The 54,727-nt window shown below is 55.9% G+C and carries 64 protein-coding genes, 1 pseudogene, 1 riboswitch and 1 other annotated feature (1 of these 67 cut by a window edge); of the genes and pseudogenes, 34 read left to right on the top strand and 31 right to left on the bottom strand.

From position 1 onward, the window contains the following. Window positions 1–121: pseudogene (locus tag JTI98_RS12740) on the top strand (LPS O-antigen chain length determinant protein WzzB); the annotation flags it as partial. 62 nt (window positions 122–183) lie between these two features. On the opposite strand, the gene hisIE reads toward JTI98_RS12740, so the two are convergent. The 9 genes from hisIE to hisL all read right to left on the bottom strand — a co-directional run bounded on the left by hisIE (window position 184) and on the right by hisL (window position 7,419). After that, entirely contained in the window at window positions 184–795 is a 612-nt protein-coding gene (gene hisIE, locus JTI98_RS12745; RefSeq protein WP_044327335.1) for a bifunctional phosphoribosyl-AMP cyclohydrolase/phosphoribosyl-ATP diphosphatase HisIE, read from the bottom strand. Then, a complete protein-coding gene (gene hisF, locus JTI98_RS12750; RefSeq protein WP_216081332.1) occupies window positions 789–1,565 on the bottom strand; it encodes an imidazole glycerol phosphate synthase subunit HisF in 777 nt (258 codons plus the stop codon). The genes hisIE and hisF overlap by 7 nt, the downstream gene beginning before the upstream one ends. After that, window positions 1,547–2,284 carry a 1-(5-phosphoribosyl)-5-[(5-phosphoribosylamino)methylideneamino]imidazole-4-carboxamide isomerase gene (gene hisA, locus JTI98_RS12755; protein WP_104446689.1) on the bottom strand — a complete coding sequence of 246 codons (738 nt, stop codon included), beginning with the start codon at window positions 2,282–2,284 and terminating at the stop codon, window positions 1,547–1,549. The genes hisF and hisA overlap by 19 nt, the downstream gene beginning before the upstream one ends. Next, complete coding sequence (gene hisH / locus JTI98_RS12760; protein WP_043000211.1) at window positions 2,284–2,874, bottom strand: imidazole glycerol phosphate synthase subunit HisH; 591 nt, start codon at window positions 2,872–2,874, stop codon at window positions 2,284–2,286. The genes hisA and hisH overlap by 1 nt, the downstream gene beginning before the upstream one ends. Then, window positions 2,874–3,941 carry a bifunctional histidinol-phosphatase/imidazoleglycerol-phosphate dehydratase HisB gene (gene hisB, locus JTI98_RS12765; RefSeq protein WP_216081333.1) on the bottom strand — a complete coding sequence of 356 codons (1,068 nt, stop codon included), beginning with the start codon at window positions 3,939–3,941 and terminating at the stop codon, window positions 2,874–2,876. Before hisB ends, hisH begins: the two co-directional genes overlap by 1 nt. Beyond that, a complete protein-coding gene (gene hisC, locus JTI98_RS12770; RefSeq protein WP_043000213.1) occupies window positions 3,938–5,017 on the bottom strand; it encodes a histidinol-phosphate transaminase in 1,080 nt (359 codons plus the stop codon). The genes hisB and hisC overlap by 4 nt, the downstream gene beginning before the upstream one ends. Then, window positions 5,014–6,318 (bottom strand): histidinol dehydrogenase, encoded by a 1,305-nt coding sequence (gene hisD, locus JTI98_RS12775; protein WP_216081334.1) that lies wholly within the window; start codon window positions 6,316–6,318, stop codon window positions 5,014–5,016. The genes hisC and hisD overlap by 4 nt, the downstream gene beginning before the upstream one ends. Window positions 6,319–6,323: 5 nt before the next feature. After that, entirely contained in the window at window positions 6,324–7,223 is a 900-nt protein-coding gene (gene hisG, locus JTI98_RS12780; RefSeq protein WP_043000214.1) for an ATP phosphoribosyltransferase, read from the bottom strand. Window positions 7,224–7,269: 46 nt separating this feature from the next. Next, window positions 7,270–7,393, bottom strand: a sequence feature (His leader region). Next, entirely contained in the window at window positions 7,369–7,419 is a 51-nt protein-coding gene (gene hisL / locus JTI98_RS12785) for a his operon leader peptide (protein WP_001364200.1), read from the bottom strand. (Overlaps the previous feature by 25 nt.) 162 nt (window positions 7,420–7,581) lie before the next feature. Here hisL and JTI98_RS12790 point away from each other — a divergent pair, with 162 nt between their 5' ends. The 6 genes from JTI98_RS12790 to tsuB all read left to right on the top strand — a co-directional run bounded on the left by JTI98_RS12790 (window position 7,582) and on the right by tsuB (window position 12,516). Beyond that, on the top strand, window positions 7,582–8,406 hold the full coding sequence (locus JTI98_RS12790) for an SDR family oxidoreductase (RefSeq protein ID WP_043000216.1): 825 nt from the start codon (window positions 7,582–7,584) through the stop codon (window positions 8,404–8,406). A 46-nt stretch (window positions 8,407–8,452) separates the two neighbouring features. Further along, complete coding sequence (locus JTI98_RS12795) at window positions 8,453–9,382, top strand: LysR substrate-binding domain-containing protein (RefSeq protein ID WP_150546983.1); 930 nt, start codon at window positions 8,453–8,455, stop codon at window positions 9,380–9,382. 216 nt (window positions 9,383–9,598) lie between these two features. Then, window positions 9,599–9,661, top strand: a complete 63-nt coding sequence (gene yoeI, locus JTI98_RS12800) for a membrane protein YoeI (protein ID WP_099433339.1) — start codon at window positions 9,599–9,601, stop codon at window positions 9,659–9,661. Further along, complete coding sequence (locus tag JTI98_RS12805) at window positions 9,651–11,012, top strand: APC family permease (RefSeq protein WP_044258725.1); 1,362 nt, start codon at window positions 9,651–9,653, stop codon at window positions 11,010–11,012. The genes yoeI and JTI98_RS12805 overlap by 11 nt, the downstream gene beginning before the upstream one ends. Before the next feature lie 202 nt (window positions 11,013–11,214). Then, complete coding sequence (gene tsuA / locus JTI98_RS12810; protein WP_216081335.1) at window positions 11,215–12,273, top strand: thiosulfate utilization transporter TsuA/YeeE; 1,059 nt, start codon at window positions 11,215–11,217, stop codon at window positions 12,271–12,273. A gap of 15 nt (window positions 12,274–12,288) precedes the next feature. Further along, the gene (tsuB, locus tag JTI98_RS12815; RefSeq protein WP_054176336.1) at window positions 12,289–12,516 is read left to right on the top strand and encodes a thiosulfate utilization sulfurtransferase TsuB/YeeD; all 228 of its coding nucleotides are present in this window, start codon (window positions 12,289–12,291) and stop codon (window positions 12,514–12,516) included. Between the two features lie 35 nt (window positions 12,517–12,551). On the opposite strand, the gene sbcB is transcribed toward tsuB, so the two are convergent. Then, window positions 12,552–13,976, bottom strand: coding sequence for an exodeoxyribonuclease I (gene sbcB, locus JTI98_RS12820; protein ID WP_216081336.1), 1,425 nt, complete (start codon window positions 13,974–13,976; stop codon window positions 12,552–12,554). A 240-nt stretch (window positions 13,977–14,216) separates the two neighbouring features. Between sbcB and dacD the strand changes: the two genes are divergently transcribed. The 4 genes from dacD to JTI98_RS12840 all read left to right on the top strand — a co-directional run bounded on the left by dacD (window position 14,217) and on the right by JTI98_RS12840 (window position 17,663). Beyond that, on the top strand, window positions 14,217–15,389 hold the full coding sequence (dacD, locus tag JTI98_RS12825; protein ID WP_099433139.1) for a serine-type D-Ala-D-Ala carboxypeptidase DacD: 1,173 nt from the start codon (window positions 14,217–14,219) through the stop codon (window positions 15,387–15,389). Between the two features lie 121 nt (window positions 15,390–15,510). Beyond that, window positions 15,511–15,984: a DNA gyrase inhibitor SbmC gene (gene sbmC, locus JTI98_RS12830; protein ID WP_044327339.1), complete on the top strand. Its 474-nt coding sequence runs from the start codon at window positions 15,511–15,513 to the stop codon at window positions 15,982–15,984. A 124-nt stretch (window positions 15,985–16,108) separates the two neighbouring features. Beyond that, entirely contained in the window at window positions 16,109–17,167 is a 1,059-nt protein-coding gene (locus JTI98_RS12835; RefSeq protein WP_044327340.1) for an FUSC family protein, read from the top strand. A 160-nt stretch (window positions 17,168–17,327) separates the two neighbouring features. Further along, window positions 17,328–17,663 (top strand): DUF496 family protein, encoded by a 336-nt coding sequence (locus JTI98_RS12840; RefSeq protein WP_042318175.1) that lies wholly within the window; start codon window positions 17,328–17,330, stop codon window positions 17,661–17,663. A 35-nt stretch (window positions 17,664–17,698) separates the two neighbouring features. On the opposite strand, the gene JTI98_RS12845 is transcribed toward JTI98_RS12840, so the two are convergent. The 21 genes from JTI98_RS12845 to pduA form a co-directional block, all read right to left on the bottom strand. Continuing rightward, window positions 17,699–18,565, bottom strand: a complete 867-nt coding sequence (locus tag JTI98_RS12845) for an L-threonine kinase (RefSeq protein WP_216081337.1) — start codon at window positions 18,563–18,565, stop codon at window positions 17,699–17,701. Between the two features lie 91 nt (window positions 18,566–18,656). Further along, window positions 18,657–19,871 (bottom strand): acetate/propionate family kinase, encoded by a 1,215-nt coding sequence (locus tag JTI98_RS12850; protein ID WP_216081338.1) that lies wholly within the window; start codon window positions 19,869–19,871, stop codon window positions 18,657–18,659. After that, window positions 19,856–20,308 (bottom strand): EutP/PduV family microcompartment system protein, encoded by a 453-nt coding sequence (pduV, locus tag JTI98_RS12855; RefSeq protein ID WP_044257562.1) that lies wholly within the window; start codon window positions 20,306–20,308, stop codon window positions 19,856–19,858. The genes JTI98_RS12850 and pduV overlap by 16 nt, the downstream gene beginning before the upstream one ends. Before the next feature lie 4 nt (window positions 20,309–20,312). Further along, the gene (gene pduU, locus JTI98_RS12860; RefSeq protein ID WP_042318179.1) at window positions 20,313–20,663 is read right to left on the bottom strand and encodes a propanediol utilization microcompartment protein PduU; all 351 of its coding nucleotides are present in this window, start codon (window positions 20,661–20,663) and stop codon (window positions 20,313–20,315) included. Next, on the bottom strand, window positions 20,663–21,217 hold the full coding sequence (pduT, locus tag JTI98_RS12865; RefSeq protein WP_043000226.1) for a propanediol utilization microcompartment protein PduT: 555 nt from the start codon (window positions 21,215–21,217) through the stop codon (window positions 20,663–20,665). The genes pduU and pduT overlap by 1 nt, the downstream gene beginning before the upstream one ends. Before the next feature lie 2 nt (window positions 21,218–21,219). Further along, the gene (locus JTI98_RS12870) at window positions 21,220–22,575 is read right to left on the bottom strand and encodes a 4Fe-4S dicluster domain-containing protein (RefSeq protein ID WP_216081339.1); all 1,356 of its coding nucleotides are present in this window, start codon (window positions 22,573–22,575) and stop codon (window positions 21,220–21,222) included. After that, a complete protein-coding gene (locus JTI98_RS12875; RefSeq protein WP_090049526.1) occupies window positions 22,572–23,684 on the bottom strand; it encodes a 1-propanol dehydrogenase PduQ in 1,113 nt (370 codons plus the stop codon). The genes JTI98_RS12870 and JTI98_RS12875 overlap by 4 nt, the downstream gene beginning before the upstream one ends. A 10-nt stretch (window positions 23,685–23,694) precedes the next feature. Continuing rightward, entirely contained in the window at window positions 23,695–25,080 is a 1,386-nt protein-coding gene (gene pduP, locus JTI98_RS12880; protein ID WP_216081340.1) for a CoA-acylating propionaldehyde dehydrogenase PduP, read from the bottom strand. Continuing rightward, window positions 25,077–26,084, bottom strand: a complete 1,008-nt coding sequence (gene pduO / locus JTI98_RS12885) for a two-domain cob(I)yrinic acid a,c-diamide adenosyltransferase PduO (RefSeq protein WP_058588250.1) — start codon at window positions 26,082–26,084, stop codon at window positions 25,077–25,079. The genes pduP and pduO overlap by 4 nt, the downstream gene beginning before the upstream one ends. Window positions 26,085–26,093: 9 nt before the next feature. Further along, entirely contained in the window at window positions 26,094–26,369 is a 276-nt protein-coding gene (gene pduN, locus JTI98_RS12890) for a propanediol utilization microcompartment protein PduN (RefSeq protein WP_012906340.1), read from the bottom strand. A 3-nt stretch (window positions 26,370–26,372) separates the two neighbouring features. After that, window positions 26,373–26,864 (bottom strand): microcompartment protein PduM, encoded by a 492-nt coding sequence (pduM, locus tag JTI98_RS12895; protein ID WP_216081341.1) that lies wholly within the window; start codon window positions 26,862–26,864, stop codon window positions 26,373–26,375. After that, window positions 26,861–27,493 (bottom strand): phosphate propanoyltransferase, encoded by a 633-nt coding sequence (locus JTI98_RS12900; RefSeq protein ID WP_216081342.1) that lies wholly within the window; start codon window positions 27,491–27,493, stop codon window positions 26,861–26,863. The genes pduM and JTI98_RS12900 overlap by 4 nt, the downstream gene beginning before the upstream one ends. 5 nt (window positions 27,494–27,498) lie before the next feature. After that, on the bottom strand, window positions 27,499–27,990 hold the full coding sequence (locus tag JTI98_RS12905; RefSeq protein WP_044257567.1) for a BMC domain-containing protein: 492 nt from the start codon (window positions 27,988–27,990) through the stop codon (window positions 27,499–27,501). A 23-nt stretch (window positions 27,991–28,013) separates the two neighbouring features. Next, entirely contained in the window at window positions 28,014–28,289 is a 276-nt protein-coding gene (pduJ, locus tag JTI98_RS12910) for a propanediol utilization microcompartment protein PduJ (protein ID WP_042318188.1), read from the bottom strand. Beyond that, on the bottom strand, window positions 28,282–28,659 hold the full coding sequence (locus JTI98_RS12915; RefSeq protein ID WP_216081343.1) for a glycerol dehydratase reactivase beta/small subunit family protein: 378 nt from the start codon (window positions 28,657–28,659) through the stop codon (window positions 28,282–28,284). Before JTI98_RS12915 ends, pduJ begins: the two co-directional genes overlap by 8 nt. Continuing rightward, window positions 28,649–30,481: a diol dehydratase reactivase subunit alpha gene (locus JTI98_RS12920; protein WP_043000235.1), complete on the bottom strand. Its 1,833-nt coding sequence runs from the start codon at window positions 30,479–30,481 to the stop codon at window positions 28,649–28,651. Before JTI98_RS12920 ends, JTI98_RS12915 begins: the two co-directional genes overlap by 11 nt. Window positions 30,482–30,490: 9 nt before the next feature. After that, window positions 30,491–31,012, bottom strand: coding sequence for a propanediol dehydratase small subunit PduE (gene pduE / locus JTI98_RS12925; RefSeq protein WP_043000236.1), 522 nt, complete (start codon window positions 31,010–31,012; stop codon window positions 30,491–30,493). Between the two features lie 13 nt (window positions 31,013–31,025). After that, window positions 31,026–31,694 carry a propanediol dehydratase medium subunit PduD gene (gene pduD / locus JTI98_RS12930; RefSeq protein WP_043000237.1) on the bottom strand — a complete coding sequence of 223 codons (669 nt, stop codon included), beginning with the start codon at window positions 31,692–31,694 and terminating at the stop codon, window positions 31,026–31,028. A 10-nt stretch (window positions 31,695–31,704) separates the two neighbouring features. Beyond that, window positions 31,705–33,369, bottom strand: coding sequence for a propanediol dehydratase large subunit PduC (pduC, locus tag JTI98_RS12935; protein ID WP_042318193.1), 1,665 nt, complete (start codon window positions 33,367–33,369; stop codon window positions 31,705–31,707). 18 nt (window positions 33,370–33,387) lie between these two features. After that, window positions 33,388–34,200, bottom strand: coding sequence for a propanediol utilization microcompartment protein PduB (gene pduB / locus JTI98_RS12940; RefSeq protein ID WP_043000238.1), 813 nt, complete (start codon window positions 34,198–34,200; stop codon window positions 33,388–33,390). Beyond that, window positions 34,197–34,481 carry a propanediol utilization microcompartment protein PduA gene (gene pduA / locus JTI98_RS12945; protein ID WP_012906330.1) on the bottom strand — a complete coding sequence of 95 codons (285 nt, stop codon included), beginning with the start codon at window positions 34,479–34,481 and terminating at the stop codon, window positions 34,197–34,199. Before pduA ends, pduB begins: the two co-directional genes overlap by 4 nt. 521 nt (window positions 34,482–35,002) lie before the next feature. Between pduA and pduF the strand changes: the two genes are divergently transcribed. The 23 genes from pduF to ldtA form a co-directional block, all read left to right on the top strand. Beyond that, window positions 35,003–35,812, top strand: a complete 810-nt coding sequence (pduF, locus tag JTI98_RS12950; protein ID WP_044326732.1) for a propanediol diffusion facilitator PduF — start codon at window positions 35,003–35,005, stop codon at window positions 35,810–35,812. 207 nt (window positions 35,813–36,019) lie between these two features. Further along, window positions 36,020–36,937, top strand: coding sequence for a regulatory protein PocR (pocR, locus tag JTI98_RS12955; protein WP_043000240.1), 918 nt, complete (start codon window positions 36,020–36,022; stop codon window positions 36,935–36,937). 302 nt (window positions 36,938–37,239) lie between these two features. After that, window positions 37,240–37,415: riboswitch (cobalamin riboswitch) on the top strand. Window positions 37,416–37,503: 88 nt separating this feature from the next. After that, window positions 37,504–38,883, top strand: a complete 1,380-nt coding sequence (locus JTI98_RS12960) for a cobyrinate a,c-diamide synthase (RefSeq protein WP_142765237.1) — start codon at window positions 37,504–37,506, stop codon at window positions 38,881–38,883. Continuing rightward, entirely contained in the window at window positions 38,880–39,839 is a 960-nt protein-coding gene (gene cbiB / locus JTI98_RS12965; protein WP_216081344.1) for an adenosylcobinamide-phosphate synthase CbiB, read from the top strand. Before JTI98_RS12960 ends, cbiB begins: the two co-directional genes overlap by 4 nt. Before the next feature lie 12 nt (window positions 39,840–39,851). Further along, window positions 39,852–40,484: a cobalt-precorrin-8 methylmutase gene (locus JTI98_RS12970; protein ID WP_058588246.1), complete on the top strand. Its 633-nt coding sequence runs from the start codon at window positions 39,852–39,854 to the stop codon at window positions 40,482–40,484. Beyond that, window positions 40,481–41,620 carry a cobalt-precorrin-5B (C(1))-methyltransferase CbiD gene (gene cbiD, locus JTI98_RS12975; RefSeq protein WP_043000244.1) on the top strand — a complete coding sequence of 380 codons (1,140 nt, stop codon included), beginning with the start codon at window positions 40,481–40,483 and terminating at the stop codon, window positions 41,618–41,620. Before JTI98_RS12970 ends, cbiD begins: the two co-directional genes overlap by 4 nt. Then, window positions 41,614–42,219: a cobalt-precorrin-7 (C(5))-methyltransferase gene (locus JTI98_RS12980; RefSeq protein WP_043000245.1), complete on the top strand. Its 606-nt coding sequence runs from the start codon at window positions 41,614–41,616 to the stop codon at window positions 42,217–42,219. Before cbiD ends, JTI98_RS12980 begins: the two co-directional genes overlap by 7 nt. Further along, on the top strand, window positions 42,209–42,778 hold the full coding sequence (locus JTI98_RS12985; protein ID WP_043000246.1) for a decarboxylating cobalt-precorrin-6B (C(15))-methyltransferase: 570 nt from the start codon (window positions 42,209–42,211) through the stop codon (window positions 42,776–42,778). The genes JTI98_RS12980 and JTI98_RS12985 overlap by 11 nt, the downstream gene beginning before the upstream one ends. Next, window positions 42,771–43,544, top strand: coding sequence for a cobalt-precorrin-4 methyltransferase (locus tag JTI98_RS12990; protein ID WP_043000247.1), 774 nt, complete (start codon window positions 42,771–42,773; stop codon window positions 43,542–43,544). Before JTI98_RS12985 ends, JTI98_RS12990 begins: the two co-directional genes overlap by 8 nt. Next, window positions 43,525–44,580, top strand: coding sequence for a cobalt-precorrin 5A hydrolase (gene cbiG / locus JTI98_RS12995; RefSeq protein WP_044326738.1), 1,056 nt, complete (start codon window positions 43,525–43,527; stop codon window positions 44,578–44,580). Before JTI98_RS12990 ends, cbiG begins: the two co-directional genes overlap by 20 nt. After that, window positions 44,580–45,305, top strand: coding sequence for a precorrin-3B C(17)-methyltransferase (locus tag JTI98_RS13000; protein WP_042318211.1), 726 nt, complete (start codon window positions 44,580–44,582; stop codon window positions 45,303–45,305). Before cbiG ends, JTI98_RS13000 begins: the two co-directional genes overlap by 1 nt. Next, on the top strand, window positions 45,302–46,087 hold the full coding sequence (locus tag JTI98_RS13005; RefSeq protein ID WP_044257574.1) for a cobalt-precorrin-6A reductase: 786 nt from the start codon (window positions 45,302–45,304) through the stop codon (window positions 46,085–46,087). Before JTI98_RS13000 ends, JTI98_RS13005 begins: the two co-directional genes overlap by 4 nt. Window positions 46,088–46,098: 11 nt before the next feature. Continuing rightward, complete coding sequence (locus JTI98_RS13010; protein WP_043000251.1) at window positions 46,099–46,893, top strand: sirohydrochlorin cobaltochelatase; 795 nt, start codon at window positions 46,099–46,101, stop codon at window positions 46,891–46,893. After that, entirely contained in the window at window positions 46,890–47,603 is a 714-nt protein-coding gene (locus JTI98_RS13015) for a cobalt-factor II C(20)-methyltransferase (protein ID WP_216081345.1), read from the top strand. The genes JTI98_RS13010 and JTI98_RS13015 overlap by 4 nt, the downstream gene beginning before the upstream one ends. Next, entirely contained in the window at window positions 47,600–48,337 is a 738-nt protein-coding gene (gene cbiM, locus JTI98_RS13020) for a cobalt ECF transporter S component CbiM (protein WP_044257575.1), read from the top strand. Before JTI98_RS13015 ends, cbiM begins: the two co-directional genes overlap by 4 nt. Window position 48,338: 1 nt before the next feature. Then, entirely contained in the window at window positions 48,339–48,620 is a 282-nt protein-coding gene (locus JTI98_RS13025) for an energy-coupling factor ABC transporter substrate-binding protein (protein WP_043000254.1), read from the top strand. Further along, window positions 48,607–49,284 (top strand): energy-coupling factor ABC transporter transmembrane protein, encoded by a 678-nt coding sequence (locus tag JTI98_RS13030; RefSeq protein ID WP_044326740.1) that lies wholly within the window; start codon window positions 48,607–48,609, stop codon window positions 49,282–49,284. The genes JTI98_RS13025 and JTI98_RS13030 overlap by 14 nt, the downstream gene beginning before the upstream one ends. An 8-nt stretch (window positions 49,285–49,292) precedes the next feature. Beyond that, window positions 49,293–50,108, top strand: coding sequence for an energy-coupling factor ABC transporter ATP-binding protein (locus JTI98_RS13035; protein WP_043000256.1), 816 nt, complete (start codon window positions 49,293–49,295; stop codon window positions 50,106–50,108). Continuing rightward, a complete protein-coding gene (locus tag JTI98_RS13040; protein WP_216081346.1) occupies window positions 50,105–51,625 on the top strand; it encodes a cobyric acid synthase in 1,521 nt (506 codons plus the stop codon). Before JTI98_RS13035 ends, JTI98_RS13040 begins: the two co-directional genes overlap by 4 nt. Further along, a complete protein-coding gene (gene cobU / locus JTI98_RS13045; RefSeq protein WP_216081347.1) occupies window positions 51,622–52,167 on the top strand; it encodes a bifunctional adenosylcobinamide kinase/adenosylcobinamide-phosphate guanylyltransferase in 546 nt (181 codons plus the stop codon). The genes JTI98_RS13040 and cobU overlap by 4 nt, the downstream gene beginning before the upstream one ends. Continuing rightward, window positions 52,164–52,907, top strand: coding sequence for an adenosylcobinamide-GDP ribazoletransferase (gene cobS, locus JTI98_RS13050; RefSeq protein WP_044257577.1), 744 nt, complete (start codon window positions 52,164–52,166; stop codon window positions 52,905–52,907). Before cobU ends, cobS begins: the two co-directional genes overlap by 4 nt. 25 nt (window positions 52,908–52,932) lie before the next feature. After that, on the top strand, window positions 52,933–53,997 hold the full coding sequence (cobT, locus tag JTI98_RS13055; RefSeq protein WP_216081348.1) for a nicotinate-nucleotide--dimethylbenzimidazole phosphoribosyltransferase: 1,065 nt from the start codon (window positions 52,933–52,935) through the stop codon (window positions 53,995–53,997). A gap of 119 nt (window positions 53,998–54,116) precedes the next feature. Continuing rightward, a protein-coding gene (gene ldtA, locus JTI98_RS13060; protein WP_130097213.1) for a L,D-transpeptidase crosses the window boundary here: on the top strand, window positions 54,117–54,727 show its 5' portion. The gene runs 322 nt beyond the window's last position; the window shows 611 of its 933 coding nt (coding positions 1–611); its start codon is at window positions 54,117–54,119; its stop codon lies beyond the right edge, outside the window.

A 54,727-nucleotide genomic window follows, 5' to 3' on the forward strand; every position in this document is an offset into this window, starting at 1 on the left:
TCGCGATAGCCCGAAAAAAGCGATCACCCTGATACTGGCGACACTACTCGGTGGAATGATTGGTGCCGGCGTGGTACTGGGGCGTAACGCGCTGCGTAACTACAAGCCAAAAGCGCAGTAACATTACCCCCTCAATAAAAAACCGGGCCAGTTGAACTGACCCGGTTTTTTTACGCCTTACGATCACTGATGGCGCTTGCGCAGGTTCTCAATGACTGTCGTCAGGTTGAGATCCTGATCCTGCAGCAGGACCAACAGGTGATACATCAAATCCGATGCTTCGTTGGTCAGTTCGAATTTGTCATGTACCGTGGCTGCCAGCGCGGTTTCGACACCTTCTTCACCCACTTTTTGTGCGATGCGCTTGGTGCCGCTGGCATACAGTTTCGCGGTATAGGAACTTGCCGGGTCGGCTGTTTTGCGTTCAGCGAGTAGCTGTTCAAGTTGATACAAGAACAGCCACTGATGACTGGTCTCGCCGAAGCAGCTACTGGTGCCTTTGTGACAGGTGGGTCCGACAGGATTCACCAGCACCAGCAGGGTATCGTTATCACAGTCTGGCGCAATGCTGACCACGTTCAGAAAGTTGCCCGACGTCTCGCCTTTGGTCCACAGACGCTGTTTGGTGCGTGAGAAAAAGGTGACTTTGCCGGTTGCAAGGGTTTTATCCAGCGCGTCTGGGTTCATATAGCCCAGCATCAACACTTCACCGGACACCGCGTGTTGTACGACGGCGGGCATCAGTCCGTCGGTTTTTTCCCAGTCCAGTTGGCTGCGTTGTTGCTCTGTTAACATATCCTGATCTCCACGCCCTGCGTTGCCAGGTACGCTTTTAATTCACCAATATTGATTATCTGTTTGTGGAAGACGGAGGCGGCAAGCGCGCCATCGACATCGGCATCGCGGAAAGCCTCGAGGAAGTGTTCCATGGTTCCCGCACCGCCGGACGCAATCAGCGGTACGCGGCAAACGTCACGTACCTTTTTCAACTGTTCGAGGTCGTAACCGTTACGCACGCCGTCCTGGTTCATCATGTTGAGGACGATTTCTCCGGCACCGCGCTTTTGCACTTCCTGTACCCAGTCGAGAGTTTCCCAGGTGGTAACGCGGGTGCGGCTTTCGTCGCCGGTATACTGATTGACATGGTATTTACCGGTTTCAGCGTCGTACCAGGTATCAATACCCACCACAATACACTGTACGCCAAAGCGGTCTGCCAGACGGGTAATCAGCGTCGGGTCAGCCAGCGCTGGCGAATTGATGGAGATTTTGTCTGCACCAAACGAGAGAATTTTGCCCGCGTCGTCAACCGACTTGATCCCGCCCGCTACGCAGAAAGGAATGTCGATCACTTCCGCGACGCGCGAAACCCAGCTTTTATCGACCACACGACCATCGCTGGACGCGGTAATATCGTAAAACACCAGTTCATCGGCACCTTCATCGGCGTAGCGTTTCGCCAGCGGGACGATGTCGCCGATGATTTCGTGATTACGGAACTGCACGCCTTTCACGACCTGACCATCGCGAACGTCGAGGCAAGGGATTATACGTTTTGCCAGCATTGGATCGCCTCCTTAACGGTGAATTTGCCTTCCAGCAGCGCACGCCCGACGATCACGCCGCGCACGCCGGTTCCGCGCAGGGCCGCAACGTCATTGATGTCGCCAATGCCACCGGAGGATTGAAAGGCAATTTGCGGGTATTTTGCACAGACTTCTTCATACAAGGAGACATTCGAGCCCGCCAGCGTGCCATCGCGAGAAATATCCGTACAGAGCACATGTTTCAGGCCCTCTGGCAGATAGGTTTCGACCAGTTCTTCGAGCGAAACGCCGGAGTTTTCCTGCCAGCCGCTCACCGCCACCTGTTTGTTTCCTTGCACATCTATGCGTACGTCGAGCGCCAACACCAGGGCATCAGCGCCAAAACGCGCGAACCAGCCTTTCACCATGTCTGGCGACTTTACCGCCGTGGAGCCAACCACCACACGAGCGACACCCGCTGCCAGCAGGGCCGCAACGTCGTCTTCAGTACGTACGCCGCCGCCGACCTGGACCGGTACGTTCACGCCAGCTACCAGGGTTTTTATCAGCGGGATCTGTCGTTTCGCCGGATCTTTCGCGCCGGTTAAGTCAACCAGGTGTAACACCTCGGCACCCTGCGCTGCGTAATCCTGTAAACGCGGTAGTGGGTCGGTGCCATAATCGCGCTGCTGTGCATAATCACCCTGATGGAGACGCACGACGGTGCCGTCGATCAAATCTAAAGCCGGAATAATCATCACATCTCCAGAAAGTTTTTCAGCAACTGTGCGCCAGCGGCACCCGAACGCTCCGGGTGGAACTGCACGCCAAAGAAGTTATCTTTTTGTACGGCGGCGGTGAACGGTTCGCCGTAGTGGCATTGGGCGATGGTCCACGGATTGACCGGCATGGCATAGCTGTGCACAAAATAGAAATACGCGCCGTCTTCAATGCCCTGGAATAACCGGTTGCCTGCCTGCGGGTAGACGCGGTTCCAGCCCATATGCGGCAGCGGTAAACCGAAATCGGTCATCTTCGGTACGTCCTGATCGACGATGCCCAGCAGGTCGACGCCGTTCGTCTCCTCACTTCGCCGCCCCAGAATTTGCATTCCGAGGCAAATGCCCAGCACTGGCTGCGTGCAAGCTTTTATCAGCTCGATCAGTTCGCGCTCGCGTAACTGGTCCATTGCTGCCTGCGCCGTACCGACGCCGGGGAGAAAAAGTTTATCGGCCATTAACACCACGTCCGGGTCGCGGCTGACCACCGGATCATAACCGTGACGCGCGACTGCGGATTTCACCGAGTTCAGGTTGGCGCAGCCGGTGTCGAGGATCACCACGTTCATCACAGCACTCCTTTGGAGGAGGGAAGGGTATCACCCTCAACGCGAATGGCCTGGCGCAGGGTACGGCCGAAAGCTTTGAACAGACTCTCCACGCGATGATGGTCGTTTTTACCTTTGGTTTTCAGATGCAGCGTCACGCCCATGGTGTAGGAGAGTGATCGGAAGAAGTGTTCGATCATCTCGGTACTCAGATCGCCGACGCGCTGATAGGTGAACTCGGCACGGTATTCGAGGTGCGGACGCCCGGAGATATCCAGCGCACAGCGCGCCAGGCATTCGTCCATCGGCAGCACAAAGCCAAAACGGTTGATACCGCGCTTATCGCCGAGCGCCAGTTTTAACGCTTCGCCCAGCGCCAGACCGGTGTCTTCCACGGTGTGGTGATCGTCGATGTAAAGATCGCCTTTGACGGTAATCTCCATGCGGAACCCGCCGTGTGTCGCAATTTGATCGAGCATATGGTCGAAGAAGCCGACGCCGGTGTTAATTTTGCTGCCGCCTTCGCAGTCCAGCCACACTTTGACGTCAATCTGCGTCTCTTTGGTGACGCGCTCAACGTGGGCATAGCGATCGCGTTTCGTCAGTTGCTCGCCGATTGCCGTCCAGTTCAGCGTCTCGCGATGGTAACGGAGCCCGGTAATCCCCATGTTTTCAGCCAACTGGATATCGGTAACGCGATCGCCAATCACGTAGCTGTTGGCGCTGTCCATCGCCTGCTCAGCGAGATAGCGTTCAACCAGCTTCACTTTCGGCTTACGGCAGTCGCACTCATCTGCAGGCAAATGCGGGCAGATCAGCACTTCATCAAACTGCACGCCCTGAGAGGTCAGGATTTGCATCATCAGATTATGCGGGCCGTCGAAATCGGCTTGCGGGAAGCTTTGCGTTCCCAGACCGTCCTGATTAGTGATCATCACCAGCTTAAAGCCCGCGTTTTGCAGCTTCAGCAGCACCGGCACTACGTCGGGCTCGAAGGCGAGTTTGTCAAAGCGATCCACCTGGAAATCGCTCGGCGGTTCGGAAATCAGGGTTCCATCACGATCGATAAAGAGATACTTCTGGCTCATACTTGCTCCGCACGTAAAGCGTCAATGACGCGCTGGCTTTCTTCACGGGTACCAACAGTAATACGCAGACAGCCGCTTAAAGAAGGTTGCTTGTTCTGGTCTCGTAAGATAATGCCCTGATCCCACAAAGATTTAAATACGCTACTGGAGGCGGTAAAGCGCGCCAGAATGTAGTTGGTTTCGGAGTCAAAAACCTGTTCAACGCAGGCAATCTCTTTAAGCGCCTTCACCAGGTACTGACGCTCAAGCAGGATCTGCGCCACGCGTTCGCGCATAGCATTGACGCCTTGCGGGCTCAGCGCTTGTTCGGCAATGTCGGCAACAGGGGTAGAAAGCGGGTAGGGCGCGATCACTTTCAACAACAGGTTAATCACCTCCTCATTCGCCAGCGTAAAGCCGCAGCGCAGACCAGCGAGGGCAAACGCCTTGGACAGCGTGCGCAGAATGACGAGGTTAGGATACTCAGAAAGCCAACCCGCCAGCGTTGCCTGCGGGCAAAACTCGATATAGGCCTCGTCGGCGACCACAATGGCTTTGCCACGTGTCAGTTCCAGCAGCGTGCGCAGATCCTGCGGGTTAATCAGTTGTCCGGTGGGGTTATTGGGACTGCACACGTAAACCACCTTCACGCCATTCAGATTGTCAGAAATGGCCTGCATATCCAGTTGCCAGTCGGCGAGCGCCGGTACGGTACGGCATTCGACGCCAATGGTTTCGGCGCTGACGCTATACATCCCATAGGTGGGCGGGCAGAAGAGAATCGCGTCTTTCCCCGGTTCGCAGAAGGCGCGAATAAGCAGCTCAATGCCTTCATCTGCGCCACGACTGACCAGTACCTGCTCCGGTTTAACTCCGGCGTACTGCGCATAATTTTCAATCACCGCTTTCGGCTGGCATTCCGGGTAACGGTTCAACGTTTGTCGGGTGAGTTGATATTCAACCGCCGTCGGGAATTCGTTGGCATTGAGCCAGACGTCGCCGTTGCCGCCCAGACGACGAGCAGATTGATACGGCGTCAGATTGCGGACGTTTTCACGGGCTAAGTCGGTGACGCTGAACGTGTTTTCAGTGCTCATGCTTGCTCCTTCAGGGCGTTAACGCGCAGGGTGACGGCATTTTTGTGAGCGGTCAGGCGTTCCGCCGCCGCCAGTGTCTCGATGGTTGAAGCCAGCGCGGAGAATCCCGCTTTCGACAGTTCCTGAACCGTCATGCGCTTCTGAAAATCCGCCAGCCCGAGGCTGGAACAGGTGGCGGTATAGCCGTAGGTCGGCAGCACGTGGTTAGTCCCGGAGGCGTAATCGCCCGCTGATTCCGGCGACCAGTCACCGAGGAACACCGAACCGGCACTGGTGATGTCATCAACCAGCTCGCGGGCATGACGGGTTTGAATAATCAGGTGCTCAGGTCCATAGAGGTTAGAGATGGCAATACACTGCGCCAAATCTTTCGTCACGATTAATCGACTGGCGCTGAGCGCCTGACGCGCCGTTTCTGCGCGCGGGAGTTCAGCCAGTTGACGTTCAACGGCTTCGGCAACGCGACGGGCGATGTCGGCATCTGGGGTCAGCAGAATGACCTGGGAATCCGGACCGTGTTCCGCTTGCGAAAGCAGATCGGAGGCGACGAAATCCGGCGTGGCGCCGCTGTCGGCAATCACCAGTACTTCGGACGGTCCGGCTGGCATATCAATCGCCGCGCCGTCAAGACGCTGGCTCACCTGACGCTTCGCTTCGGTCACAAATGCGTTTCCAGGGCCAAAAATTTTGTCTACTTTCGGCACGGATTCGCTGCCAAACGCCAGCGCGGCAATGGCCTGTGCACCGCCAACATTAAAGACTTCCTGCACACCGCACAGCTGCGCCGCGTAGAGAATTTCATCGGCAATCGGCGGCGGGGAACACAGCACCACCTTCTTACAGCCCGCAATACGTGCCGGGGTGGCGAGCATCAGCACGGTAGAAAAGAGCGGGGCGGATCCGCCGGGAATATACAAACCGACGGATGCCACCGGACGCGTCACCTGCTGGCAGCGGACGCCTGGCTGGGTTTCCACATCAACGATCGGTAATTGTTGCGCGTTGTGGAAGGTTTCAATGTTTTGCACCGCGACAGCCATCGCCTGTTTGAGATCGTCGCTTAGTCGTGCACTGGCGGCGGCTATCTCTGCTGTGGTCACCTTCAGCGCCGCAACCTCGGTTTTATCAAACTTCGCGCTGTACTCGCGCAAGGCGTCATCGCCACGTGTTTTGACGTTATTCAGAATCTCGCTCACGGTGCGGATGATGCTGTCAGACGCGGAAATCGCCGGGCGCGTCAGTAATTCACGCTGCTGCTCAGGGGAACAGGCGTTCCAGTTAATGATTGTGCTAAAGCTCATGGCCATCACTCCATCATCTTCTCAATCGGCAGCACCAGAATCGAGCTGGCGCCGAGCGCTTTCAGTTTTTCCATCGTCTCCCAGAACAGAGTTTCGCTGCTGACCATGTGCATCGCCACGCGTTGCTGATCGCCAGCCAGCGGCAGAATAGTCGGGCGTTCGGCGCCAGGCAGCAGCGCGATGACCTCTTCCAGACGCTCGCTTGGCGCGTGCATCATGATGTATTTCGATTCGCGAGCCTGGATAACGCCCTGAATACGGGTCAGCAGCTTATCGACCAGTTGCTGCTTGGCGTCGGTCATCTCACCGTCACGCTGGATCAGACAGGCTTTAGAACGGTAAATCACTTCGACTTCGCGCAGCCCGTTGGCTTCCAGGGTCGCGCCGGTCGAGACCAGATCGCAGATGGCATCGGCGAGGCCCGCGCGCGGAGCCACTTCCACAGAACCGTTCAGCAAGCAGGATTTAAAAGAGACGCCTTTCTGGTCGAGATAACGTTTGAGCAGGTGCGGATAAGAGGTGGCGATGCGCTTGCCATCCAGCGCGGCGGGGCCATCCCAGGCTTCATCCACCGGTGTTGCCAGGGAAAGGCGGCAACCGCCAAAGTCGAGGCGACGCAACGTAAAGTAGCGAGGATCTTCACCCTGGGCGCGGCGGTTCAGCAGTTCTTCTTCCAGAACGTTCTCACCGATGATGCCCAGGTCAACCACGCCGTCCATCACCAGACCGGGGATATCGTCGTCACGCACACGCAGAATATCAATTGGCATATTCTCTGCCATCGCAATCAGGCGCTGAGTGTGTAAATTAATTTTAATCCCACAGCGGGCGAGTAATTCGCGTGAGTCATCGCTCAAACGACCTGATTTCTGAATAGCTATGCGTAAACGGCTGTTGTCTAACATTCTCTTTTCCTCTTTATCCTGTCTGAACCTGTCTGAATTTCGCGCCAAAAAAAAGCCCCCGGAAGATGATCTTCCGGGGGCTTTCTCATGCGTTCATGCACCACTGGAAGATCTGAATGTCTCCCAGCACACATCGCCTGAAAGACTAGTCAGGATGATGGTGATGATGGTGATGTTTAAATTGAACGCGTGTCATAAAATTCTCGATGAATGCTTATTCATGTGATGCCTTTTAACCTAAACCACTTTAACGTCTTAAAGCAAGCGCTTTTTTTAATTCCTATTTATAGTATGAATTGTCAGTCTTAAAGCGCTGGCGTAGCCTTATAGACATAGTGCTGGAGTCAGGAGAAAACGGATGAAAAAGGTCGCAGTTGTCGGTTTAGGATGGTTAGGCATGCCGCTGGCGATGTCGCTCGCTGCCAGAGGCTGGCAGGTGACGGGGAGCAAAACCACCCAGGATGGCGTGGAAGCGGCCAGAATGAGCGGGATCGAAGGATATCCGCTACGGCTCGAGCCTGAATTGGTGTGTGAAACAGACGATCTGGATGCGCTGATGGATGTCGATGCGCTGGTGATTACCTTACCGGCTCGACGCAGCGGTCCGGGAGAAGACTTCTATTTGCAGGCGATGCAGGAGCTGGTGGACAGCGCGCTGGCGTATCGTATTCCGCGCATTATCTTTACCAGTTCGACCTCCGTCTATGGTGATGTCCAGGGGACGGTAAAAGAGGGAACCCCGCGCAATCCGGTCACCGCCAGCGGCCGTGTGTTAAAAGAGCTGGAAGACTGGCTGCATAATTTACCGGGTACCTCGGTTGATATCTTGCGACTGGCCGGGTTGGTAGGGCCGGGGCGTCATCCAGGCCGCTTCTTCGCGGGCAAAACCGCGCCTGACGGCGAACATGGCGTCAATCTGGTGCATCTGGAAGATGTGATTGCCGCCATTACGCTGCTGTTACAGGCACCGAAAGGGGGACACATCTATAATATATGTGCGCCTTCGCATCCTGCACGCAATGTGTTTTATCCGCAGATGGCGCGTCTGTTGGGAATGGAGCCGCCGCAGTTCCGCGATTCTGCAGATAACGGTAAAGGTAAAATTATCGATGGCAGCCGGATTTGTAATGAGCTTGGGTTTGAATACCAGTATCCCGATCCGCTGGTGATGCCGTTGGAGTAATGCATACCGCCAGCAGTTAGTCGCCATACAACGCAAGGGGGCGTGTATGAAACCACTGCTGGACGTGCTCATCATCCTTGATGCCCTTGAGAAAGAGGGCAGCTTCGCGGCGGCGTCCGCCAAACTGTATAAGACGCCGTCAGCTCTCAGCTATACCGTCCATCGTCTGGAAAGCGACCTCAACATTCAGATTCTCGATCGCAGTGGCCATCGCGCCCGGTTCACGCGCACGGGGCAAATGCTGTTAGAGAAAGGGCGAGAAGTTCTGCATACCGTGCGGGAACTGGAAAAGCAGGCGATAAAACTCCATGAAGGCTGGGAAAATGAACTGGTGATCGGCGTGGACGATACCTTTCCTTTTTCCCTGCTCGCCCCCCTGATTGAATCCTTTTATCAGCACCACAGCGTCACGCGCCTGAAATTCATTAACGGTGTGTTGGGGGGATCGTGGGATGCGCTGATCCAGGGCAGGGCGGATATTATTGTTGGCGCGATGCATGAACCTCCTTCATCCAGCGACTTTAGCGTTGCGCGCCTGGGTGAGCTGGAGCAGATTTTTGCCGTTGCGCCACACCATCCGCTGGCTGAAGAAGCCGAGCCGCTGAGCCGCAGTACCATCAAACGCTATCGCGCGATTGTGGTCGGCGACAGTTCGCCTCTCGCTGCTGCAGCGGCGACGCAACTGCTTGACGATCAAGAGGCAATCACCGTCTTCGATTTTAAAACCAAACTGGAACTGCAAATCAGCGGTCTGGGATGCGGTTATCTTCCGCGTTATCTGGCGCAGCGCTTCCTGGAAAGTGGGGCGCTGATCGAGAAAAAAGTGGCGGCGCAAATTCTCTTTGAACCAGTATGGATGGGGTGGAATGAGCAGACGGCGGGACTCGCCAGCGCCTGGTGGCGGGATGCGATTTTAGCAAATAGTGCTATTGCGGGGATCTATAAAAAAGACGATAGCGAAAAATCAAACATTTAAGAAAAAATAGTTCGCGACAAGCTACTCATTCTCTTGTCTTTTCGCCTCATTTTAGTGCACAATGCGCCGCTTGCAAAAAATGACATTAACCGACGTTTTAATACGCGTCGGTTATTTTTTTGCATCAAACCAATCATTCATACAAAGAGGCCGGGCTTCGTACCGGATAGATATTTACTAAAAACCGACAGTTGTTGTCGCTGAGGAATCCAGAAGATGGGGCAATTTTTTGCTTACGCGACGGCATTCGCCGTAAAGGGGAATGACCATGTCGCATAACGCTACTCCAAAAACCTCTCGCGTGGAATTGCGTAAAACGCTTACGCTGATTCCGGTTGTCATGATGGGCCTTGCCTATATGCAGCCAATGACGCTGTTCGATACGTTTGGTATCGTTTCAGGCCTCACTGACGGTCACGTTGCAACGGCGTATGCCTTTGCGCTGGTCGCTATTCTCTTTACTGCGTTGAGCTACGGTAAACTGGTTCGCCGTTTCCCGTCCGCTGGCTCGGCGTATACCTATGCCCAGAAATCCATTAGTCCGACCGTCGGCTTTATGGTTGGTTGGTCATCTCTGCTGGACTACCTGTTCATGCCGATGATCAACATCCTGTTGGCAAAAATTTACTTTGAAGCGCTGGTGCCGTCCGTACCGTCGTGGATCTTTGTTGTTGCGCTGGTGGCCTTTATGACCATCTCCAATCTGCGCAGCATCAAGACCGTGGCAAACTTCAATACCCTGATTGTGATCCTGCAGATGGGCATTGTGGCGGTGATTGTTGGTCTGATCATCTACGGCGTTTCGAACGGTGAAGGTGCGGGTACGCTGACCAGCACGCGTCCGTTCTGGTCGGAAGGCGCACACGTCGTGCCAATGATTACCGGAGCAACGATTCTGTGCTTCTCGTTCCTGGGCTTTGACGGTATCTCTTCGCTGTCTGAAGAGACCAAAGATGCAGAGCGCGTGATCCCGAAGGCTATCTTCCTGACGGCGCTGATTGGCGGCCTGGTATTCATCGGTGCCTCTTACTTCCTGCAGCTGTACTTCCCGGATATCTCTCGCTTTAAGGATCCGGATGCCTCTCAGCCTGAAATCATGCTGTATGTGGCGGGTAAAACCTTCCAGTGGGGCGTGCTGATTTTCTCCAGCGTGACCGTTCTGGCGTCCGGTATGGCGGCACACGCAGGCGTCTCTCGTCTGATGTACGTGATGGGCCGTGACGGCGTATTCCCGACGCGCTTCTTTGGTTACATTCATCCGAAGTGGCGTACCCCGGCATGGAACGTGCTGCTGGTGGGGGCAATTGCGCTGATGGCGATTAAATTTGACCTGGTGACGGCGACGGCGCTGATCAACTTCGGTGCGCTGGTGGCGTTTACCTTCGTGAACCTGTCTGTGATTTCACAGTTCTGGATCCGCGAAAAACGCAACAAGACGCTGAAAGACCACTTCAACTATCTGGTGCTGCCGGTATGTGGCGCGCTGACTGTTGGGGCGCTGTGGATCAACCTGGAAGAGAGCTCTATGGTTCTGGGGCTGATCTGGGCCGGTATTGGTCTGGTGTATCTGGCCTGCGTGACCAAAAGTTTCCGCAACCCGGTTCCGCAGTACGAAGATATCGCCCAGTAACTCATAAGGTTTGTAGACCCGGTAAGCGAAGCGACACCGGGCAGGAAGCCGGAGTTAACCACTCCGGCTTTTTTTATGTCGCTGGTTTATTTCCCGTCATTATTCATAACCATTCGTTCTAAATTAGAGAATTTCGTTATTGGTTCCCGGCCGCATGCTCAGGAATAATTTCCTGATTGATATTCTTCAGGCTAATGAATTTATGTTTTCAATGATCTTAAGCGGGGTTATCTGTGGCGCGCTGTTGGGCTTTGTGATGCAACGTGGTCGATTCTGCCTGACCGGCGGTTTCCGCGACATGTATATCGCTAAAAACAACCGTATGTTTTATGCGCTGCTGATTGCGATTTCCGTGCAGAGCGTCGGTGCCTTTGCGCTGATTCAGGCGGGGGTGATTCGTTACGATGCGGGCGCGTTCCCGTGGCTCGGTACTGTTGTTGGCGGTTATATCTTCGGGATTGGAATTGTCTATGCGGGCGGATGTGCCACCGGAACCTGGTATCGTGCGGGTGAGGGGCTGATCGGCAGCTGGATAGCACTGGCGACCTACATGGTGATGAGTGCGATAATGCGTTCGCCCCATGCCAGCGGTTTAAACCAGACGCTAAAAACGTACAGCACGGAGCACAACTCCATTGCTGACACGCTGAACCTTTCCGTCTGGCCGCTGATCGCCGTTCTGCTGGTGGTGACGCTCTGGGTAGTCAGTAAAGAACTGAAAAAGCCAAAGCTGAAAGTCGCCTCTTTGCCGCCGCGTCGTACCGGGCTTGCACATATTTTGTTTGAAAAACGCTGGCATCCGTTCGTGACGGCGGTACTGATTGGTCTTATCGCGCTGCTGGCCTGGCCGCTGAGCGAAGCTACCGGGCGTATGTTTGGGCTCGGGATCACCTCGCCGACGGCTAACATTCTGCAGTTCCTGGTGGCGGGAGACAGCAAATTCCTTAACTGGGGCGTTTTCCTGGTGCTGGGGATTTTCCTTGGTTCGTTCATCGCGGCGAAAGCCAGTCGTGAATTCCGCGTGCGGGCTGCCGATGCGGCAACCACGCTGTGCAGCGGCTTCGGCGGGATCCTGATGGGATTTGGCGCCAGTATTGCCGGTGGTTGCTCTATCGGTAACGGTCTGGTGATGACGGCGATGATGACCTGGCAGGGCTGGATTGGCCTGGTATTTATGATCCTTGGCGTCTGGACCGCGTCATGGATTGTGTTTGTTCGACCGCAGCGTAAAGCCCGTCTGGCAACCGCTGCGGCAAATTAAGCGTAAGGATTAATGATGGCGATTAAAAAACTGGACGTGGTCACACAGGTTTGCCCGTTCCCACTGATTGAAGCAAAAGCCGCGCTGGCTGAAATGGTGAGCGGTGACGAACTGGTAATTGAGTTTGACTGCACACAGGCGACAGAAGCGATCCCACAGTGGGCTGCTGAAGAAGGGCATGCGATTACAGATTATCAGCAGGTTGGCGATGCCGCCTGGAGTATCACCGTCCAGAAAGCGTGATAACAGGCCCTCCGCCGTGGCGCGGAGGGCGATTCTCAGACGATCTCTTCAGCGTACTGCCACAGCGCCTTCAGCAGTACCTGCTTCTCTTTATCATCCGCATATTCCTGATACAACATCTGCAACTCGTCGGCGTAGCGCTGCAAATATTCCGGCGTAAAGACCTGACGACGGTGCTCCAGCCAGCGCTGTTGCTCCGCTTCATCCAGCGTGCCGGGGAAATTACGCGCCCGATAGTTGAACAGCAGTTTCTCAATACGTGGATCGACAAAGGTGATGTCCAGCGCCGGCAGGTTTTGCGGGTCGGTTTCCAGCACAATTTTCATTGCCGCACGGTCAGCATCGCTAAAGAAACCATTATAAAGCTGGGCATCGACGTTGTCAGACGACGTGAACGGCTCGGCTTCGGCAAAGATGGCGACCACTTTGTCACGCACCTGCGGATTTTCACGCAGGACTTTCAGATTATCGAGACAGTGCTGGCGATTAATCCCAAGACGGTCGGCATCTTCCGGGCGCAGCGTGTTCGCCTGCGCCAGCACCGGGCATTTGTTGATGTGCACCAGCTTCAGCGGCACGGCGGCGGTATCGCCCAGATCGGCTTTGGCGGTGTACAGACGTTCGCGCAGGGTGTCGCTATCCAGTTCCAGCAACGGCGAAATATCACCGGCCAGGTCGACCATGATCACCGCATTACGGTTATCCGGATGCCAGGCCAGCGGTGCAACCCAACTGGTGTTGCCGCGCCATGCGCCAAACATGCCGGAAACATGCACCAGCGGTTTCATTTGCGGCACATCAATCAGCGCGGCCAGCTTGTGCTTATTGCGGTGCGTATAGAGATACTCAAACAGACGCGGCTGCCGTGACTTCACCAGTTGCGCCATCGCAATGGTGGCATAGACATCCGCCATCGCATCGTGCGCGTTGCTGTGCTCAATACCGTTTGCTTTCGTCAGATGCTCCAGGCGAAAGCTGGGGAGGCCGTCGTCATTTTCCGGCCAGTTGATGCCTTCCGGACGCAGGGCGTAGCAAGCGCGCATCACGTCCAGCAGATCCCAGCGCGAATTATCATGCTGCCAGCTCCAGGCGTAGGGATCGTAGAAGTTACGGTACAGCACGTTGCGCGTAACCTCGTCGTCGAAGCGCACGTTGTTGTAGCCAATAATGCAGGTTTTCGGCACCGTAAACAGGGTGTGGATCCGCGCGGCAAACGCAGCTTCATTATCACCTTTCTCTCGTGCTTCCTGCGGGGTGATTCCGGTGACCATCACCGCGCCCGGCTGGGGCAAATAGTCATCCGCCGGTTTGCAGTAAAAAACCTCTGGTTCACCGATGATGTTGAATTCGCTATCGGTACGCAGAGCGGCAAATTGCGCAGGTCTGTCGAGCGCCGGATGTATGCCAAAGGTTTCGTAATCGTGGAAGAGAAAGGTGGGTTGTTGCTTGCCGTCATTCATAAATAAGTGGGTTCCGTGACTTCTGGTTGCGCGCTGCCTGGACTGCACAGAGTACCAAAATTCGGCGTGGTAATCAGCCTGACTCACAGAGAAGAAAGACAGAAAGCGGCTGGAGATAAGGTGCAACGGATCAATCAAACAGGGATCAATGTGCGATAAGTCACATTTTCTTGCAATTATTCCCTGTTCGTTTATCAGAATTTCCGTAAAAAGGACGGCTCTTTTGAAACGTCTGAGGACATGCTGTTGAAACCCCGTCTGTTTATTACCGCTTCTTTACTCGCGATGCATCTCTCTTCTGCACTTGCTGCCGGTACGGCTGACTTTGCGCCACCGCCACCTGGCATTGAAGCCGGTTCATGGGTGCTTATGGATTACACCACGGGGCAAATTCTCACGGCGGGTAATGAACATCAACAGCGCAATCCTGCCAGCCTGACCAAGCTGATGACCGGTTACGTGGTCGATCGCGCCATTGACAGCCAGCGCATTACGCCGGACGACATCGTCACCGTGGGACGCGACGCGTGGGCGAAGGACAACCCGGTGTTCGCCGGATCCTCGTTGATGTTCCTCAAAGAAGGGGACCGGGTGTCCGTGCGCGATTTAAGCCGTGGGTTGATTGTTGATTCCGGTAATGACGCCTGCGTAGCGCTGGCAGATTACATCGCTGGTGGGCAACCGCAGTTTGTCGCGATGATGAACAATTACGTCAAGAAGCTCAATTTGCGGGACACCCATTTTGAGACGGTGCACGGACTGGATGCCCCTGGTCAGCACAGTTCAGCTTACGATCTGGCGGTGTTGTCGCGGGCGATCATTCACGGTGAGCCGGCGTTTTATCACATGTACAGTGAGAAAAGCCTCACCTGGAACGGTATTACCCAGCAAAACCGTAACGGACTGCTGTGGGATAAAACCATGAACGTTGATGGCCTGAAAACCGGGCACACCTCAGGCGCGGGGTTCAATTTGATTGCTTCTGCGGTGGACGGTCAGCGCCGACTGATTGCCGTGGTGATGGGCGCGAATAGCCCAAAAGGGCGTGAGGAGCAGGCACGTAAACTGCTGCACTGGGGACAACAAAATTTCGACACGGTGCAGATCCTGCGCAGCGGTAAGCAGGTCGGAACAGAGCGTATCTGGTACGGTGATAAAGAGAAAATCGCGTTAGGTACCGAACACGATTTCTGGATGGCGCTGCCAAAGGCGGAAATCCCGCACATCAAAGCGAAGTACATCCTGGATAAGAAGGAACTGGAAGCGCCGCTTGCCGCCCATCAACGGGTCGGGGAAATTGAACTCTACGACCGCGACAAACTGGTCGCTCACTGGCCTCTGGTCACGCTGGAAGCCGTCGGTAAGGGAGGCGTCTTCTCCCGTCTGAGTGATTATTTCCATCACAAAGTCTGAATCGTACTGACAGAGACTGGCAGGAGTTCGGTTCCGCTCACATAATAATCACAAAGTACTTGTGACGGCGGTTTAGTCTTCGTTATGCTGTATATAAATACAGTGTAACGATGGAGGCAACATGAATTACGAGATCAGAAACGCTGATAAGCGCACCGTTGCAGGTTTCCACCTGGTGGGACCGTGGGAGCAAACGGTGAAACAAGGCTTTGACCAGTTGATGATGTGGGTCGATGGCAAGCAGGTTGTGGCGCAGGAGTGGATCGCCGTTTACTTCGACAATCCGGATGAAGTGCCCGCCGAAAAACTGCGCTGTAGTACGGTCGTTTCCGTGCCTGCTGATTTTGTCATCCCGGAAAACAGCGAAGGCGTGACGCTCAGCGAAATCGACGGCGGTCAATATGCGACGGCAGTTGCACGCGTCGATAATAATGATTTTGCCACGCCGTGGTATCAGTTCTTCAATAGCCTGATGCAGGACAAGACATATGAAATGGCATGCAAACCCTGCTTTGAAGTCTATCTGAATAACGGTTGCGAAGACGGTTACTGGGATATCGAGATGTATATCGCGGTACAACCAGCCACGAAGTAAGTCTAAAACCAGGCGGACCGGCGCGGAGCGACTACGCTTAGCGAGATGTCCTGTCCGCCACAGTGAACTTCTGCGCGTAAAAACAGGTACAATCATTTTTTGCTTTTCCTGATGGAGTGCATGAGTGCGTGCCGACAAGTCACTGAGTCCATTTGAAATCCGTCTGTATCGCCATTACCGCATTGTGCATGGTATTCGCATTGCACTGGCCTTCATCCTGACTTTTTTGCTTGTTCGTTTATTTAACATTCCGGAAGGGACATGGCCCTTGATTACGCTGGTGGTGATTATGGGGCCGATCTCGTTCTGGGGAAACGTGGTTCCCCGTGCCTGGGAGCGGATTGGTGGTACGATCCTCGGATCGGTGCTGGGTCTGGTGGCGCTGCGTCTTGAGCTATTCTCATTGCCACTGATGCTGCTCTGGTGTGCGGCAGCTATGTTCCTGTGTGGATGGCTCGCGTTAGGAAAAAAACCGTATCAGGCGCTCTTGATTGGCATCACGCTTGCTGTCGTCGTGGGTGCGCCCGCTGGCGATATGGAGACCGCACTCTGGCGCGGCGGCGATGTCATTCTGGGGGCGCTCCTCGCCATGCTGTTCACCGGAATCTGGCCGCAGCGCGCCTTCATTCACTGGCGCATCCAACTGGCGCACTGCGTGACGGCCTATAACCGGGTGTATCAGGCCGCGCTGTCGCCTAATCTGTTAGAACGTCCCCGTCTGGATAAACATCTGCAACAGCTATTAGGTGACGTGGTAAAAATGCGCGGACTTATTACGCCGGCGAGCAAAGAGACGCGCATCCAGAAATCTATTTTTGAAGCCATTCAGACCGTCAATCGTAATCTGGTCTGCATGCTCGAATTGCAGATCAATGCCCTGTGGGCGACCCGTGAAAGCCATTTCGTCATGCTCAATGCCCATACGCTGCGGGAAACGCAGCAAATGACCCAACAGGCGCTGTTGACGATTGCCCATGCCTTGTTCGAAGGTAATCCGCAGCCGATTCTCGCCAACAGCGAAAAACTGAACGAGACCGTTAACGAATTGCGCACGCTGATCCGTCAGCACGATGAACATCATGTGGCTGAAACGCCGATTCATGGCTATGTCTGGTTAAGCCTGGAAACCGCCCGTCAACTGGAGCTGCTGTCGCATCTTATCTGTCGCGCACTGCGCAAATAAAAAGCAGGTAAAGGGAATGCTGCCGTGGCTGCTTCGATTCAGCAAGGAATAAGGGTATGATGGAAACCAGAATGAAGCCATTGTCATTTGCGGCTGCGAAAAGTAATGTTAGCCCTATCGTTTAAACGAATCCGACTCTCACATTATCAGGGGTGTAAAAATGGAAACTACCAAGCCATCTTTCCAGGACGTGCTGGAATTTGTCCGTCTGTTCCGTCGTAAAAACAAACTGCAGCGTGAAATCCAGGACGTTGAGAAAAAGATCCGTGACAACCAGAAACGTGTTCTGCTGCTGGACAACCTGAGCGATTACATCAAGCCGGGGATGAGTGTTGAAGCTATTCAGGGCATCATCGCCAGCATGAAAAGCGACTATGAAGATCGCGTTGATGACTACATCATCAAAAATGCAGAGATCTCTAAAGAACGTCGCGACATCTCCAAAAAGCTGAAAGCGATGGGTGAAATGAAAAACGGCGACGCGAAAGCGGAGTAACGTTTTGCCAGCAGTGAGGATCCGTCAGGCGATCCTCACTGTCGCTTCACGCCACCGCTGACCATTCGCAATAAATGCTGTTCCGGCCAGTGCTTAGTCAGTCTGTTCCTTGCCAGTAACCACTTAACGTAATCAACATCGTGTCGCTGTCTGTCGAGCATCAGTCCGACGACGCTGCCGCTGTGCGCCACGTTCACGCCGTATAAACCACACTCTTCAACCAGCGACAATAGCGCGTCGAAATCCGGCTTTGGCAACAGCATCTGGCTGGCAATAGCGCTCAGCGTCGCCGCTTCTCCCATACGATAAGGATTTTGCTCCGCACAGGCTTCCTGTACTTTTTCCCATGCCCGCTTCAGCGCCGGTGCGCCCGCATGTAAACCCGCCTGCCGGGGAATGCGATGATAATCCGCGGTGCGTAAAGTTTGCGGACTCTCCAGTACGAGAAGATCCAGCGCCGGTTGAGCATCGCAAGGGATTTGCGTCGATGCGTCGTTGTGGTCAAACAGCGTCAGTTGCTGAAAAACGGTGCTGTCCGTCGGTTCCAGCGAGACGCATAGTTGCGCGAGGGTGGACTCATCCAGCTGATGACCCAGATGCTGCGCGGTGGCGACAGCGGTTGCGGCAATATCCGCCGTACTGCTGGCCATGCCCTTGGCAATCGGGATAGTTGAATGGATCGAAACACGGATATCCTGACTCAGGTGGGCAGGGTAGTCCCAGTGTTCAAGAAGTCGGTTGACCATCGCCCGCGAAAGAGGGCGCTCATCCGCCAGAGGGGAACCGGTGCTGACCTCGACGGTGCTGTACCAGTCAACCGGGCAGGAGACCAGTTTCTCGCTGCCCATTATCCAGCCCTGAATAAGTTCTCCGCATGACGCGGGGCACTGCGCAACAGCCACGTTATCACCTTTCTGATCTGCAATCCTCGGCGCATAGTGTCATGGCGATTGCGCTATTACCATGATTTGCCGCAATTTGCGCGGCGCGAACTCAGGCCGACACGGCGATACTTTCTGATTCTGCGAGAGCAATCCGCATCACATCCTGGGCTATCATCAGCTCTTCGTTGGTGTTGATGACCGCCACTTTAACCATGGCGTTTTCCGCCTGAATAAAGGTCGCATTCTGCTGATTCTTCTCTTCGTCTACGATCAGACCCAGGAAGTGCAGATTCTGGCAGATTGCCGCTCTGGCGCGCGCTGAGTTTTCGCCGATACCTCCGGTAAACACCAGCGCATCCAGACCCCCCATCTGCATGATATAGCTGCCAATCGTGGCGCGAATACGCTCTGCAAACAGTGACAGGGCAAGCGCGGCGCGGGGATTTCCGCCGTCAGCAGCCTGCTCAACGTCACGATAATCATGCGAGACGCCTGAAACGCCTAGCAGTCCGGATTCATTGTTCAACAGGTGGTTAAGTTGCTGTGGCGTTTTGCCTTCACGTTGCGCAACCCATGGCAAGATGGACGGGTCGATATCCCCGCTGCGGGTACCCATCATCACGCCGGACTGTGGGGTGAAGCCCATCGAAGTATTAACCGACTTACCGCCTTTAATCGCGCAAATACTGCTGCCATTGCCCAGATGGCAACACACGACCCGCAGCGCGCTAAGCGGGACGCCAAGTTTTTCGGCGAGCGTCGCGCTGACGTACTTATGGCTGGTTCCATGAAAACCGTAGCGACGGATACCAAACTCTGCGTAATACCGCCACGGAAGCGGATAGATATAGGCTGGCTCTTTCAGCGTTTGATGAAACGCGGTATCAAACACGGCAACCGAAGGCACGTCGGGCAGCAACTGGCGAAATACGTTGATGCCGAGCAGGTTAACCGGGTTGTGCAAGGGCGCCAGTTCGGCAAGGCGTTCAATTTCCGCCAGTGATTCATCGGTCACGCGCGCAGAATCTTTAAACGATTCCCCGCCATGCGCTACACGATGGCCGACCCCCTCGATGTCCTGCAGGCTGGTAATAATGCCGTGGCTAATCAGCATTTCGAGAAGCAGGGTCACCGCCTCGCGATGATCGGCAACCGGGGTGGTTTGCTGCCATTTTTGATCCTGCGCTTTCAGGGTGATCCGGGCATCCGGCAGGCCGATACGTTCAATCAGCCCCTGACACAGCAAATCACCCTGCGGCATGTCCAGTAACTGAAATTTAAGGGACGAGCTGCCCGCGTTGATCGCCATTATTTTGTGAGACATGAAGATTCCTTTTGGTTCAGAAAGGCAAACAGTTCATCGAGTCCGGAATGGTTGACGGCGCTGGTCACGAACACACGTTCTGCGCCAGCTTGTTCCAGCCAACCTGTGACCTGCGCAATTTTCTGCGGGTCCGCTAAATCTGATTTGGTCACAACGCCGAACGCCGGTCTGTTCATTGGTGCCGTAAAACCGGGGGAAAAAGGTGACCACTGCGCATCGCTATTGAGCACGAGCGCAATGACATCCGCCTCGCAGGCACTCGCCAGCAGCGCGCTGTAAAGACAGCGGTTTTCCAGATATTCGCCAGGCGTGTCGATGGTTTCGGCAGACCAGACAATCGCCTGCGTTTTCTGATACGCGAGAGCCTCGCCGCGCAGACACTGCGTCAGCGAGGTCTTACCGCACTGGCTGGGGCCAATTAACATCATGCGCTGCATTACGCTATGTCCGCGTGATGGAACAGGTTGTAAAGCGCATCATTTCGCCGAGCGTGCGCGTAACCTGTTTGAGGGCGTATTCCACCGCCGAGACGTCGCCGGTTAACACCACCGCACCGGTGAAACGGTCAAGAAAGCCAATCTCGACCGCACCGGATTTCGTCGCGATGTCGCAGGCAATAATGGATGCTTCACTTGGCGTGATGGTGAGAATGCCAATCGCCGAAACGCTGTCCTGCAACCCCAGCTTCTTGAACAGGTCTTTGCCGGGATTCGCAATCAGATGCGCCAGCGTGACCTGTTTGCCGGGTACGTACTCCTGGATCATGCGATCCGTGGTCGGTTGCCTTTCCATCATCCCTCCACCATCTGACGCCACATCGCTTCGTGCGGGCGAGGGATCACTGAACGATAAACCAGCAGGCCTTTTTCACCCGCGCTCTCACTGGCAACCGCGACCGCGTTGTTGACATCGGAGACATCACCCGCGACCACCATGTAGCATTTGCCTCCGATACCGAACGCCATATGAACGCGCACGAGCGTAACGTTGGACGCCTTCACCGCCCGGTCAGCCGCGCTGATACAGGCTGCTACGCTCCAGGTTTCAACAATCCCCACCGCCTGACGTTTGTCCACGCTGTTCAGTCCGCTAATCGCGGGAAGCACGCTGGCATGAATATTGGGTAACACCAGACTATCGACCAACATCTCGCCAGCGAGCGCATTTCCGGTCTCGATCGCCTGTTGTACTGCGCCGACATCGCCGCCCAGCATGAGCAAAAACTTACCCGGACAAATGGTTTTGCTGACCAGCAGATCCACATTGGCGCTTTTCAGCATGGCATCGCCTGCTTCCATCCCTTTGGCAATGCTGGTGAGTTCTAAAATACCTATGGCCTGAGACATGGTTAACCTCTTACAACGATGATGGCCTGATCTGTTACCTCACAGACAATGCCGTCAATACTGGCGTGAACAGGCGCGCCGAGCGCACCTTGCGGAATTTCAGCGACGCACTGACCACGCGCGACACGCTCGCCTTTCTGAACGCAGGGCACCGCGCTGGCGCCGATGTGCTGGCGCAACTGCAGCGTCGTTCTCTCAACAACGGGCTCGCTGTCGACTAACGGCGCTTCCCGATACCACGGTGTCAGCCCCAGTTTGGCGATGAGTCGTTTTACCGGCACCAGACGGTATTTCGCCATCTCATCCGCCGGGTTGAGCGGCCCCTCGTAGCGCTGATTCTGTGCACGTAGCTCGCGCTTCAGCATCCGGTTAATCCGCATAGGTGAAATACCTACCGGGCAGGCCACACTTTCACAGACGTTACATTCAGAACAGGTGAGGGCGCTGAGCAACAGCTGTGGCGTGGCGGCCTGATGGAAATTGACTGCGCGCACCAGCAGATGCGGAGAGAGCTCGTGACCGATGAGATGCCTCGGGCAGAGATCGGTACACAGGCGACACTGTTCACAGACTGTTCTCGCCACCGACAGCACGGTGCGCTCATCCTGCATACGTCGCTGAATCAGTGGATGTGTTTTCGGCAAAACCAGCAGTCCGCCGGTGGTTTTCGTGACCGGCGCGTCCAGTGACGTCACCAGGCTTCCCATCATCGGTCCGCCGTTGATAAACCCGGGAGCGTCGATGGTCGCGCCGCCAGCCATCTCCAGCACGTCGCGTAAGGACATACCGATGGGGACGGTCACGGTCTGTGGACGAGCAACGGCGCCGTTGATAGTGAGCGTGCGGCGCGTCACCGGATAGTGCTGTTCGACCGCGCGGGCGATATTCAGTACGGTTTGTACGTTATTGACCACCACGCCCACGCTGACCGGCAGCGCAGCGGGGGGAACGCGGCGACCCGTCGCCATCCAGATGGTCAGTACTTCATCGCCTGCTGGATAAACATCAGGCAGAATGTGCAGTCTGATCGCCGGAGGTAAAAGCGGCGTCAGGGCGGTAATCGCTGGCTGGTACTTCTCTTTCAGGGCGATGATCCCTTCGCAGGCGCCGGTGGCCTTCATTGCATACTGTACGCCGCGAATCAGACGCGCTGCCTGCTGCGCCATGAGTTGCTGATCGACTTTCAGCATCGGCTCGCATTCGGCTGCATTGACGAGGAAAATGTCCACCTGAGCCTGGAGTTTGACATACGTCGGAAAACCGGCACCACCAGCCCCCACAATGCCTGCCGCACGAACGCGTTCAACGAGCGTCGGCGCATCCAGGGCGTCTGGTTTATCATTCAGGGCGGTATTCATAACAATTCCTCAAGCAGTTCCTGAATGGCCCCGACATCCGCCGCTCTGGGGTTGGTTTTCAGCGTCACGTCTGCCAGCGCGGCTTGAACCATTGCCGGAATGCGCGCTGACCAGTTCTGTTTTTGTTCTTTAAGCGCCACGCCAAGGGTTGGGATAGCACACGCTTTTTTCAGTTGCTCGATGTGCTGCACCAGCGCGTTCACGCTCGCCGTTTCATTGGCGCTGTCAGTACATAAATGACAGGCCTTCGCGAACCGGGCGTAACGTTTAGCCGCTCGCGGATCGTGCGCGTTGAAGCGGATCACCGACGCCAGCAGCAGGGCATTCGCCAGACCGTGTGGTAAATGGAACTGACCTCCTAATTGGTGGGCGATGGCGTGGTTCAGCCCCAGTCCTGCCTGGCTGAAGGCCATCCCTGCCAGCGTAGAGGCGTTGTGCATTTTGCCGCGTGTAGCGAGGCAGTCGCCTTTACGGACCGCGACAGGCAGATACTGAAAGACTATCTGAGCGGCTTTTTCCGCGAGTGCGTCGGTAAAGTCACTGGCGCGCGTGGACACATAGGCTTCCAGCGCGTGCGTCAACACATCCATTCCGGTATTGGCGGTAATGGCGGGTGGGACGCTGACGACCAGCATCGGATCAAGGATCGCCATGTCCGGGTAGAGCGCGTTATTGAACAGCGGATATTTAATGCCTTTCTCCGGATCGCTTATCACGCAAGCGCTGGTCACTTCCGATCCGGTTCCGCTGGTGGTTGGGATCGCCACACAGGTTTCAATATCAATATCAAATTGACGACTGAACCAGACAATGGCTTTCGCAGCATCCAGCGCGGAGCCGCCGCCGAAACCAATCACCACGTCGGGGCGCAGGGACTGCATTTGTGCAATCCCCTGAACGACGGTTCCGATAGTGGGGTCGGGCGTAATCTCACTGAAGACGCTGATCCGGTTATCTGCCGGTATCGCCTCGCGAAGCGTATCAATCAGCGGCGAACGGGCGAGAAAACCATCGCAGATAATCCAGATGTGCTTGTTCGTAAAGCGGCCAAGCACTTTCAGGCTTCCAGGGCCGCTGTACAAACGGGTTTGTAGTGAAAAAGTATTCATCACAACCTCATTAGCGGATTGAGAAACCGTTAGTCAGCACACAGCGACGGGAGCGGGCAAACGTGCGTGCCGATGTTGTCCCTTCACCCGTCGGCGTGGCGATGGTGAAGGTGGTAAACCCTTCGCCGCCGACGCCAATCCCCGCATAGGAGGGGCCGTTTTTAACGAAAATGGAGGTCTGCAGCGTTCGCGCCGCAAGGTTCAGGCGAGAGACATTCTGCGAATGCATAATGGCGGTGTGGTGTAATCCTTCTTCCACTTTCAGCGCCAGCGACAACGCGGCGTCAAAATCTTTCACCTTCACCACGGGCAGCATCGGCATTAACTGCTCGCTGGTTACCCAACTGTCGTCGGCGCTGACGACGCCAATCAGCAGGCGTGGCGCTTTTGCCGGGAGCGGAATACCGGCGGCTTCAAGCATAGCGCAAGGGCTTTTACCGACCAGTTTTTTATTGGCTACACCCTCTGGCAGACAGGTTGCACGCAGCTTCTCTGTCTCGGCTGGACTTAACAACAGCGCGCCGAAACTTTGCATCTGCTGAATCAGTTGTTCAGCGACGGATTCCACCACTATCAGGCTTTTTTCCGCGATGCACGGCAGGTTGTAGTCAAACGACGCGCCGTTGATAATATCTTCCGCTGCTTTCACCAGATCGGCCGTCTCATCGACGATGCAAGGAGGATTCCCCGCGCCTGCACCAATCACTTTTTTTCCGCTCTTCATACCCATTGCCACAATGCCCGGACCGCCGGTAATCGCCAGCACGGCAATTTTCGGGTGCGCCATCATCTGCTGGGTGGCTTCAAACGTCGGTTCGGCAACGGTCACCACCAGATTGCGAATGCCGCAGCGACGAAACGCAATATCTTCAATCATGGCGATAAGTTTCAGTGACACGTCCTTAGCACCCGGATGCGGGCTGAAATAGACGCTGTTGCCCGCCGCCAGCATGCTGATGCTGTTGTTAATAATGGTTTCTGTCGGGTTAGTGCTGGGCGCAACGGAACCAATCACGCCGAACGGCGAATACTCAAACAGCACCATGCCGCCGTCGCCAGTGAGTGCCGTGGTGGTCAGATCTTCAATACCCGGCGTATTGTCCAGCGCCGCTTTGTTTTTGAGGAATTTGTCCTCTTTGTTACCCATTCCGGTTTCCGCAGCGCTCTCTGCCGCCAGCGTAGCCAGTTGTGGCGCCAGCTCTTCCCGGATAGCGCTAATAATGGCGCTGCGCGTTTTTAATGGTGATTGCTGATAACGCAAGAACGCCTGGTGGGCAGCATCGACAGCTTCACCAACAGACTGAAAGATGCCGTTCCCTTTGATTTCAGTTTTTGCGGGAGCCAGTTGCTCGCTCAAAATAGTGCGGATGAGGGTTTCCAGTTCGGTCGTATTCATTGATGTGTTCTCACGTTTATTGCCGCAATGGCAGCCTGTGCAATGTCCATGTCCTGTTCAACGCTTCCACCGCTGATACCAAGACCCCCAATAAGCAATCCATCACGCCATAGCGCGTAGCCGCCGCCAAAAGTGACGACTTTTCCCTGCATATGACTTTCCAGCCCATATAGCGGCGCGCCGGGCTGAACTACTGACGCAAGTTCGTGCGTCGCGGTTTTCATCGCCACCGCAGTCCAGGCTTTTTTCGGTGCCAGTTCACTGCTGACCAGCAGGGCATCCGGCATCCGCCAGGTGACGGCTTCGGTGCCGTTAGCATCAACAATGCTGATGACCACCGGGACGTTTAAGACTTGCGCTCGCTCGACGGCGGCGCGTGTTAACTGGTGAAGATCGCCAAAGGAGAGCGACATCGTAGATTCCTTTTTGACAGGGGCGTGACCCGCTGCCAGATAGCGCTTCGTCACTTCCCGGATAATGGTGTCCTGATGGGCGTCGTGATCTTCCGCGCGCGCCAGTGCATACAAGCAGTCTGACAGGCGGTTGATATAGCGCATCAGCACATGCCTGACGGTGACCTCGGCCGCGAGTTCCACCAGACGGCGTTCGGCCCGGCGCGCCAGAGTGCGGGCAAAATGCAGGCGGCTTGCGGCTTCGCAACGGCCAGGCAAAATGAAACTGTGCAAGGGGGCGACGCGTCCCATCGCGGTGTCGATAGCCGCTTCCAGTGCGGCAATTTCCTCAGAGCTGATATAGCGCTGATCCGCAGACGGCTGCTCGCTTTCGCTGGCAAGTTCAGCGCTGAACCAGAAAATTTGTAACTGAATGGCCTCCAGCAGCGCGCGATGCTGCGCGCTATGGGTGGCGCAGACGCACAGACTCAGCGCCGCGTTAAGCTCATCGAGCGTGCCATACGCTTCCACGCGGGGGTGCGTTTTACTGACGCGCTGTCCGGTAAAGAGCGCGGTTGTGCCTGCATCACCTGTGCGGGTATAAATCGCCATAACTCCCCCTTACCGAGAAAGCGTGTCGACAATGCCGACAACGGCCAGATCGATGGCCTCATTCGGCCCGGAAAAAACATGTCTGGCGCTGGAACCACTACTCAGGAGCACCAGTTCGCCAACGCCTGCGCCGACGGAGTCAACGGCGACTTCATCACCTGCCGTTGGGTTCGCCGGCAATTCACCGTCGGCACTCACGCGGCGTACCAGCAGAAGTTTTTTTCCGACCAACGAGGGCGATTTTTGCGTGGATACCACCGCGCCTGTAACACGTGCCAGATGCATGGTTCACTCCTGCTTCATCAATTGGATGTGGCGCGAGCTCGCGGTCTCGCGAGCCAGCGCGGTAACAACACATTTGCGATGCAGCACCAGCAACCCTGCAGGTAACGGGGCAACATCGGCATAACTTAACAGTCGGGTGGGGTGCAGCATGATAGGCTGCTCCTGTTCGTCACAGAGAATCAGCGGCAGTCGGGCCAGTTTTTTTACCGGCACGGCGGGCAGTAACCGACGTTGCACTGAGAGTTGCACCCGCAGGCCAAATGCCAGCGCCTCATGGATCATGACGGCGGCGGCATGTGACGAATCGTTGTTGGCGATCTGCTCCAGCAGGGGCAGATCGACCTGTAAAATATGCACAGAGGCATACTGAGAAAACAGGGCGCGGGACGGTGTTTCCCGCAGTTGCGCGACGCTCAGCGTGACGGCGCTTTGCGCGCGACGTTGCAGGCGGGAGACCACCTCCTCGACGATGCGCTGCAACAGATCGCCGTTCATCGCTTAGTCACCAGTGTGACGAAAGCATTGGGATCATCTGCCCCGGCGGCATTGGCCTCGTCCGTATCAATATGCATCTCCAGACGCATGTCGGGGGAAACGCGTACCGCAACGTTATCGAAGATCAGCCGACGATCGGTGCCCTCAATAGCGACACTGACGCTATCGCCGTGAGCAACGCGCAGGATCAGCGCATCCAGCGGCGACATGTGAATGTGGCGCTGGGCGACGATCACCCCGGAGGTGAGTTCGAGTTCGCCAAAGGGACTCACGAGGCGAATACCCGGCGTACCTTTGAGATTTCCGGACATCCGCAACGGCGCGGCGATGCCTAGTGTCCTGGCATCCGTGCGCGAAATCTCCACCTGGCTGGTGCTACGCAGCGGCCCCAGCAGGCGGACATTTTTCAGTTGACCTTTTGGTCCCACTAACGTGACGGTTTGGTCAGCCGCATACTGTCCCGGTTGCAGAAGCCCTTTTTTTTCACTAATCGGATGTCCCGGAAATAGACGGGCATAATCCTCAGCGTTAAGGTGGATATGACGGTTGGAAACGCCCAGTGGAATGGGGCGATCCCGTAATTCATTCAGCACTTTGCTGACCGTCGTTTCCAGAAGTTGCTTATCCATTACGCTTAACCTCGTTTACCTGAATGCAGGCAGAGCGACCGGGGTTCGCCTTTCTGGCGCTTACAGGCCGGGTCCAGACACAAATTGCAGCTGATGATCCCGTCTTCAGGCGCCGCTTCCGGTGCAGACTCTTCTACAACGACTTCAGTTTCAGGTTCTTCGATGGGGGCTGGCACGGATTCCGGTGCAGACACCGTTGCGGGTGCCGGCACAGGTGCCGGAGTGGCAGCCATCGCGCGAGAAAGAATGCCCTCGCCGGGTCTGGCGATCACTTTATGCGCGACCAGGCCATCTTGCTGTTCAGCGAGATGAGCACCGGTGATAATGGCAGACTGTACTGATGCCACATCACCGGTGATCTTGATCACCGTCCAGCCTGAACCGTTGGTTTTTTCAAGGCCAACCAGCGTGATGGAAGCCGCTTTCGCCATGGCATCTGCGCAACAGATGGCTAATGCCAGACCACTAACTTCGAGTAATCCCAGTGATTGCTTCACGCTGTGCTCCTTTTCGATAATGCTCAGGCCGATTTCGGTAAAATAGCCTCAACGTCGCTGTGCGGACGCGGGATAACGTGGCTGGATTTCACCTCACCCACGACGCTTGCTGCCGCGCAGCCTGCATCAACGGCGGCTTTAACGGCGCCGACGTCACCGCGAACCATGACGGTCACCAGGCCGGAGCCGATTTTTTCGTAACCGACCAGTTGCACGTTGGCGGATTTCACCATGGCATCTGCGGCTTCAATCGCGCCGACCAACCCTTTTGTTTCAACCAGACCCAGTGCGTTATTCATACTGCAATTCTCCTGTGGATTTAGCATTGAGATCCCGGAAGGGGATCCCTTTGACTAACCTTGCCGCGTTGTTTCCAGTACTTCGCCGGTCAAGGCTGTTTTGGCGATACGTCAGCGTAAAAAGCGGCGCTGAAGTGGGTAAATTCTTGTAGTGCACGACCAGGGTTTCTTCATTGCAGGCGATGCCGACCAGCAGCGGAGACTGGCGGGCCGCCTGCCATGCGCTCTGAACGACTTCTCCCGCCGCCTGGTTTTGAATCACAAACGGAATGCCTTCTTCTTCAATGCCGAGCAGCACCTCTTTCCAGACTGAAAGGCAGTCGCCGATAGTCGAAATCACAATGGCAGGCGTGGTGACGCTACTGTCCATGGGCAAACTCCTTATGCCAGGAGAGGATGAGCCCCGTCGCCACTGCGTTTCGCGGGCCTTCGGTGCCGCGAATGTTTCCGCGTCCGGCCACCAGGCGATAATGCGCCAGGGCGTCCGTCACCAGTTGCGGCACTTCAAAGTCCAGCGAGGAGCCACCGACCAGAACGACAAACGGAATATCGCGGATATTGCCCGTCGGGCTAACCTGTCGCAGTGCGCGCAGGGCGTTGGTGACAAACACGCGCTCTTTGGCGCTGCGGCGAATGGCGCGAACTTTCTCCAGCGCGAGATCGCCGGGCAGGGGCACCAGTTCATCCGGCTTGACCACACAGACGCGGGCAAACACCGCAGGGGGAAGTGGCGTCGGGAAGAATTGAACGCTACCGTCTTCGTGGCGCAGATGGAAAAGGCTTTCGACTTTGGCTAACGGATACTTTTTGATCTCTTCCGCCAGATAGCGGTCATCAAGTCCCAGCTCCCGGGCGATGATCATGGTAACCATGTCGCCAGCCCCGGCGAGGTGGGTGGCGATAATTTCGCCTTTGGGATTGATAATGGAGGCGTCGGTCGAGCCCGCGCCTAAATCCAGAATCGCCAGCGGACGCGTGGTACCTGGCGTGGTGAGCGCGCCCAGGATTGCCGCTTCGGCTTCTGCTCCGCCAACCTGTACATCCACGTTCAGCTTTTCTTTGATTTCGCTGGCGATCATTGCCATCTGCAGACGGTCTGATTTCACCATCGAGGCGATACCGACAGCCTGCTCAAGAGAAAACTCACCGGCCAGTCCACCGGTGACACTGACCGGAACGGAGGTATCTACGGCCAGTAAATCCTGGATAAAAATTTCGTTGCTTGGCTTATTGGTCAGTTCCGCCATTGTCTGGCGAACGTGTTCCAGCATACCGCCAATATTGGTACCCGCTTCACCGGTAACGTTGTCCAGTTTCGGGCATTCGCCAACTGCTTTCATAATGGCATCGGCGCCTGCCGCGACATCAACGCGTAGCGTACGTCCCTGTGACTGCAGTTCAATGTTTCCGGCAGGAATGGCGCGTGCTTTAACATCGCCTGACGGGGTTTTCACCACCACGGCGGAACGGTTGCCAATCAGCGCTCGCGCCATCGGGACAATGTTTTTGGTCTCGTCCGCATTGAGATTAAACACCGTCGCGATGCCATAAGGATTTGACAGCGTTTCGATGACTTTACCGGGCACGGCGACCTCAATGGCGGCCAGCATTCCGAGCGGGATACGGTCGATGTACAGCACTTCGTCAACGATGGGCAGGGGTTTTTCCAGTCGGTTACTGACCAGAACGCCATCGTCCTGTTGCAAAATGACACCGGTTAACTGGTAACCGGCACGGACAGAGGCGTTAATCATGGTGGCGACATCAGCGAAATCGAAAGCAGATGACACCACCAGAATTAACGGGGTATCCGCCGGTCGGGTGAGTAACTCTTCCGGCGTGATAGTGATCCCCACACCCAGACCGACGCCGCCCGGTGTTTTCGGGTTATGACCGATCATGGTGGATTCGGTGATGATGGTTTCCGTGATGGTTTCCATCGCGACATCACCAATCACCGGGGTGGCTTCGTTGATACGGATAAGCGAGATATCGCTGACATTGATGCCTGCACGGTTAGCCGCAAGCGTGAGCGCCTCCTGAATCCCAAACACATTACGCAATGTGCCTTTTATCCCGGTGGTTTCTGCCAGCGCGCTACCGGTAATGGTGAGCGCGCCAGTGTCATCCAGCGTCGCCAGCGCGACTTCTGTGGATGAGTTGCCGATATCAATGCCAGCTATATATCTCATGACCTTTCCTTAGTCGTCGCCTTTCAGCTTCTTACGCTCGACGTACAACACCGCCGCTTCACGAACAAACGCGGCGCAGATTTTGGCCTGATAGCGGTTTTCAAGATCGTCCGCGATCGCGAGCAGTTCTTCTTTCGTTGAACGATAAGGACGCAGGGCGTTATAGATCTCGAGAATGCGATCGTCCGGCACCGCCGTCAGTTCTGCGGCGCGCTCAAAGTTCATCGCCAGGCGGTCACGTCCGGCATCTTTGGCAATAGCCGCCTGAATGCGCAGCGTTTCCGGTGTGATACGCATATCCTGTGCGGTCACTTTGTTGCTCAGAACGTTTTCGAGGGTGAATTCATCCAGCGTTTTGTTGGTAGCCGTTTTAACCCACTCAGGGTGCTTACTGGCGAGCGGATAGTCGGTCACTTTGGCGGTCTGGGTCGTAGTGCCCGAAGCTGCTGCCGGGGCAGATGTGTCGCCCTGCAGGCTGTTCATGCGGCTCAACACATCCCGAACCATCGATTCAATTGCATCGGTATTCATAAAGGGATCCTTATTAAAGCGCCACGCGCAGTTCCTGCGGGTTTTTGCCCGTCACGACGTACTTCGTCTCTTTAATGTGCAAGATGGCGGATTTAGCCTGATATTTCGGGCGCGCCATCTGGTCGTTCAGCGTCGGGACCGGCTGCGGTGATTCACGCTTGGCATAACGCGCGGCGTTTTTACCAATCTGGCGATAGGTTTCCAGCGTCAGCAGCGGAGCCTGCGGGAACAGCTCCAGGTTGGACAGCGGCGGCAGTCCCTGTTGATGGATGACCGTCGTGCCTTTTGACTGGATGCCGATAGAGATGCCGGAACCACTCAGACGGTTACCCTCAACGGCCACGAACGCCACGTCGGATGATTTAAAGCAGCGAATTACACGCGCTTTAATACCTTCCTCTTCAATCCCGGCAATCACTTCGCGCAGAATGTTTTTATGAGGCAGACCGACGATGTTCACGGTCTGAGAGAGGCCAAACGCCGGGCCGACCGCAATAATCACTTCATCCTGTTGCGTGCCCTGTTTCGCCTCGCCAATTTCCGTCAGGAAACTGTCACCGGCCGGTGCAGCAGGCGCTGTTGACGTTCCCGGTGCACGAAATGAGACGGGCTTATCGCTGGTCTGCATTTCGGACAGCACGTCTTCGATAATCTGGCGCAGCAATTTTTCATTAATTTCCATTGTTCACCCCTTAGCCAAGCTCGTTGGGATCAAGTGCGCCAGGGATGTTTTTAATTTCTTCCCAGCGTTCGCCTTGCAGGCGATAACCTGTTGCCGGACCGGCATAATCGTTGACGTCATTGACGGCAGAGAGCACTTGTCCATCGCCGACGATGATGGCGGAGGTATGCAGATAGTCCCCGGTTAACTTGGCCTTCTGGATGTTGAGCATGTCCTGCGCGACATCGGTAAAGCCGCCCTGAGCCAGCGCTTTCACCACTTCCAGACCGTTGCGGTTCTTATTGATGATTTCCTGCGCAAACTTGATGTCCTCAACGATGTTACGTTCAGGCATATCTTTCGAACCGTGGGCGTAGGTTGCGGCTTCAACTTCTTCATCCGTAATGGGCGGCAGCCCCATGCCAGCGAAAACCGCCTGCAGAGCGCGCGCTGCTTTGTTACGAATGGCGATAACGTCTTCTTCACGTACCGGACGCAGACCTCCGTCCACTTTCAGGTCGCGCTGGATAACGTTGTAGTCATCAAAGTCTTCCGCATCTTCGTTGGAGCCCGCGAACATGTTGTCGTAGTTCGGCACGGCGGAATAACCGGAAGAGATAAAGTCGGTCCCCGGCAGGAACTGCATCAGCAGACGCGCGGTACGACGCATATCGGAGTGGGTAAAGGTCTGGTCGTTACTGGAGGCGCATTCCAGATCCAGCGAGGAACAGATCAGGTTTTCTGCCAGTACCGCACGAATTCCTGATGGCACTGCGGACGGAACGCCGATGCAGCTTACGGAGCCGTTTTGCAGACCCTGTACGCCTGCCGCTTTGGTGATGTAAATGCAGCGCGCTTCGAGATACAGCATGGATTTGCCCTCGGCATAACCCATCTGTACTTCAGAACCTGAACCGGAAGTGAAGCGCATTTTCAACCCACGCGAAGCGTAAGAAGAGGCGAGGAAACCTTTTGACCACGGCGTGTCGTCGCCGTCAGTAAAGACCGGTTCGGTACCGTAGACGGAAATGGTTTCGGCGTAGCAGGTGTGTCCCAGCATACCGAGCTTCAGTTCGGTTGCCTCTTCCAGTGAACACTGGGTTAACACGCCGGGGCGGCCCACCTGGGAACCGACGAGCAGTGCAATGGCGTTGAACGGAGCATAACGCGCCACGGCTACTGTGGTCTCTTGCTCGTCAAATCCGCGCCATGCGCCTTCTGCGGCGTCGGCTGCAATCTGTACCGGGTTATCTTTGACGTTGGTGACGTGCGCCTGTTGGGATGGCGTGCGACGCGCGCGCATCTTTTGCATCGCCATCATCATCTCAACCACGTTCATGTGCGAAACCACTTCGACAATTTTTGCCGGGGTCATCGCCGTGGTCAGTGGCACAATGTCGCGACGTTTTACGTTAGGATCGCACAGCATGTTAGCGAGTTTAACGGAGTCCATCGCCATCACTTCTTCTGCGCGCGCCAGGTTGATGCCGTAACGGGCAATGAAGTGGTCAATCAGGTCAAACTGGCTGACCGATTTGCCATCGAGTTCGGTGACGGCGCCGTTAACGATTTTAATCGACGGCTTGGGATCGTTCGGGCTTTCCATCGCAATGAAGCCTTCTTCGATCCACTCCTTAACGAATCCGTCCTGATTGACAGGGCGTTTCGCCAGTGCTTCAAATCTTTTCGATCTCATGAATGAGCCTCACGGAGTTCAGATATAGGACGGGCGATCGTTTTTCGGTTCAGCACCGAGGGTCGCAAGAACGGTTTTACCGATTTCTCGCGCTGAGATAACCGCCTGACGCACTGCGCCAGAATCGCCGGAGATCACCAGGATCGCTTCGTTACTGAAGCTGGTGCCATGTGCCGGAGAGCTGTAGGCCACAACTTCAACGTTCGCGGCTTTCAGGGCGGTATCTGCCATTAACACGCCGACGGAAGCCGGAGCACCCACAATCACGCCGCAGGCACGGCCAACCGGCGCACCAAACGCTTTTTCCAGCGCGTAACTGGCGCGAGCGGTGTACTGCAGTTCGATATGTCCGGCTTCGTTGCCATACACATCACCAAAGGTGCGATCGAGTTCTTTCAGCGCCACTTCAATTCCGCGCTTAACGTCGGAAACGTCGTTACCGCCGATAATGATGAGAGAACCGTGACCCGCGCCGCCTTTGGTATCGCGAGGGAGTTCAATGCTTACCACTTCGGTATTGGTGGCTTTGACCGCTTCGTCTGCCGCCATAATGTGCGGACCCGCGCCGGTACGCGCGCCCAGGATGCCAATGGAGCGATAGCGCTTCTCAAGCTTCATTGCTTCCAACAGGGCACTGTCTACGTTTGCAATCACCAGACCTACGGTGTCGCCAATCGCGGTGCCAACAAATTCCGTTAAACTGCAGCTCTTCTCTGCCATAGCCGTCTCTCGTTTTGGATGGGTTTTATCAGGGATACCCGCTTGATCAGGCGTTGCCACACGGGCAATGACCTGCGCCATGATCTGTTCAACCAGTTCATTGCTGCTCATGGGTTAATTCCCTTCGGTAAGATTTTTTCAACATCGGTATGAGGGCGTGGAATCACGTGTACGGCTTTCACTTCTCCCACGTTGCGCGCAGCAGCAGCGCCAGCATCGGTCGCCGCTTTTACGGCACCGACATCACCGCGGACGATGACGGTTACCAGCCCTGAGCCAATTTTTTCGTAGCCGACCAACATGACATTGGCTGACTTCACCATGGCATCTGCGGCCTCTATGGCTGCAGTTAAGCCTTTGGTTTCTACCATTCCTAATGCTTCTTGTTGCATAAAGACCTCGCCTGGGTTGTCCCGATATTCATGACTATAAAAAGAAGCGAGGAAAAAGAATGGCTGACTTGAAAGTCTGGGTGAAAAATTAGTGGGCTGTGAATGTGACAAACTTGCTTTGTTGTATTTTATCTATTTGTTTTTATTGGTTTTGTTATTTTTTATTAATGTGATATTTTGGCTTTTGCTATTCCATATTTACATTTTAGAGAGTGACAAGGTTAATTTAATTTGCTATGCGGAAAATCCAATTTGTGACATTGATTGGAAAAGGAAAATCTTCAAATAACCAATTTTTGCTATCACGAATCGTCCTGTCTAATTACATTCAGGCACTCTACACGCTGTCTTTGAATAAATAGATGGCAAGAAATTGCTATAACAACACGATTTTTCCAGGTCTGAGAATGCGCAGTTTGCCAACAATTTTCAGCGGCCTCTTCCTATAGTAGTATCGTTGTACTCTACGACCAGCAAGGGTCCGCTGGTAAGGACACGAACGCTTCTAAGAAGGTGTCACAATGAATGATTCACTGAAAGCGCAATGCATTGCCGAGTTTTTGGGTACCGGATTGTTTTTGTTTTTTGGTATCGGCTGCCTTAGCGCACTGAAAGTCGCAGGCGCCAGTCTGGGTCTCTGGGAAATTTGTATTATTTGGGGTCTGGGTATTTCGCTTGCGGTTTATCTGACGGCGGGAATTTCCGGAGCGCATCTGAACCCGGCCATCACGGTTGCACTCTGGTTATTTGCCTGCTTCCCGGGACGTAAAGTTCTGCCTTACACCATCGCACAGGTTGCGGGGGCATTTGGTGGCGCGGTGCTGGCTTATCTGCTTTACGGCAATTTATTCACCGAGTATGAAACTGCCCACAACATGGTTCGTGGCAGCGCAGATAGCCTCTATCTGGCCAGTATTTTCAGTACCTATCCGGCGGCCGCACTGAGCGTGTGGCAGGCGGCTGGGGTCGAAATCGTCATCACCTCTATCCTGATGGGGTTGATCATGGCGCTGACCGATGATGGTAACGGTGTGCCTAAAGGGCCACTGGCACCGCTGCTGATCGGTATTCTGGTGGCGGTGATTGGGGCATCCACAGGCCCATTAACCGGCTTTGCCATGAACCCGGCGCGTGATTTTGGTCCTAAGCTGTTCGCCTGGATGGCAGGTTGGGGAGATATTGCGATGACTGGCGGACGCGATATTCCGTACTTTATTGTGCCGATTATTGCGCCATTGATTGGTGCATGTGCGGGCGCGGCTATCTATAAGTACCTTATCGGTAAAAATTTGCCCTGTAATACGTGTAAAATCGAAGAGACGGACGCGTAATTTTGGCTGGCGTGGCTAATATCACGTCTTTAATTTCTTTTTCGTGATCTGCTTTCACGAACTGACTAAAAAGTCTCCCCACCCAGGGAGACTTTTGTTATTGTCCCTTGTGCTTTCTGTCATTTACATACAAGGATGGGGATGATAAGAAGTAAATGTAAAATTTATGTTTTCATTATAACAATGGATTAACTGAGGGATTTTATCATGATTTCTGCGAGCACCCTGAACTCAGAACTCATTAATAAAATCGCACAGGATTTTGCGCAAGCGACCAGCCTGGCTGTTGTGGTTGTCAATATTCACGGTGATGAGATTTCTGAGCTGTTTAATTTCACACCTTTTTGCCAACTGATGCGTCAGCATCCGCAACACAGTACCCGGTGTCGTATGAGCGATCGCTGTGGGGGACTGGAAGCGTCAAAATCGGATCAACCCTGTATCTATCGCTGCCATGCCGGGCTTACCGATTTCTCTATTCCTCTCGTGATCGCAGGCCATCTTGTTGGATTCGTTCTGTGCGGCCAGGTGCGTTTACGTAACGATGATGGTGCCGATCTGCTCGATATCATGAAGGTTGACGATCGCTGGCAGGCCGATCCTGAACTGCTCAATGAGTTCAGTAATGTCCCGGAAATGGACTATTCTCGCGTGATGGCCTCGGCGGATCTGCTCAAACTCATTGTTGAAAACTGCCTCAAGAAGCAACTCAATTTTGTGGTGATCAAAGACAGCACGCAACCTGCTGAGCCTTCACGCCCGACCCGCGCCGCCAGCCCTCATGACAGCAAAATGAAAAAGGCGTTACGCTATATTGATGCCCACTTGTCAGACGATCTTCGCCTTGAAGATGTGGCCTCGCACGTATATCTGAGTCCATACTACTTCAGCAAACTGTTCAAAAAATATCAGGGCATTGGTTTTAACGCGTGGGTCAATCAACAGCGCATGGCCAGTGCCAGAGAGCTGCTTTGTCACAGTGACTGGAGCATTGCCAGTATTGCCCGCAATTTAGGTTTTTCGCAAACCAGCTATTTTTGCAAAGTGTTCCGTCAGACTTATCAGGTTACGCCGCAGGCCTATCGGCAAAAAATAAATGAAAACTTGCCTGCAGAATCGGCATAAATAGCAATATTTTGCTATTGCCGATTTTTGATATTCCCGCGTAATCCGGTCATTTATAATGGTTAAGTGTTTTTAGTACAGCAATAAATTGTCATAGCGCAATAAAATATCGCTCTTTGCGGAATAAACTTCACCAGTTTTTATTTCTGTGATGAGATACAGTGTCATTGTTAAGAGGTTTCATTATTCTCTTGCATGACATTTCATTCAGAATTGTATTATTGCGGCGTTTTTTGTTGATAAAAAATGCGTAACGAATAAGTAACGAAAAGTATTGTTGTGATGAGGAGAATTCATTCTGTTCATCATTTAAGCCGACAGGTTTGACACATTTGTGTCTGGGAAGGGGGTGAAAATCCCCCGCAGCCCCCGCTGCTGTGATGCTGACAACCCCGTGAAGACCACTGATCGCAAGATTGGGAAGGACGGGCGAGGACGACGCTAAGCCAGAAGACCAGCCTGTCGGATACTACCAACAACTTCGGTGGGAAGTGGGTTGCTCAGATGCGTACAGTCGGAAGACTGGGTGTCAGTACATCCCTACCACCCTGAACAGGATCAGGGTCATGGCGGCAAAGCAGTACGCGTTTGTTCTGGCAGGTACCGGTAGCGGCTGTGGTAAAACCACAGTGACGCTGGGCTTGCTAAACGTGATGAAACAACGTGGTTTACGCGTCCAGCCCTGCAAAGTCGGCCCTGATTACCTTGACACCGCCTGGCATACGGCCATCAGCGGTACCGCCTCCCGCAACCTCGACAGTTTTATGCTCCCCGAGCCGGTGCTTAATGCGCTGTTCCGCGAACAGATGCAGGATGCAGATATTGCAGTGATCGAAGGGGTGATGGGGCTGTACGACGGTTACGGTACAGATCCTGATTATTGCAGTACCGCCGCGATGGCCAAGCAGTTGGGCTGTCCGGTCATTCTGCTGGTTGACGGGAAAGCCGTTTCTACTTCCATTGCCGCCACGGTGATGGGCTTCCAGCATTTCGACCCGACGCTGAACATTGCCGGCGTCATCGTTAACCGCGTCAACAGTGAGTCCCATTTCCAGTTGCTGAAAACCGCTATCGAGCACTACTGCGCTGTGCCGGTGCTGGGTTACGTCCCGCGCGTTGACGGCGTCGCGCTACCCGAACGGCATCTGGGATTGGTGACCGCGCGTGAGTCCGTCGTCAATCAACAATCGTGGCAGGATTTCGCCGCCCGGCTGGAAAGTACACTGGATATCGATCGGTTGCTGGCGTTAAGCCACCTTCAGGCATTGCCGCCAGGCGAATGGCCTGAACGTCCTGCGCCCAACGCCGGAGAAGGACTGACGCTGGCGATGGCTGATGATGAGGCCTTTAATTTTTATTATCCCGATAACGTGGCGCTGCTGGCGCGTACCGGCGTCAACATTGTGCGCTTCAGCCCGCTCCACGATCGCGAATTACCCGATTGTCAAATGGTCTGGCTGGGCGGCGGTTATCCGGAACTGCACGCGTCCGCGCTGGCGGCCAATACTACTATGCTGACAAGCCTGCGCGAGGCGCATCAGCGCGGTGTCGCCATTTATGCCGAATGCGGCGGATTAATGTACCTCGGCAGCCTGCTGGAAGATGCCGACGGGGTTGAGCATCGCATGGCCGATATCCTTCCCGGTCGCAGCAAAATGGGTAAACGGCTAACCCGCTTTGGCTATTGTGAAGCGCAGGCTTTGCAGCCCATGCTGCTGGCCGCGGAAGGCGATGTGCTGCGCGGTCATGAATTCCATTACTCCGATTTTTCCCCTGAAACCCCCGCTGTGCTGGCTTGCCGTAAAGTCCGTGACGGTCAGACGGTGCAGGCGTGGTCCGGTGGCTGGCGAACGGGCAACACCTTCGCCAGCTACCTGCACGTTCACTTTGCTCAGCGTCCATTAATGCTTAATCACTGGCTGAATGCCGCGCGGGAGGCGTTATGACGCTACTGGCATGGTGTGTGGCCTGGCTTCTCGATGTCGTGATTGGCGACCCACCATACTGGCCGCATCCGGTGCGCTGGATAGGCAATCTGATCACTGCCGTGCAGCGGATTATTCGCCGCTACTGCCACAGCGACCGGGCGTTACGCATGGGTGGTGGGGTGATGTGGCTGGTGGTTGTCGGCTTGACGTGGGCGGTTGCCTGGGGCGTGTTACACCTGGCGGCGTGGATTCATCCATGGCTCGGTTGGGTCGTTGAAGTCTGGATGATTTTCACCGTGCTGGCGGGGCGCTGTCTGGCAACGGCGGCGCAAGAGGTTGAGCGCCCGCTGCGCGAAGGTAACCTTGCACAAAGCCGCGAAAAGCTCTCGTGGATTGTGGGGCGCGACACATCGCAACTTCAGCCAGAACAGATCAACCGGGCGGTCGTGGAAACCGTGGCGGAGAATACGGTTGACGGCATTATCGCGCCGCTGTTCTTCCTCTTAATTGGCGGCGCGCCGATGGCGATGGCCTACAAAGCGGTGAACACCCTGGATTCCATGGTGGGTTATAAACACGAAAAATACCGGGCGATTGGCATGGTCAGTGCTCGCCTGGACGACGTCGCGAACTACATTCCTGCACGGCTGAGCTGGCTGCTGCTGAGCGCGGCAGCGGTGTTGTGCCGTCGTGACGGCGCCCGGGCGCTCTGTGTGGGCTGGCGGGATCGCTATAACCACAGCAGCCCGAACTGTGCCTGGGCGGAGGCTTCCGTTGCCGGTGCGTTGGGCATTCGACTGGGCGGCCCGAATGATTACTTTGGCGAGCGCGTTGAAAAACCGTGGATCGGCGACGCGCAGCGCACTATTTCCATAGATGACATTTCCCAAACGATTCGACTGATGTGGGTTGCCTCAACGCTGGCTCTGGTGCTGTTCCTTGTGACGCGCTGGCTGGTAGTGGGTGTGGCCTGAGGATAAATGACAATGCAATACATCCAGCAACCCCAGGCGATTGAAGCCAAAAGTTTTGACATCATTGGCGAGATCATTCATGAAACGCGCCCGGAGTACCAGTTTGCCAGTCCGCTACATGAAGCCATCATCAAACGGGTGATTCATACCACCGCTGACTTCGACTGGCTGGATATTCTCTGGTTTTCGGATGATGCGCTGGAACAACTTTGTGCGGCGCTGAGCCGCCCGACGGTTATCTATACCGACACCACCATGGCGCTTTCGGGGATCAATAAAACCCTGCTGGCGAAGACGGGGGGCGAGTGTCGCTGCTATATCAGCGATCCGCGCGTGGTAGCGCAAGCGAAAGCGCAGGGTATCACTCGCTCAATGGCGGCTGTCGACATTGCCGTGACGGAAGAAGGCGAAAAAGTGTTTGTCTTTGGCAACGCGCCCACTGCGCTGTTTCGCCTGTTGGAAAAAGATGTAGCGGTAAGCGGCGTGGTGGGCGTGCCGGTGGGATTTGTCGGCGCGGCGGAATCCAAAGAGGCGCTGACGCACAGCCAGTTGCCCGCCATTGCCGCCCTCGGACGCAAAGGCGGCAGTAACGTTGCGGCGGCGATCGTGAACGCCATGCTGTATTACATGCAGGGGGCGCGATGAGCGATCAGTCTTTCGACGCGCCCGTCTGGCATAACGGCAAAGCGCTGCGCAAAGGTTATACCACTGGATCGTGCGCCACGGCGGCGGCAAAAGTCGCCGCGCTGATGGTGTTGCGTCAGCATCTGATCCATCAGGTATCGATTGTCACACCTTCCGGCGTCACTCTGTGTCTGAACGTGGAATCTCCACACATTGAAGGACAGCAGGCCATTGCCGCGATCCGTAAAGATGGTGGCGATGATGTCGACGCCACCCACGGGATGTTGATTTTCGCCCGCGTCACGCTGAATGACAGCGGTGAAATTGTCCTGTCCGGGGGCGAAGGCGTCGGCACCGTCACCCGCAAGGGGATTGGTCTGCCTGTCGGCAGCGCGGCAATTAATCGCACCCCGCGTCACACCATTGAGTCCGCCGTGCGTGAGGCGATAGGCCCGGTACGCGGGGCGGAAATCGAAATATTTGCCCCGGAAGGCGAAGAACGAGCGCAAAAAACCTACAACTCGCGTCTCGGTATTCTTGGCGGAATTTCCATTATTGGCACCACCGGTATTGTGACCCCCATGTCCGAAGAGAGCTGGAAGCGGTCGTTATCGCTGGAGCTGGAAATCAAACGTGCCGCCGGACTGGAGCGGGTAGTTCTGGTGCCGGGTAATCATGGTGAGCGTTTCGTCCGCGAACAGATGGGCATCGATACCAACGTGGTGGTCACCATGAGCAACTTTGTCGGCTACATGATTGAAGAGGCGGTGCGGCTGGGATTTCGCCAGGTCGTGCTCGTCGGTCATCCTGGGAAATTGATCAAAATTGCTGCCGGGATCTTCCATACCCACAGCCACATAGCCGATGCGCGAATGGAAACGCTGGTGGCGCATCTGGCGCTGCTCGGCGCGCCGCGGGAGTTGCTGACGCTGGTAAGCGATTGCGACACCACTGAAGCGGCAATGGAGCACATCGACGCGTTCGGCTTTCAGCACCTCTACAACCATCTTGCTGAACGCATCTGTCAGCGCGTGATGCAGATGCTGCGCTTTACCAAAACCCCGCCGACCTGCGACGCGATCATGTTTTCGTTTGATAACCAGGTTCTGGGTAGCAACCGCCCCGTCGACGCTATCGCCCGGGAGATGCAATGCTGACGGTCGTGGGGATGGGGCCAGCCGGTCTGCACCTGATGACGCCGGCGGCGCGCGCGGCGGTTGATGAGGCCGATGTGCTGGTCGGCGGTAAGCGCCATTTGCAGCAGTTCCCGGACTTTCGCGGCGAGCAGTTTGCGCTGGGCGCCAACATTCCCGAACTGCTGGCATGGATTGCGGCGCATCAGGATAAGCGGGTGGTGGTTCTGGCTTCCGGCGATCCGCTGTTTTACGGCATCGGTACGCGGATGGTGGCGCATTTTGGCGTTGCGCAGGTACGCATCATTCCAGGTATCAGTGCGGTGCAGTATCTGTGCGCGCAGTCGGGAATCGACATGAATGACATGTGGCTCACCAGTAGCCACGGGCGCAGCGTCTGTTTCGATACGCTGGCGCAGCATAACAAGGTGGCAATGGTCACTGACGGTCAGTGCGGGCCGCGTGACATTGCTGCACAACTGGTTGCACGAGGAAAGGGCGATCGCTGGATGGTGATTGGCGAAAACCTGGCGATGGAAAACGAACGGATCCACTGGCTGCGCGTCAGCGAGGTCCATGCCGAATATGAGATGAATGCAGTGGTGATCCTTGATGAAAGATGAGCTTTTCCTGCGTGGTGAGAAGGTGCCGATGACCAAAGAAGCGGTACGTGCGCTCGCTCTCGCAAAACTTGAACTGCACCGGGCCAGTCACCTGATTGATATCGGGGCCGGAACCGGCAGTGTGTCCATCGAAGCCGCGCTACAGTTTCCGTCGCTACACATTACGGCTATTGAGCGCAATCCGGCGGCGCTGCGTTTACTCGACGAAAACCGGCAGCATTTCGCCTGCGCGAATATCGATATTCTGCCTGGTGAAGCGCCAATGATGATGACCGAGAAAGCCGATGCCGTCTTTATGGGTGGCAGTGGGGGACATCTTACAGAACTGATCGACTGGTCTATGCGCCAGTTGCACGTTGGTGGACGCCTGGTGATGACCTTCATCCTACAGGAAAACCTCAACACCGCACTGGCACATCTGCAACAGCGCGGTGTGCAGGACGTGGACTGCCTGCAAATGCAGATTTCGTCGCTGACCACGCTGGGCGCGGGTCACTATTTCAAACCGAACAATCCCGTTTTTGTCATCGCCTGCCAGAAGGAAGAACGCCATGTCTGAGACATTTGATCCCCGTTGTGTGTGGTTTGTCGGCGCAGGTCCGGGTGACCGGGAGCTGATTACGCTTAAGGGTTACCGGCTGTTGCAACAGGCGCAGGTGGTGATTTATGCCGGATCGCTGATTAACACTGAGTTGCTGGAGTATTGCCCGGAGGGCGCGGAGTGCCACGACAGTGCGGAACTGCACCTTGAGCAAATCCTCACCCTGATGGAAGAGGGGGTGAAGGCCGGAAAAACGGTAGTGCGCCTGCAAACCGGCGACGTGTCGCTGTATGGCTCGGTGCGCGAACAGGGGGAAGAACTGACCAAACGTGGTATCCCCTGGCAGGTGGTGCCGGGGGTCAGCGCTTTCCTCGGCGCGGCGGCGGAGCTGGGGGTTGAGTACACCGTGCCGGAAGTCTCGCAAAGCCTGATTATTACGCGACTCGAAGGCCGCACGCCGGTGCCAGAACGTGAACAACTGGAATCGTTCGCCAGCCACCAGACCTCAATGGCGATTTATCTCTCCGTCCAGCGTATCAACCGGGTTGCGGAACGGTTGATTGAGGGCGGTTACCCGGCGACCACACCGGTGGCCGTGATCTACAAAGCGACCTGGCCGGAAAGTCAAACCGTGCGTGGCACGCTGGCGGATATCGCCGATAAAGTGCGCGACGCCGGGATCCGCAAAACGGCGCTCATCCTGGTCGGGAATTTCCTCGGAGATGAGTATCACTACTCCAGACTCTATGCCGCGGACTTTAGCCATGAATACCGTAAAGCCTGAATCAATCGCGCTGTTTTGCCTGACGCCCGGAGGTGTAATGCTGGCTAAACGGCTGGCAGCGATGTTACCGCTGACCTGTTTTACCAGTGAAAAATTGCTGGAGGACGGTTTCTTACCGTTCGACGGCGGGTTCGCCCACGCCGCGCGCGACGCGTTTTCGAACTATTCCGCGCTGATTTTTATCGGGGCGACCGGTATCGCGGTGCGCGTGCTGGCCCCGCTGGTGAATGACAAGTTCAGCGATCCGGCGGTGGTGGTGATCGACGAGCGCGGCCAGCATGTGATCAGCCTGCTTTCCGGCCATGCGGGCGGCGCGAACGCGCTGACCCGTTATCTCGCCGGCATGCTGGGCGCCGATCCGGTGATTACCACTGCCACCGATGTCAATGAGATGGCGGCACTGGACACCCTCGCGTTTCAGCTCAACGCCCGTATGACCGACTTTCGCACCGCAGTAAAAGCGGTGAATCAGATGCTGGTGAGCAACCAGCGCGTGGGACTGTGGTGGGATGAAGAACTGGATGAAGACGTCCGCCACTGCGATCGCCGTGGGTTCATTACCGTTACCGATCTCCAGCAATTGCCTGAACTGGATGCGCTGGTGTGCGTCACGTTACGTAACGAATTGCCGGATATTCCGGTTCAACACTGGAAACTGGTGCCACAACGGGTGGTCGCTGGCATTGGCTGTCGTCGCGATACGCCGTTCCCACTACTGGCTGCGCTGCTGGCGCGTCAGCTTGAAGCGCAGCGCTTTGATCCGCTGGCGCTGAAAGCCATCGGCAGCGTGTCGCTCAAGAAAGACGAAGAGGGGCTGATCCAGCTTGCCTCCTGTTGGCGTGTGCCGTTTGAAACCTTTACCGCTGACGCGCTGCGTGAGCATGAACATCACTTTCCGGCTTCGCCGTTTGTTCGCCAGACGGTCGGCGTCGGAAGCGTCTCGGGTCCGGCAGCATGGCTGCTGAGTCATGGGCAATTGACCGGCGAAACCTTGCGTGAGCAGGGCGTCACTATCACTTTGGGAGTTTCACACTGATGTTAACCGTAATCGGAATCGGCCCCGGCTCACAGGCCATGATGACCATGGAAGCCGTTGAGGCCCTGCAGGCGGCAGAAATTATTGTGGGTTACAAAACCTACACTCACCTCGTCAAAGCGTTTACCGGTGACAAGCAGGTGATCAAAACCGGCATGTGCAAAGAGATCGAGCGCTGCCATGCGGCGATTGAACTGGCGCAGGCCGGACACAACGTGGCGCTGATCAGCAGCGGTGACGCCGGTATTTACGGTATGGCGGGGCTGGTGCTGGAGCTGGTCAGCAAACAGAAACTGGACGTTGAAGTGCGCCTGATCCCGGGGATGACTGCCAGTATCGCGGCGGCGTCGCTGCTCGGCGCACCGCTGATGCACGATTTTTGTCACATCAGTTTAAGCGATTTACTTACGCCGTGGCCGGTTATCGAAAAACGTATTATCGCCGCCGGAGAAGCGGACTTCGTCATCTGCTTCTACAACCCGCGCAGCCGGGGCCGTGAGGGACATCTGGCGCGCGCATTTGAACTGCTTTCCGCCAGTAAGAGCGGGCAAACGCCGGTGGGAGTGGTGAAATCTGCCGGGCGTAAAAAGCAGGAAAAATGGCTGACTACGCTGGGCGAGATGGATTTTGAACCGGTGGATATGACCAGTCTGGTGATCGTCGGTAACAAAGCGACTTATGTGCAGGACGGTCTGATGATCACGCCACGAGGTTACGTGCTGTGAGTTTTGGTGAGGTTCTGGTCATGGGCGGCACCAGCGATGCCCGTGCGCTGTGCCAGCAACTGGATGCCGCCAATGTGGCTTACACCCTGTCGGTGGCGACGCCGACCGGGAAACAACTGGCTGGCGATATCAAGGGGCAGGTGCGCTGTGGTCGGCTCGAGCAGGATGAAATGGTGAACTGGCTGAAGGAGAACGGAACGCGATGGGTGATCGATGCTTCGCACCCGTATGCCGAAGTGGTGAGCCGCAATATTCTGTGCGCCTGCGAGCGGGCTGGCGTGCTGCTGAGCCGCTACCAGCGCCCGGAACAGCTTAGTGAACTGACGCATCCGCTGCTCTTCACTGTACAGAGCATTGCCGAGGCGTGTGACGTTGCACGACGTTTTGGCGAGCGCGTACTGCTGACCACCGGAAGTAAAGATCTGGCGCTGTGGCGCGCGGGGTTGCCGGAAAAAACGCTGCTCGCCCGCGTGTTGCCCGTCCCCGAGGTGATTCAACAGTGCGCCGATCTGGGCTTTGGCGTAGGCGAGACGTTCGCGCTGTGCGGGCCGTTCAGCGCTGAATTTAACGCTGCGTTTTATCGTCAGTGTCAGGCTGACGTCGTGATAACCAAGGCTTCTGGCGCAGAGGGCGGTTATCAGGAAAAGGTTCAACCCTGTCTGGATGCAGGTATTCCCTGCATCGTGATTACCCGCCCGGCGCCGCTGGTGACGGGAGATGAGTTACTGGAAAGTCAGGCCGCATTTGCGCAACGTTTGGCGCGCTGGCTGGCCGCTGCTTAAGGAATCAGAAAATGAAAAAAGCGCTTCTGGTGGTTAGCTTTGGCACCAGCTATCACGATACCTGCGAGAAGAACATTGTGGCCTGCGAGCGCGATCTGGCCGCCAGCTGTCCTGACCGCACCCTGTTCCGTGCCTTTACCTCTGGAATGATTATTCGCAAGCTCAAACAGCGTGATGGTATTGAGATAGATACCCCGCTGCAGGCGCTGCAAAAGCTTGCTGATCAGGGATATCAGGATGTGGCGATTCAGTCGCTGCACATCATTAACGGCGACGAATATGAAAAAATTGTCCGTGAAGTGCAGACTCTGCGTCCGCTGTTTGCCCGCCTGACGCTGGGCGTGCCGCTGTTGAGCAGCCATGACGATTACGCGCAGTTAATGCTCGCCCTGAAACAGCAGATGCCTGTCCCCGCCGCCAATGAGAAAGTGGTATTCATGGGCCACGGCGCCAGCCATCACGCGTTTGCCGCTTATGCCTGCCTCGACCACATGATGATGGCGCAGGGCTTCCCGGCGCGCGTCGGCGCGGTGGAGAGCTATCCGGAAGTCGATATTCTGATTGAGAGCCTGAGCAAAGAGGGGGTCAAAGCCGTCCATCTGATGCCGCTGATGCTGGTGGCAGGGGATCACGCCATCAATGATATGGCTTCGGACGACGATGATTCGTGGAAAACGCTGTTTACGGCGGCGGGGATCACGGCAACGCCGTGGCTGAGCGGTCTTGGCGAAAATCCGGCGGTGCGGGCGATGTTCGTCGCGCATTTGCAACAAGCGCTGAGCGTGGCGATGGAGGAAGCGGCATGAGCGGCAAACTGTACGCCCTGAGCACTGGCCCGGGAGCAGCCGATCTGATTACCGTTCGCGCCTCACGTATTCTGGGCTCACTGGATATTCTCTATGCCCCGGCGGGACGTAAGGGTGGCGACAGCCTCGCGCTTTCCATCGTGCGGGAGTACATCGGCACGAACACAGAAATTCGTTGCTGCCATTTCCCCATGAGCGCAGACAGCGCGGAAAAAGAGGCGGTCTGGGATGAAGTGGCCGCGGCGTTGGTTAAGGAAGTGGAGGCAGGCAAACAGGTGGGATTTATCACCCTGGGTGACGCCATGTTGTTCAGCACCTGGGTCTTTTTACTACAGCGCATCGGGTGTCCTGACTGGCTGGAGATCGTGCCTGGTGTGACGTCGTTTGCCGCCATTGCCGCCCGAACCAAAACGCCGCTGGCGATGGAACAGCAGTCGCTGGCGGTGATCTCCTGTACCGCACCGGAAGCGGAGATCGCCCAGGCGCTACGTCAACACGACAGTCTGGTACTGATGAAGGTTTATGGTCGCTTTGCGCGGATTAAAGCGCTGCTGGATCAGGCCGGATTACTGGATTGTGCACTGATGATGTCCGAGGCCACGCTCCCTGGAGAGCAGTGCTGGCGGCATCTCAACGAGGTCAGCGACGATCAGCCGTTGCCTTATTTCTCGACCATCCTGGTCAACAAACAGTGGGAGTATGCAGAATGAAACTCGAACAACAGCTGAAACAGCTGTCATTCAGTGGTCTGGCTGCGGCGCTATTGCTGATGATTGTGCCGGAGCAGGCGTTCGCCATGCACATCATGGAGGGATTTTTACCGCCGATGTGGGCGCTGGCCTGGTGGTTGCTGTTTTTACCGTGCCTGTGGTACGGACTGGTGCGCCTGCGACATATCGTGATGGATGACAGCCATCAGAAAGTGCTACTGGCGCTGTGCGGGGCGTTTATTTTTGTGCTGTCGGCACTGAAGATCCCGTCGGTTACCGGTAGCTGCTCACATCCGACAGGCGTCGGGCTGGCGGTGATCCTGTTTGGTCCGGGCGTGGTGGCGGTTCTCGGCGCTATCGTACTGCTGTTCCAGGCGCTGCTGCTGGCGCACGGTGGCTTGACCACCCTGGGCGCTAACGGCATGTCGATGGCGGTAATTGGCCCGGTTGTCGGCTATATGGTGTGGAAGATGGCCTGTCGCGCCGGGATCCGTCGTGATGTTGGCGTCTTCCTCTGCGCCATGCTGGCGGATCTGGTGACTTACTTTGTGACATCTGTACAGCTTGGCGTGGCCTTCCCGGATCCCGAAGCGGGTGCGCCAGGGTCTGTCGTCAAGTTTATGGGGATTTTCTGCCTGACGCAGATCCCGATTGCTATCGCCGAAGGCTTGCTGACCGTGATGATCTACGACCAGCTGACGAAACGGCAACTGATAACCGCGCAAGGACATTAACATGAAAAAGACGCTGATATTGTTGGCCATGGTGATTGCTTTGGTCGTGTTGCCGTTCTTTATCAATCACGGTGGTGAATACGGTGGCTCGGACGGTGAAGCGGAAAGCCAGATTCAGGTGGTTGCTCCGCATTATGAGCCGTGGTTCCAGCCGCTGTATGAACCGGCGAGCGGGGAAATTGAAAGCCTGTTGTTTACGTTGCAAGGCTCGCTCGGCGCGGCGGTGATTTTCTATATTCTGGGCTACACCAAAGGCAGACAACGCCGTGATGACCGGGCTTGATCGACTGAGCTATCAGAGCCGCTGGTTTCACGTCGCACCAGAGCGTAAGTTCCTGTTCTGGCTGCTGCTGATGACTCTGGCGTTTACCCTGCCCGCCTGGGGGCAGGGTATCGAGCTGGCGCTGATTGCCGGGCTGACCTGCTGGCTGCTGCGCATCTCCCTGCGCCGTTGGTGTCGCTGGATGGCGCTGCCGTTTGGTTTTCTGGTGGTGGGGGTGGTGACGATTCTGTTCAGCGTCAGCCGCGACCCACAAACGCTGTTGGTCAGTTTTCCGCTTGGCAGTTACTGGCTGGGGGTCACGGCGTCTGGGCTGCACACCGCGAACGAGACGTTCTGGCGGAGTCTGGCCGCGCTGGCCGCCACGTTCTGGCTGGTGCTTAACCTGCCGTTTCCGCAGCTGATTATACTGCTCAAACGGGCGCGGATACCGCGTCTGCTGACGGAGCAGATTCTGCTGACCTGGCGCTTTATTTTTATTCTGTTAGATGAAGCGATGGCGATTCATCGCGCGCAGACGCTGCGTTTTGGCTATCGTAGTCTGCCGATTGGCTATCGCTCGCTGGCGATGCTGGTGGGCGTTTTGTTTACCCGGGTGCTGATTCGCTATCAGCAAATGGCGGCGACGTTAGATATCAAATTGTATCAGGGCGATTTTCACCTATAAGGAAAAGCATGCTTGCCACCACCGAACTCTGGTTTCGTTATCAGGATGCGCAGGTACTTAAAGGGCTGACGCTGGATTTTTCACAGCATGCCGTCACCGGACTGGTGGGAGCCAACGGCTGTGGGAAATCCACCCTATTTATGAATCTGAGCGGATTACTGCGACCGCAACAGGGCGCGGTATTGTGGCAGGGAAAACCGCTGGACTACAGTAAGCGTGGCCTGCTGGCGCTGCGTCAGCAGGTCGCGACGGTGTTTCAGGATCCCGATCAGCAAATTTTCTACACCGATATCGACAGCGATATCGCCTTCAGCCTGCGCAATCTTGGCGTGGAGGAGGGAGAAATTGCCCGACGAGTCGACGAGGCGTTGACGCTGGTAGATGCGCAACATTTTCGCCAGCAGCCGATTCAGTGCTTAAGCCACGGACAAAAGAAGCGGGTGGCCATCGCCGGTGCGCTGGTGCTACGGGCAAAATACCTGTTACTGGATGAACCCACGGCGGGGCTGGATCCTTCAGGACGTAGCCAGATGATCGACATCATCAAACGGATTGTGGCGCAGGGAAATCACGTGGTGATCTCCAGCCATGATATTGATCTGATTTATGAAGTCAGCAATGCCGTCTACGTTTTACGTCATGGCGAAGTGCTGGCGCACGGTGAGCCGGGTGAGGTTTTTGCCCGTACAGAACTGATTGAAGAGGCCGGGTTAACGCAACCCTGGCTGGTGAAACTGCACGCAGAGCTAGGTATGCCGCTGTGCAAAACCGAAGATGAATTTTTCCGTTGTATGCGACAACGCGCAATCAAGGAGGCGTCATGACGCAGGCCATTATGTTGCAGGGAACGGCGTCTGACGTCGGCAAGAGTGTTCTGGTGGCGGGACTGTGCCGCATTTTTTATCAGGATGGTCGGCGGACCGCACCGTTTAAGTCGCAGAATATGGCGCTCAACTCCGGTATCACGCCGGAGGGGAAAGAGATGGGCCGCGCGCAGATTTTCCAGGCCGAAGCGGCGGGCATTGTGCCGGATGTCCGCATGAATCCGGTGCTGTTGAAACCGACCAGCGATCGCAAGGCGCAGGTGGTGCTGATGGGACAGGTGGCGACCAATATGGATGCGGTCAGCTATCACGAATACAAGCCGCGTCTACGCGAGCAGATCCTTTCCGTTTACACCAGTCTGGCGCAGGAGTTTGATGTACTGGTGCTGGAAGGGGCGGGTAGTCCGGCGGAGATCAACCTGCGTGACCGCGACATCGTCAATATGGGGATGGCCGAGATGGCGCAATGCCCGGTGATCCTGGTCGCCGATATCGATCGCGGCGGGGTGTTTGCCTCCATCTACGGTACGCTGGCGCTGCTGCATGAACATGAGCGTGCGCGGGTGAAAGGGGTGATCATCAATAAGTTTCGTGGTGATGTGGCGTTGCTTAATCCCGGTATTGAGCAGATTGAAAGCCTGACCGGCGTTCCCGTGCTGGGCGTGATGCCGTGGCTGGATGTCGATCTCGAAGATGAAGATGGCGTGGCGCTGCAAAAAGGGAAATACCTGCGCACGGAACAACGCGACATCAACATTGCCGTGGTGCAGATCCCGCATATCTCCAATTTCACCGATTTTAACGCGCTGGCCGCGCAGCCCGATGTGCGCGTGCGCTATGTGCGTCATCCGCAAGAACTGGCGGACGTTGACCTGGTGATCCTGCCGGGCAGTAAAAATACGCTCGGCGATTTGGTGTGGCTACGTGAAAGCGGCATGGCCCACGCGGTGTTGCAGGCGCACCAACAAAATATCCCCATTGTCGGGATCTGTGGTGGCTACCAGATGTTGGGCGAGACCATTATCGATGAGGTCGAGTCAGGGCTGGGAACGCTACCGGGTCTGGGGTTGCTCGATACGGTAACGCATTTTGCCCAGCGGAAAACCACAACCCAGGTAACGGCGACGATGTCGTCGACACTGCCGGACTGGTTGTCTGCGGCGTCCGGGTTGCCGGTACGCGGCTATGAAATTCACATGGGCGAAACGACGCTGAACGGCGATTGCCAGTCAGTGATGCAACTGCAGAAGCACGGCGAAAACGTTGCGGATGGCGCCGTCTCCGCCGACGGACGGGCGTTTGGGACTTATCTGCATGGCTTGTTCGACAGTGATGATTTTACGCGAGCGCTGGTCAATGGCCTGCGCGTGCGTAAGGAGCTGGCTCCCCTGGATCCCACCTTCCAATACGCGCAATATAAATCGCAGCAGTTTGATCTGCTGGCGGATGCGATGCGGCAACACATCGATATTGAGAAAATTTATACCATCATGCAGCAACATCGGGAGTCAGTATGATGATTCTGGTCACTGGCGGCGCCCGCAGCGGTAAGAGTCGTCATGCCGAAGCCCTGATCGCTGATTTCCCGCAGGTGCTGTACATCGCGACATCGCAGATTTTTGATGACGAGATGGCAGCGCGCATTCAGCATCATCGTGATGGACGTCCAGCGCACTGGCGTACCGCCGAGCGCTGGCAGCATCTTGATGGGCTGATCACTGCGGATAACGCGCCGGATGAAGCCATTCTACTGGAGTGCATCACCACCATGGTCACTAACCTGCTGTTTGCTTTGGGCGGCGACAGTGACCCCGATAGCTGGGATTACGCCGCGCTGGAAACGGCGATTGAGGCGGAGATCCAGACGCTGATCGCGGCCTGTCAGCGATGTCCGGCCAGGGTGGTGTTAGTGACCAACGAAGTCGGGATGGGGATCGTGCCGGAAAACCGTCTGGCGCGGCACTTTCGGGATATCGCCGGGCGTGTGAATCAGCGTCTGGCGGCAGCGGCGGATGAGGTCTGGCTGGTGGTATCTGGTATTGGAGTCAAAATTAAATGAGTAAGTTGTTCTGGGCAATGCTCTCTTTTATTACGCGTTTGCCCGTTCCGGGTCGCTGGTCGCAGGGACTGGAATTCGATCAGTATTCTCGCGGTATTGTGACTTTCCCGCTCATCGGTCTGCTACTCGGCGCGTTGAGTGGGCTGGTGTTTATGCTCTTTCAGCCCTGGTGCGGCGCACCACTGGCGGCGCTCTTTACCGTGTTAGCGCTGGCGCTGATGACCGGGGGCTTTCACCTCGACGGTCTGGCTGATACCTGCGATGGCGTTTTCTCCGCCCGCAGCCGCGAACGTATGCTGGAGATTATGCGCGACAGCCGACTGGGAACGCACGGCGGTCTGGCGCTCATTTTTGTCTTGCTGGCGAAAGTGCTGGTGATCAGTGAACTGTCGCTACGCGGCACTCCTGTGCTGGCCGCGCTGGCAGCCGCCTGTGCCGTTGGGCGTGGGACAGCCGTGTTGTTGATGTATCGCCACCGCTACGCCCGTGAAGAGGGATTAGGCAACGTGTTTATCGGTCATGTCACCGGGACGCAAACCTGTTTTACCCTTGGTCTGGCCGCGATTCTGGCGGCGGTTCTGTTGCCTGGAATGCAGGGGGTGGCGGCACTGGTCGTGACGATGGTGTCTGTCTTCCTGCTGGGACAACTGTTAAAACGGACGTTGGGTGGGCAAACCGGCGATACGCTGGGTGCGGCAATAGAACTTGGCGAGTTGATATTCCTGCTGGCTCTGCTGTGAGTCAGCCAACACAATGAGAACGCATATGCAAACGTTAACCTCTTTACTCCGCGAAATTCCGCCGCCAGACCGTGGCGCGATGACACGCGCGCAACAGCATATTGATGGCCTGCTTAAACCGCCCGGTAGCCTGGGTCGGCTGGAGGCGCTGGCGGTACAGCTGGCCGGTATGCCAGGTCTACACGGTGTACCGCGTGTCGGTGAAAAAGTGATACTGGTGATGTGCGCCGATCACGGTGTCTGGGATGAAGGGGTTGCCGTTTCGCCTAAAGTGGTGACCGCAATTCAGGCGGCAAATATGACGCGCGGCACGACGGGCGTTTGTGTGCTTGCCGCTCATGCCGGTGCAAAGGTTCATGTGATCGACGTGGGGATTGATGCTGAACTCATCCCCGGCGTAGTGAACATGCGCGTCGCACGTGGGTGTGGAAACATCGCCACTGGCCCTGCGATGAGCCGTACGCAGGCGGAAGAGCTACTGCTGGAAGTCATTCGCTACACACGCGAACAGGCGCAGCGCGGCGTGACGCTGTTTGGCGTTGGCGAGTTGGGGATGGCGAATACCACGCCTGCTGCGGCGATTGTTAGCGTCCTGACAGGCAGTGAGGCTGAAGCGGTGGTGGGAATTGGCGCTAACCTGCCGCTTTCCCGTGTAGGCAATAAAGTGGAGGTGGTTCGCCGGGCGATTGCCGTCAACCAGCCCAATCCGCATGATGGGGTGGATGTGCTGGCGAAAGTCGGTGGATTTGACCTGGTGGGCATGGCGGGAGTTATCCTGGGCGCCGCGTCCTGCGGTTTACCGGTGTTGCTGGATGGCTTCCTGTCCTATTCCGCTGCGCTGGCCGCCTGTCAGATTGCGCCGGAGATCAAACCGTATCTGATCCCATCACATTTCTCCGCCGAAAAGGGCGCACGGATTGCGCTGGAGCACCTGGAGCTCGAACCTTATCTCAACATGGGAATGCGCCTGGGTGAGGGGAGCGGTGCTGCACTGGCGATGCCGATTGTGGAAGCGGCCTGCGCGATGTACAGCAACATGGGAGAACTGGCGGCCAGCAATATCGTGCTGCCGGATGGCAAAGAAGCGTAATAAAGTGACCTTGCCTGGCCGGTAAACCGCGCAGTTTGCTGGTCAGTGTGAGAGAAGAGGTTAATCGCCTTTAAAAACGCTATAATTTGCCCACATCTGCCGCGACTGAGGAAAGGGAAATGTTGCCTCGTGTAAAATTATTTTGTTCATTATTTATGCTGCTTGCAAGCCAGAGCGCGCTGGCTGTCAGCTATCCACTGCCGCCTGAAGGAAGTCGTCTGGTTGGAAATCCGCTGACGATTACCGTTCCCGACAAGAATACGCAACCGCTTGAAGCATTTGCCGCTCAGTATGGGCAGGGGCTGAGTAATATGCTGGAAGCGAATCCCGATGTGGATGTGTTCCTTCCGAAGTCGGGTTCAACGCTGGTTGTGCCGCAGCAAATCATTCTGCCTGCTACCGTTCGTCAGGGCATTGTTGTGAACGTGGCGGAGATGCGTCTTTACTACTATCCAAACGGCAGCAACACGGTTGAGATTTTCCCGATTGGTATTGGCCAGGCAGGACGAGAAACGCCGCGTAACTGGGTGACGAGAGTCGAACGTAAGCAGGAGGCGCCGAGCTGGACGCCGACGGCGAATACCCGCCGTGAATACGCAAGCAGGGGAGAAAGCCTGCCCGCCTTCGTTCCTGCGGGGCCGGATAACCCGATGGGGCTGTACGCCATCTATATCGGCAAGCTGTACGCTATTCATGGCACCAACGCAAATTTCGGCATTGGTCTGCGCGT

Origin of the sequence: Citrobacter sp. MGH 55, assembly GCF_016906145.1 — a bacterium.
GTDB lineage: Bacteria > Pseudomonadota > Gammaproteobacteria > Enterobacterales > Enterobacteriaceae > Citrobacter_A > Citrobacter_A amalonaticus.

Excerpts from the sequence above, each read along its gene's own strand:
- hisIE (WP_044327335.1), bottom strand. The coding sequence starts at position 795 with ATGTTAACAGAGCAACAACGCAGCCAACTGGACTGGGAAAAAACCGAC.
- hisF (WP_216081332.1), bottom strand. The coding sequence starts at position 1,565 with ATGCTGGCAAAACGTATAATCCCTTGCCTCGACGTTCGCGATGGTCAG.
- hisA (WP_104446689.1), bottom strand. The coding sequence starts at position 2,284 with ATGATTATTCCGGCTTTAGATTTGATCGACGGCACCGTCGTGCGTCTC.
- hisH (WP_043000211.1), bottom strand. The coding sequence starts at position 2,874 with ATGAACGTGGTGATCCTCGACACCGGCTGCGCCAACCTGAACTCGGTG.
- hisB (WP_216081333.1), bottom strand. The coding sequence starts at position 3,941 with ATGAGCCAGAAGTATCTCTTTATCGATCGTGATGGAACCCTGATTTCC.
- hisC (WP_043000213.1), bottom strand. The coding sequence starts at position 5,017 with ATGAGCACTGAAAACACGTTCAGCGTCACCGACTTAGCCCGTGAAAAC.
- hisD (WP_216081334.1), bottom strand. The coding sequence starts at position 6,318 with ATGAGCTTTAGCACAATCATTAACTGGAACGCCTGTTCCCCTGAGCAG.
- hisG (WP_043000214.1), bottom strand. The coding sequence starts at position 7,223 with ATGTTAGACAACAGCCGTTTACGCATAGCTATTCAGAAATCAGGTCGT.
- JTI98_RS12790 (WP_043000216.1), top strand. The coding sequence starts at position 7,582 with ATGAAAAAGGTCGCAGTTGTCGGTTTAGGATGGTTAGGCATGCCGCTG.
- JTI98_RS12795 (WP_150546983.1), top strand. The coding sequence starts at position 8,453 with ATGAAACCACTGCTGGACGTGCTCATCATCCTTGATGCCCTTGAGAAA.
- JTI98_RS12805 (WP_044258725.1), top strand. The coding sequence starts at position 9,651 with ATGTCGCATAACGCTACTCCAAAAACCTCTCGCGTGGAATTGCGTAAA.
- tsuA (WP_216081335.1), top strand. The coding sequence starts at position 11,215 with ATGTTTTCAATGATCTTAAGCGGGGTTATCTGTGGCGCGCTGTTGGGC.
- tsuB (WP_054176336.1), top strand. The coding sequence starts at position 12,289 with ATGGCGATTAAAAAACTGGACGTGGTCACACAGGTTTGCCCGTTCCCA.
- sbcB (WP_216081336.1), bottom strand. The coding sequence starts at position 13,976 with ATGAATGACGGCAAGCAACAACCCACCTTTCTCTTCCACGATTACGAA.
- dacD (WP_099433139.1), top strand. The coding sequence starts at position 14,217 with ATGCTGTTGAAACCCCGTCTGTTTATTACCGCTTCTTTACTCGCGATG.
- sbmC (WP_044327339.1), top strand. The coding sequence starts at position 15,511 with ATGAATTACGAGATCAGAAACGCTGATAAGCGCACCGTTGCAGGTTTC.
- JTI98_RS12840 (WP_042318175.1), top strand. The coding sequence starts at position 17,328 with ATGGAAACTACCAAGCCATCTTTCCAGGACGTGCTGGAATTTGTCCGT.
- JTI98_RS12850 (WP_216081338.1), bottom strand. The coding sequence starts at position 19,871 with ATGTCTCACAAAATAATGGCGATCAACGCGGGCAGCTCGTCCCTTAAA.
- pduV (WP_044257562.1), bottom strand. The coding sequence starts at position 20,308 with ATGCAGCGCATGATGTTAATTGGCCCCAGCCAGTGCGGTAAGACCTCG.
- pduU (WP_042318179.1), bottom strand. The coding sequence starts at position 20,663 with ATGGAAAGGCAACCGACCACGGATCGCATGATCCAGGAGTACGTACCC.
- pduT (WP_043000226.1), bottom strand. The coding sequence starts at position 21,217 with ATGTCTCAGGCCATAGGTATTTTAGAACTCACCAGCATTGCCAAAGGG.
- JTI98_RS12870 (WP_216081339.1), bottom strand. The coding sequence starts at position 22,575 with ATGAATACCGCCCTGAATGATAAACCAGACGCCCTGGATGCGCCGACG.
- JTI98_RS12875 (WP_090049526.1), bottom strand. The coding sequence starts at position 23,684 with ATGAATACTTTTTCACTACAAACCCGTTTGTACAGCGGCCCTGGAAGC.
- pduP (WP_216081340.1), bottom strand. The coding sequence starts at position 25,080 with ATGAATACGACCGAACTGGAAACCCTCATCCGCACTATTTTGAGCGAG.
- pduO (WP_058588250.1), bottom strand. The coding sequence starts at position 26,084 with ATGGCGATTTATACCCGCACAGGTGATGCAGGCACAACCGCGCTCTTT.
- pduN (WP_012906340.1), bottom strand. The coding sequence starts at position 26,369 with ATGCATCTGGCACGTGTTACAGGCGCGGTGGTATCCACGCAAAAATCG.
- pduM (WP_216081341.1), bottom strand. The coding sequence starts at position 26,864 with ATGAACGGCGATCTGTTGCAGCGCATCGTCGAGGAGGTGGTCTCCCGC.
- JTI98_RS12900 (WP_216081342.1), bottom strand. The coding sequence starts at position 27,493 with ATGGATAAGCAACTTCTGGAAACGACGGTCAGCAAAGTGCTGAATGAA.
- pduJ (WP_042318188.1), bottom strand. The coding sequence starts at position 28,289 with ATGAATAACGCACTGGGTCTGGTTGAAACAAAAGGGTTGGTCGGCGCG.
- JTI98_RS12915 (WP_216081343.1), bottom strand. The coding sequence starts at position 28,659 with ATGGACAGTAGCGTCACCACGCCTGCCATTGTGATTTCGACTATCGGC.
- JTI98_RS12920 (WP_043000235.1), bottom strand. The coding sequence starts at position 30,481 with ATGAGATATATAGCTGGCATTGATATCGGCAACTCATCCACAGAAGTC.
- pduE (WP_043000236.1), bottom strand. The coding sequence starts at position 31,012 with ATGAATACCGATGCAATTGAATCGATGGTTCGGGATGTGTTGAGCCGC.
- pduD (WP_043000237.1), bottom strand. The coding sequence starts at position 31,694 with ATGGAAATTAATGAAAAATTGCTGCGCCAGATTATCGAAGACGTGCTG.
- pduC (WP_042318193.1), bottom strand. The coding sequence starts at position 33,369 with ATGAGATCGAAAAGATTTGAAGCACTGGCGAAACGCCCTGTCAATCAG.
- pduB (WP_043000238.1), bottom strand. The coding sequence starts at position 34,200 with ATGAGCAGCAATGAACTGGTTGAACAGATCATGGCGCAGGTCATTGCC.
- pduA (WP_012906330.1), bottom strand. The coding sequence starts at position 34,481 with ATGCAACAAGAAGCATTAGGAATGGTAGAAACCAAAGGCTTAACTGCA.
- pduF (WP_044326732.1), top strand. The coding sequence starts at position 35,003 with ATGAATGATTCACTGAAAGCGCAATGCATTGCCGAGTTTTTGGGTACC.
- pocR (WP_043000240.1), top strand. The coding sequence starts at position 36,020 with ATGATTTCTGCGAGCACCCTGAACTCAGAACTCATTAATAAAATCGCA.
- JTI98_RS12960 (WP_142765237.1), top strand. The coding sequence starts at position 37,504 with ATGGCGGCAAAGCAGTACGCGTTTGTTCTGGCAGGTACCGGTAGCGGC.
- cbiB (WP_216081344.1), top strand. The coding sequence starts at position 38,880 with ATGACGCTACTGGCATGGTGTGTGGCCTGGCTTCTCGATGTCGTGATT.
- JTI98_RS12970 (WP_058588246.1), top strand. The coding sequence starts at position 39,852 with ATGCAATACATCCAGCAACCCCAGGCGATTGAAGCCAAAAGTTTTGAC.
- cbiD (WP_043000244.1), top strand. The coding sequence starts at position 40,481 with ATGAGCGATCAGTCTTTCGACGCGCCCGTCTGGCATAACGGCAAAGCG.
- JTI98_RS12980 (WP_043000245.1), top strand. The coding sequence starts at position 41,614 with ATGCTGACGGTCGTGGGGATGGGGCCAGCCGGTCTGCACCTGATGACG.
- JTI98_RS12985 (WP_043000246.1), top strand. The coding sequence starts at position 42,209 with ATGAAAGATGAGCTTTTCCTGCGTGGTGAGAAGGTGCCGATGACCAAA.
- JTI98_RS12990 (WP_043000247.1), top strand. The coding sequence starts at position 42,771 with ATGTCTGAGACATTTGATCCCCGTTGTGTGTGGTTTGTCGGCGCAGGT.
- cbiG (WP_044326738.1), top strand. The coding sequence starts at position 43,525 with ATGAATACCGTAAAGCCTGAATCAATCGCGCTGTTTTGCCTGACGCCC.
- JTI98_RS13000 (WP_042318211.1), top strand. The coding sequence starts at position 44,580 with ATGTTAACCGTAATCGGAATCGGCCCCGGCTCACAGGCCATGATGACC.
- JTI98_RS13010 (WP_043000251.1), top strand. The coding sequence starts at position 46,099 with ATGAAAAAAGCGCTTCTGGTGGTTAGCTTTGGCACCAGCTATCACGAT.
- JTI98_RS13015 (WP_216081345.1), top strand. The coding sequence starts at position 46,890 with ATGAGCGGCAAACTGTACGCCCTGAGCACTGGCCCGGGAGCAGCCGAT.
- cbiM (WP_044257575.1), top strand. The coding sequence starts at position 47,600 with ATGAAACTCGAACAACAGCTGAAACAGCTGTCATTCAGTGGTCTGGCT.
- JTI98_RS13025 (WP_043000254.1), top strand. The coding sequence starts at position 48,339 with ATGAAAAAGACGCTGATATTGTTGGCCATGGTGATTGCTTTGGTCGTG.
- JTI98_RS13030 (WP_044326740.1), top strand. The coding sequence starts at position 48,607 with ATGACCGGGCTTGATCGACTGAGCTATCAGAGCCGCTGGTTTCACGTC.
- JTI98_RS13035 (WP_043000256.1), top strand. The coding sequence starts at position 49,293 with ATGCTTGCCACCACCGAACTCTGGTTTCGTTATCAGGATGCGCAGGTA.
- JTI98_RS13040 (WP_216081346.1), top strand. The coding sequence starts at position 50,105 with ATGACGCAGGCCATTATGTTGCAGGGAACGGCGTCTGACGTCGGCAAG.
- cobU (WP_216081347.1), top strand. The coding sequence starts at position 51,622 with ATGATGATTCTGGTCACTGGCGGCGCCCGCAGCGGTAAGAGTCGTCAT.
- cobS (WP_044257577.1), top strand. The coding sequence starts at position 52,164 with ATGAGTAAGTTGTTCTGGGCAATGCTCTCTTTTATTACGCGTTTGCCC.
- cobT (WP_216081348.1), top strand. The coding sequence starts at position 52,933 with ATGCAAACGTTAACCTCTTTACTCCGCGAAATTCCGCCGCCAGACCGT.